The sequence below is a fragment of the Anaerocolumna sp. AGMB13020 genome (assembly GCF_033100115.1).
Classification (GTDB): domain Bacteria; phylum Bacillota; class Clostridia; order Lachnospirales; family Lachnospiraceae; genus Anaerocolumna.
The window spans coordinates 3,000,001-3,057,671 of sequence record NZ_CP136910.1; the positions used below are offsets into that span (position 1 = coordinate 3,000,001).

A 57,671-nucleotide genomic window follows, 5' to 3' on the forward strand; every position below is an offset into this window, starting at 1 on the left:
GCGCCGCGCAAACGACCTACACCCTTAGCAGGGGCGCCTCTTCAGCCTCTTGAGTATTTCTCCGGATACTGAACTAATAATATGATATTCAGTTAATGTTACCAATTTCACACCCTTATTTTACCTCTCAGGTGCATTAGTTAGTATAGCAAAAGGCTTATCTTTTGTCAATCATTTTTTAAACAATTTTCAAACAATTTTGCATCTTTTCTACAAATCCTTTATTTTAAGGTGTTGCAGTCTATATTCTACATAATTTTTGCCAACAATATTCACGTTTTTTTAATAAATTAAAAATCTTAACCCCTCTTACTATTCTAAAATACAAAATCTTGTGCTACCTTTTATTTTTATACTCTGCTATTGCTGTGTCATACAGATTATTTCCTTCGGTATCTATAACTACAATTACTGGAAAGTTTTCAACATACAATTCCCGTATTGCTTCAGTACCTAAATCTTCATAGGCTATTATTTTTGAACTTTTAATTTTTTTTGACAGAAGAGCTCCTGCTCCTCCTACTGCTGCAAAGTATACTCCATTCTCTTTTTTAATTGCTTCTATTACCTCGCTGCTTCTTTTCCCTTTTCCTATCATACCTTTCATACCTTTCTGTAAAAGCATAGGTGTATATTTATCCATGCGGCTGCTGGTTGTCGGTCCAGCGGAACCAATCACCTGACTTTCTTTTTCCGGAGTCGGACCTAAATAATAGACAATACTATCTTTTATGGGAAACGGTATTTCTTTTCCATCTATTACAGATTCATAGATTCTTTTATGGGCTGCATCTCTGGCACTATAAATTAAACCTGTTATGTAAACATAATCTCCTGCTCTCAGACTTTTTGCTGTAACTTCTGTTAGAGGAGTATTAATATATTTTTCCATGACATCTCCCTCATTTTTGTAAATTTTTAAACTGTAACTATATTTGTTAAAATAAAACTCTTTATTAAATTAATTATTTATAATGTACCCATAACAGCAGACACGTTATTTGGTGAAGACCTATCTTTCAGACATCCTTTCAAAATAGATGCTTCGTTATGGACACTCACTCTTATTGTTTCCGTAAATTTTATAGAATACCATAAAATTATAATGTCTGTTTTCTTACGATTGAGTTTCAGAATTTTCATCTTTCGAAAGCTCTTTACACCAAAACCCTGTTTTTTATAATGTTTATCCACAAAACCAGTCTCTTTTACGGATTTTTGTGGATGAAAATTAATTTTTTTTATATAATTCTTGATATATGTCTATTAACGTGGCAGCATATATTAATTGCTACAGGCAGGCCAGCTATATGTGTGGGATAGGTTTCTATATTTACTCCAAGTGCAGTAACCTTACCCCCAAATCCTCCAGGCCCTATTCCTGTTTCGTTGATTTCTGCTAATAGTTCTTCTTCTAATTTCTTGATATGCTCAAGTGGTGATGATTTATCCAGGCTTCTTGTCAATGCTTTTTTAGACAGTATGGCCGCTTTCTCAAAACTTCCACCGATTCCCACACCCACAACAATAGGCGGACAGGCATTTGGGCCTGCTAACTGAACAGTTTCCAGAACTGCTTTCTTAACTCCTTCTACTCCATCCGATGGTTTTAGCATGTAAATCCTGCTCATATTCTCACTACCAAATCCCTTTGGAGCTACTGTTAACTCTATCTTATCCCCCGGTGTGATTTCATAGTGTATGATTCCCGGTGTATTATCATTTGTGTTATCTCTGATAAGTGGATCTCCTACAACTGATTTTCTTAAATATCCTTCCTGATATCCTAATCTGATACCATTATTGATGGCAGCCTCTACAGGTTCTCCCTCCAGCACGACATTTTGCCCGATCTTAGCAAATACAATAGCCATACCAGTATCCTGACAGATTGGAATACTATCAGCGGCAGCTATTTCCATATTCTCTTTTAACTGTAAAAGAATTTGCTTTCCCAAATCGCTGTCTTCCTTCTCCGCTCCCTGGTGAATTGCCTTACTCACATCGGAAGATAAGCTATAGTTAGCTTCAATGCACATTTCCTTAACGTTTTGTGTAATTATATCTGTATTTACAAATCGCATAATTTTCTCCACTTCTGTAAATGATGAGTGATGTATTTGTATAAAAGCCTGAAAAAAGAACAGCCTTATTCCTACTGTCCCTTTTTCAGGCTTAATTGTTAATTATTCTTCTTCATCAAGATCAGCATCTTGAATCTCATTATCATCTGTATCTAAATCAGCACTTTCAACCTGGGCTTCATAAATATCATCCATGTTGTTTAAATCGTCCTCAAAATCCTCATCCTTACCGAAACTCTCACTGTTTTCTTCTTCCAGTTCTTTCTCCAGTTCTTTGATGACTTCCTCTTCGGAACTTTTGTCTTTCACTTTTGCTATGCTGGCAACGGTTATATCATTTTCAAGACCCATATTGATTAATCGAACACCTGAAGTTATTCTTCCAAGATTTGAAATACCATTAACCATAAGCCTTATGACAATACCCTCCGTTGTTATAATCATAATCTCATTTTCTTCATTTACAGCTTTTACACCAACAACATAACCGGTTTTATCAGTAATCTTATAGCATTTTACACCTTTACCGCCTCTTCTTTGAACAGTAAACTCATCCATTTCGGTGCGTTTTCCCATACCTTTTTCAGATACGAAGAGCAGACAATCCCCTTGGGTATTTAACTGCATGCCAATAATTTCGTCATTGTCCTCCAGGTTCATACCGATAACACCCATAGAGGTACGACCGGTCTTACGTACATCTTTTTCGTTAAATCGAATACACTGACCCTGTTTGGTTACAAGTATAATATCCTTCTGGTTGTTGGTTGCCTTTACTTCGATAAGCTCATCATCTTCTCTTAAGTTGATAGCCTGAAGTCCGGTTTTTCTGATATTTTCGTATTCCACAATAGGTGTCTTCTTCACAATACCCTTTTTAGTTGCCATAAATAAAAACTTGCTCTTATGGTAATCCTTTAAGGGAATTATAGCCGTGATTCTTTCTTCCGGTAACAGCTGCAGAAGATTAATAATAGCCGTTCCTCTTGCAGTTCTTCCGGATTCCGGGATTTCATAAGCTTTCAGCCGGTAGACCCTTCCCTTGTTGGTAAAGAACATGATGTAGTGATGGGTAGTAGTCATAATAAGTTCTTCAATAAAGTCTTCTTCTATGGTCTGCATACCCTTTATTCCTTTACCGCCTCGGTGCTGACTCTTAAAATTATCCACTGTCATACGTTTGATATATCCAAAACGTGTCATGGCAAGGACAATATTTTCGGTAGGAATCAGATCTTCTGTTGAGAAATCCTCTTCATCGAAACCGATAGTCGTCCTTCTTTCATCTCCATACTTATCTCTGATTATTGTAATTTCCTCCTTGATGACTGTAAGAAGTTTCTTCTTGTCTGCAAGGATTGCTTTATACTCTGCAATTTTCTCCATTAACTCTTTAAACTCGTTCTCCAGACGCTCTCTTTCCAAACCGGTTAAAGCACGAAGTCTCATGTCTACGATAGCTTGAGCCTGAACTTCCGTTAACTGGAAGCTCTGCATTAAGCCCTCTTTTGCAATTGCTGTATTCTGAGAGGATCTGATGATTCGTATAACTTCATCAATATTATCCAGTGCAATTAATAAACCCTGTAAGATATGGGCTCTTTCTTCTGCTTTGTTTAAATCGTATTTGGTTCTTCTGGTTACAACTTCTTCCTGATGCAGCAAATAATATTTGAGCATATCATGAAGATTAAGTACCCGGGGCTCATTATCCACCAAAGCTATCATGATAGCACCAAAGGTATCCTGCATTTGTGTATGTTTATATAACTGGTTTAACAAAACATTCGCATTAACATCTCTTCTCAGCTCGATACAGATACGCATACCGGTTCTGTCGGATTCATCCCGAAGTTCTGTAATTCCATCAATTTTTTTATCTTTTACAAGCTCGGCTATTTTTTCAATAAGCCTTGCCTTATTAACCATGTAAGGAAGTTCCGTTACAACAATTCGGTTTTTGCCATTTGCCATTGGTTCAATGTCTGTAACCGCACGTACTCTGATTTTTCCTCTTCCGGTTCGGTAAGCTTCATCGATACCTCTGGTACCTAAAATAGTCGCACCAGTAGGAAAATCCGGTCCTTTTACGATTTGTAACAGTTCCTCAATGGAAGTATCCCTGTCCTCTTCAATGTCATTATCAATCATTTTAACAACAGCATTAATAATCTCACGTATATTGTGAGGCGGAATATTGGTAGCCATACCAACAGCGATACCAGAGGTTCCGTTTACCAAAAGATTAGGGAATCTGGCAGGCAATACAGCAGGTTCTTTCTCTGTCTCATCAAAGTTCGGTGTAAAATTTACTGTGTCTTTGTTAATATCTGATAACACTTCCATAGATATCTTACTTAATCTTGCCTCGGTATAACGCATAGCCGCTGCTTCATCTCCGTCCACGGATCCAAAGTTACCGTGACCGTCAATTAAGGGATATCTGGTTGAAAAGTCCTGTGCCAACTTTACCAGGGCTTCGTAAATAGAACTGTCTCCATGGGGATGATATTTACCCATAGTATCACCGACGATACGGGCACACTTACGGTGAGGTTTGTCCGGACCATTGTTCAGCTCTATCATAGCATACAGTATTCTTCTTTGTACCGGCTTTAAGCCATCCCTAACATCCGGTAATGCACGGGCTGCTATAACGGACATGGCATAATCGATATATGATGTCTCCATGGTCTTTTTTAGATCGACTTCATGGACTTTGTCAAAGATATTCTCATCCATTTATATTCCTCCATCTATGCTTTGTCTTACAAAATACGGAACTAAATATCCAGATTTCTTACGTATTTTGCATTTTTCTCAATAAATTCTCTTCTGGGCTCCACCTTATCTCCCATCAGTGTTGTAAAGGTCATATCAATTTCTGAGGATTCTTCTTCATCAATGGTCACTTTTAAAAGAACTCTTTTTTCAGGATCCATGGTAGTATCCCACAGCTGTTCTGCATCCATCTCACCTAAACCTTTATAGCGCTGTATCTTATTGTTACCGTCACGGCCGATTTCCCTCAGTATCTGTTCCAGCTCTGCATCATCATAAGCATACCTTACAACTTTATTTTTCTCAATTTTATACAGAGGAGGCTGAGCCAGGTAAACGTGTCCCTGTCTGATCAGCTCCGGCATAAATCGATAGAAAAAGGTGAGCAGCAGCGTACTGATGTGGGAACCATCCACGTCCGCATCTGTCATAATTATTATCTTATGATATCTTAATCTTGCTATATCAAAATCATCGGAGATACCTGTTCCGAAAGCTGTAATCATTGCTTTTATTTCGTTGTTTACAAGAATCTTGTCAAGTCTTGATTTCTCAACATTTAATATTTTTCCACGTAAAGGAAGAATCGCCTGGGTGGCTCTTGATCTTGCTGTTTTAGCTGAACCACCGGCAGAATTACCCTCAACGATGTATATTTCACAGTTCTTTGGGTCCTTATCAGAACAGTCTGCAAGCTTTCCAGGCAGACTCATCCCTTCAAGTGCTGTCTTTCTTCTGGTAAGATCCCTGGCTTTTCTTGCTGCATCTCTGGCTCTTTGTGCAAGAATAGCTTTCTCCAGAATAATCTTAGCTACAGAAGGATTCTGCTCTAAGAAGTAGGTCAGCTGTTCACTGACGATACCATCCACTGCTCCTCTGGCTTCACTGTTACCAAGCTTCTGTTTCGTCTGTCCCTCAAACTGTGGTTCAGGAATCTTTATACTTACAATTGCTGTCAGACCTTCTCTGATATCTTCTCCGGTCAGGTTAGTTTCGTTGTCTTTTAAATATTTATTGTTTCTTGCATAATCATTAAAGGTTTTTGTAAGCGCATTTTTAAAACCGGCAAGATGAGTTCCACCCTCCGGAGTTGTAATATTATTAACAAAACTGTAGCAGCCCTCTGTGTAAGTATTGTTGTGCTGCATAGCAACTTCAACATATACTTCCTCTTTGGTACCTTCACAGTAAACAATTTCAGAATAAAGAGGATCTTTGTTTTTATTTAAGTATTCCACATATTCCTTTATACCGCCGGCATAGTGAAATTCCTTTTCAACTTTTGTCTCTTCTCTGTCGTCTATCAGGACAATCTTAAGATTCTTGGTAAGAAAGGCCATTTCTCTTAAACGTTGTTTCAGTACTTCAAAATCATACACTGTCTCTTCAAAAATTTCTTTGTCCGGTAAAAAAGTAACTGTAGAGCCTGTTCTGTCAGTCTCTCCAATTACCTTTAGGGGATAGACCGACTTGCCTCTTTCAAATCTTTGTTTGTGAATCTTACCATCAGTGTAGACTGTTACTTCCAGCCACTCTGAAAGCGCATTAACTACAGAGGCACCTACTCCGTGAAGTCCTCCTGATACTTTATATCCTCCACCGCCGAATTTTCCTCCGGCATGAAGAATAGTAAATACTACCTCAACAGCAGGTATTCCTTTTTTGTGGTTAATTCCAACAGGAATACCTCTTCCGTTATCTACAACGGTTATTGAATTATCTTTGTTGATCATTACTTCAATCCTGTCACAGACACCGGCTAATGCTTCGTCCACTGCATTGTCTACAATCTCATAAACCAGATGATGCAGTCCCTTTGATGAGGTACTGCCAATATACATACCCGGCCTTTTCCTTACTGCTTCCAATCCTTCCAGTATCTGTATTTGATCTGCACCATATTCCGTACTCATACATTGCCTCCTGTCTTTTTCTGGATGAAATCTTTATTATCAAAATTTTCTCCGGCTACGGTTCCTTCCGTTACCCGGAATATCCTGTCACACTGAATTCTGTTCTGTACCATTTCTTCCAAGCCGGTACAGGTAATAATTGTCTGTATATCATGAATACTGTTAAGCAGATAGTTCTGTCTTTTCCTGTCAAGTTCAGACAGCACATCGTCTAACAATAAAATGGGGTTGTCTTTGGCAATCTGTCTTACTACTTCAATTTCTGCAAGCTTAAGAGAAAGTGCCGTGGTACGCTGCTGGCCCTGTGAGCCAAACTTGCGTATATCCATGGTACCATTAAAGAAGCTGATGTCATCCCTGTGAGGACCCGTACCGGTAGCCTTAAGAATTACATCTCTCTCCAAGGAATTTTTAAGCTTTTCCATAAAGCTGTCTCTCTCCGTGTTAGGCTCATACTTTATGATGAGGCTCTCCCTGCCGCCGGATATTTTACTATGTATGTCTGACACAATGGGGTTCAGTGTTTCTATAAATCCCTTTCTGCCTTCCATTACCTTTAAGCCGTGGAATACCAGTTGTTCATCCCATACACTAATTGTATCCATTAATTTCCTGTTAAAACTTATCTGTTTTAATAAATTATTCCTCTGATTTATAATTTTCTGATAATTTGACAGGTGATAAAAATACACCTTATCAAGCTGGCATAATTCCATGTCCAGAAAATGTCTTCTCTCAGAGGGTCCATTTTTAATAATACTTAGATCCTCCGGAGAAAAGAATATATAATTTACAATTCCAAGAAGTTCACTGGATTTTTTAACAGGAATACCGTCTATGGCTGCACCTTTTGCCTTATTTTTCTTAAGGTGTATGTCAATTTTATGAGGAACTCCTTTATTTTCAAGAACCACCCGGATATGGGATTCCTCCATACCAAATCTGATAACTTCCCTGTCTTTACTGTTTCTGTGGGATTTGGTGGTTCCGCACATATATAAAGATTCCAGTATATTGGTTTTTCCCTGGGCATTGTCACCGTATAAGATATTTACTCCCTGTGAAAAATCCATGGAAAGACTTTCATAATTTCTGTAATCCTTCAGTTCTAACGTCTTAATAAACATGCGTACACCACGATTCCATTATTTCTCAATTCGGATGATCTGATTCTGATATTCTACTTCATCCCCTGCATAGAGCTTCTTTCCTCTCTGGGTTTCTGTACTGCCGTTGACCTTTACCAGCCCATCCTGAATTACAAATTTAGCATCCACTCCTGAATCTACAAGGTTCGCAGCTTTGAGTGCCTGTCCAAGTTTAATAAATTCTTCTCTCAATTTTATGACTTCCATGACGCCTCTTTCCAGATATCCATTTATAATTATTTTATTGTACCGCTGAATTAAAGTTAACAGGAAGCACCAGATAGATATAGTTTTCTTCCTTATCCCTGATAAAACAGGGAGCCTTTGAATTGATTAAATATATATCCACTTCCTCATCATCGATTACTCTTAACGCATCAATGAGAAATTTGGGATTAAAGCCAATCAGTATATCTTTTCCCTCTTTGGTAATGTCGATTTCTTCATCCATGGAACCGATCGATGAGTTCATCTTCAGCTCCATATTACCATCTGTAATATTAATGATGATAGGTTTCTTATCGGATTCCTTTACTAAAAGAGTTGCTCTGTCAATACAGCTTAAAAGTTCTTTCTTGTTTACTGTTACCTTAGTCTCATAGTCACTGGATAACATCTGATCGATCTTAAAGAAGGTTCCTTCAATAAGCCTTGATAATACGATAGTGTCATCGAATTCAAAGATAATATGTTTGTCCGTGAAATAAATATTAGCTTCATCCGAAAATTCACCTGACAATATTTTACTGACCTCATTTAAAGTCTTACCGGGAACAATTACTTTTATATCACTGTAGTTCTGATTTAACTTTACTTTTCGTATGGATACACGATGTCCATCCAAAGATACTACTTTTAGCTCATCTTCTTTAATTTCAAATAGTTCACCAGTCATTATCTTATTGCTTTCATTATCAGCAATGGAGAATACCGTCTGTCTGATAATTTCCTTTAAGGTAAACTGTGATAATGTAATGCCTTCTGTTCTTTCAATCTCAGGAAGGTAAGGAAACTCTTCACTGGAAGAACCTGAAATGGTAAATTTCGCTTTTTCACAGGTTATTAAAGTAGAGTAGCTGTCATTTGTCTGAATCGTAACATCATTATCAGGCAGCTTTCGAATGATCTCAGAAAAAATCTTAGAGTTAAGAGCTACCGAACCTGGCTCAATAACCTCACCCTTTGCAATAGTTTCAATACCTAATTCCATATCATTGGCTATAAGCTTAATGGTGTCTTGTTTTACATCTATTACGATACTTTCTAAGATAGGCATGGTTGATTTGGCAGGGACTGCTTTCAGAACAATGTTTACACGGTTGAGCAGTTCTCCCTTGGGACAGATGATTTTCATAAATGTGTATAACTCCCTTCCGGATATTTTATATAAATATATATATTAGAATTTGGTAGCAGTAGTAATAGGGGGTGTTAGTTTGTGCATAAGCCTGAAATAACCATAAAACAGCTGCATTTCAGAAAAGGATAACCTTGTGAATGAAGTTGAAACGGATTTAGGATAAAAATTTAACCTAAGAAAAGATTTTAAACTTATCCCAAGGCTGCTAACAGGACAAGCACAGTCTGTTAACAGCCAATTGTGGAAAAAAATAAAACCTTCTTAAGGGTTAATCTTTTTTGTAAGGACATCAATAGTATTCTGCATACTGGGATCCTTCTTTATATTCTTCTCGATCTTATCAATACCATGTAATATGGTGGTATGATCTCGGTTACCCATTATCTTGCCAATATCAGATAAAGAAAAATCAGTAAGTTTTCTGCATAGGTACATGGCAATCTGCCTTGGAAAAGCAATGTTTCTGCTCTTATTAACGGAATAGAGTTCATTAGAAGTTAAATTGAAATGTTCTGCAATTACATCAACGATTAATTCAGGAGTAATCTGTTTCTTATTATCAGGAGAGATAAGATCCTTTAATGCTTCTTCTGCCAGGGTTACATTAACCTCCTGTTTCTTTAAGCGGGATAGAGCAACGATCTTTGTGAGAGCTCCTTCAAGTTCACGAATATTTGATTTAACGTTGGTTGCAATGTATTTCATAACTTCATTATCAATCTGAAGGCCGTCAAGTTCTTCCTTTTTCTTTAAGATAGCCATTCGGGTCTCGTAATCGGGGGACTGTATATCTACGGTTAAGCCCCACTCGAACCTGGAACGAAGACGCTCCTCCAAGGTGAGGATATCTTTAGGGGGCTTATCGCTGGAGATTATAATCTGTTTTTTAGATTCGTGCAGGGTGTTAAAGGTGTGGAAAAACTCTTCCTGTGTACTTTCCTTACCTATAATAAACTGAATATCGTCAATAAGCAGAACATCGATATTTCTATATTTCTCACGAAATTCTGTTGGTGTTGTATTCACATTACGAATGGATTCAATCAGCTCATTGGTGAACTTTTCACTGGTAACGTACATTACCTTGCTATTCGGATTCTGTTCTAATATATAGTGTGCAATGGAATGCATTAAGTGAGTCTTGCCTAGTCCAACGCCTCCATATATAAAGAGAGGATTGTATATCTCAGCTGGTGATTCCGCTACAGCTAAGGAAGCAGCATGTGCTAGATTATTGTTGGCACCAACTACAAAGGTATCAAAGGTATAACGGGGATTTAAAAAAGTAATTCCGCTTTTCTGGCCTTTATTCTTATTAGAAGCATCACCTGAATCGTCCGCTGCTTTTGTTTCAACAATCTGGCTTTCCAAGATGAATTCTATATCATAATTACGGTTCATGATTTCCATAATTGAGACTTTTAAAGGTATTCCATACTTTCTGCTGATGAAATTTTTGCTGTCAGGGCCGATCATTTTATCATTGATGGAAATGGTTATTAAATTACCTTTTACGGAATATACTTTTAAAGGAAGCAGCCATGTTTTGAATGAAACATCGGTCACGCAATGCTCTATTTTAAGATATTCCAGTATTTCTTCCCATTTTTCTTGTACTTCGTTCATTACTCTAATCTCCCTAAAATAAAATTTCATACATTCTTCTTAATATAATATAACAAAATTGTGGATATTTCAATGCTAATATGTAATTAAAATGGTCATGTGGCGGGGATATCCCCATAGGATTTAGGTCTGATAACATTCCTGTGAATAAAAATTCCAAGATATTAACAGTGGACAACCCCCGATAAAAAAAGGATTTTGTTGATAAAGCACACGGAATATTCACACCATTTCACAAAGTTATCCACATTTCATCAACAATTTGTGGATAACTCTGTGTGAAAAAATTGTTTTTAAATTATTTTCAAAAATATTGCAATAAATATACTATATATGGAAAATACTAATACTAAATAATTACATTTTATGGTCTGAATATCCTTTTACTAATTAGGTACTTATTGGTATATGACATTTGAATAGAAGAAATACTTGACGTACAAGCTTTTGAAAGCTATAATAAACATAATATTTTAAATTATTAAAATAGAATAAATACGCTTACCATTATGATTGGTATATATAAAGGAGGTGCCCCTTATGAAGATGACATTCCAGCCTAAGAAAAGAAGCAGATCCAAAGTTCATGGATTCAGAGCGAGAATGAGTACTGCTAACGGCAGAAAAGTATTATCCTCAAGAAGAGCAAAAGGCAGACACAAATTATCAGCATAGGTCGCATTACTGTGGCCTTTTCTTCTCTTCATTCATTGTAAAGAAAGGGCCGTGATATCTTGAAATTATCAGAATCCATGAAAAAGAATGCCAACTTTAGAACCGTATACAAAAGCGGGAAGTCCTATGCAAATACCTATCTCATTATGTATGTGATGGATAATCATACGGAAAGAAACAAACTCGGTGTTTCAGTCAGTAAAAAAGTCGGCAATAGTGTAATCAGACACAGGATTACCCGATTAATTAGAGAAAGTTACAGATTAAACGAGGATATGTTTAATAGTGGTTTAGACATAATCGTTATTGCAAGAGCAGGTGCTAAGGGTAGAAACTACTTGGAAATAAAAAGTGCATTGTTGCATTTGGCAAAGATGCATAAAATTCTGAAAGAGACAACAAAATCGTGATGAAGCGAGTTTTAATAGGAATTGTAAAATTTTACAGGAAATTTATTTCTCCCTTAAAAGGAAGGTCAAGTTGTATCTACACGCCTACCTGCTCTTCTTATGCTATCCAGGCACTGGAAAAATATGGAGCATTAAAAGGCGGATATCTTGCAATAAGACGTATTTTAAGATGCCATCCTTTTCATTTAGGAGGTTATGATCCGGTTCCGTGATAGTGATATTTTATTGGAACATAGAGAATTTTGTAATCTGATAATGGCAGCGGAGAATGCTGCCTATAAATTATTATAGGAAAAAGAGCAGTTCCTATTGTCGGATGAACAGCAGCAGAAGAAGCTGCTTATAATCAGGAATAAAGTTAAAATTCTGGTTAATAGTATTACTGCAAGTTCGGAGTATCCAAGGAGGAAAAAAATTGTTAGAGGCGGTATTAACGAAGAGTAGCGGGATATTGGGTCCCATAGCAACTTTATTAGGATATATTTTGAATGGAATCTATGAATTCCTAAGTCTGTTTGGAGTACACAATGTAGCATTAGTAATTGTATTATTTACATTTATCGTAAGAGGCCTGATGACACCTCTGACCATTAAACAGCAGAAATTTAGTAAGCTGTCTGCTAAGATGAATCCGGAACTTACAGCAATCAATGCGAAGTACAAAGGAAAAAAAGACGATGCATCTGTGAGGAAAATGCAGGCTGAAACCCAAGCCGTTTACCTAAAATATGGTGCAAATCCCACATCAGGATGTCTTCCTCTGTTGATACAGCTTCCCATTATGTTTGCATTATATCAGGTAATTTATCGTATACCTGCTTATGTACAGGACATTAATGTGTGGTATAAGAACATTGGTGAAGCAATTATAAACAACGGCAACTATTTTGATATTATGAAGGGTTTTGCTGAAGGCTCTCAGGTTAATTTCAAGAGTTTTACCGAAGCAGCAAGTAATACCTTAAGTATTAACCATATGATAGATATACTTGCAAAATTTAATTCTGATCACTGGAGCGAGCTTATTAACAAGTTCCCTACTCTTGCAGATATAATCAGAACAAATTCTGAAAGTATTATGAGTGTTAACAGCCTGTTTGGTACAATGAATATTCTTGATAGTCCGGGATTTAAATTCCCTGGTATCATTATTCCTTTTCTGGCTGCCGGTTTACAGTTCATACAGACAAAGCAGATGATGGCTGCTAATCCTACACAAGTAGATAAAGAGAACCCTATGGCTGCCTCCATGGGTATGATGAATAATGTAATGCCTATTATGTCCGGTGTTTTCTGTTTTATGTTCCCGGTTGGTATTGGTATCTACTGGATCGCAGGTAGTGCATTTGCAATTATACAGCAGTTTATCATTAATCGTATTATGCAAAAAGTAGATATTGATGAACTTATACAGAGAAATGTTGAGAAAGCCAACAAGAAAAAGGCTAAATTAGGTCTTGATCCAAATGCTACACTGGAAGACCTGGCAAAAAGACAGACAAGATCAATCGCACCAAAGACACAGGTGCCGGAACAGACAAGTTCCACCTCCGGCTATGCTAATTCAGTAAAGAAAAATTATAGTGAATCGGGTTCAGGGAAGAATGATGTTTCCTATAAACCGGGAAGCATATCGGCCAATGCCAATCTTCTAAAGTCGAGGAACAAGGATAATAAGGGGGAAAAGTAAATGGATTGGTTAGAAATATCGGCTAAGACAGTTGATGAAGCTATCACAGAAGCTCTTCTGAAACTGCAGACTACAAGTGACCGAATAGAGTATGAGGTTATTGAAAAGGAAAGCAGTGGATTTCTGGGATTATTTAATAAACCAGCAAAGATTAGAGCAAGAATGAAACAAGGTGCAGACCATACTGCAAGAGATTTTCTTGGAAAAGTCTTTAAAGCAATGAATATAACTGCATCAGTTGATGTTAAATATGATGAAGAAGACTCTTCTATGGACATTAATGTTCTTGGAGAGGATATGGGAGTGTTAATAGGTAAGAGGGGTCAAACCTTGGATTCACTTCAGTATCTGGTAAGTCTTGTTCTTAATAAAGACAGTGAGAAATACATTAAAGTTAAGCTGGATACAGAGAATTACAGACAAAGAAGAAAAGAGACTCTGGAGAATCTGGGAAAGAACATTGCATTTAAGGTTAAGAGAACTAGAAAACCAGTTGCTTTAGAGCCTATGAATCCATATGAGAGACGTATTATCCATTCTGTATTACAAAATGATAAGTTCGTTGAAACTCATAGCGAAGGTGAAGAGCCTTTCCGTAAAGTAGTGGTAACCCTTAAGAAGAGTGCACAGACCAGGGATTACAAGTATAATAACAACCATAGTAATCATGGTAAACCGCAGTACGGAAACAAACCCAAAAAAGAATACGGCGGATACTCTCATAAGCATAAAACCGATGTAGTTAAGACAAGTGAATTAGAATAGTGACAAAGGGCGTATTAAAGGAAATTGCTTTGATACGCCTTTTTTAAGGATATAAATATAAATAATTACTTTTCAATCAATGTATAGGACGTAATAGAGTTTCATTTTTATAAGCTTCTTATTTAAAGTTTCTTAAGATAGAAGATAATACAGTGAAAACCGTTTATATAGTATTAAGTCAATAAATACTAAAATCTTTTAATAAAATAAGAAGCAAGATATATCAAATATGAATTTAGCGAAGTTATTAACTAATATTAATATCAGAATATAAATCATAAAGCAATAAGATCTTAAGTAGTGCGTGTAATTCTATAACAATCAAAATTGCTATTAAAGTTTAATTTGTTATTATAATTAAATTAGTATTTAAGAAAACTGTTATTATTTTGTAAATTATTATTTTAAAGGTAGAAAGTTATTAAATGAGTATTGTATTAATATGTAAATTGTTATTAAATGTAGAATGTTTAAAAAAAAGAATATGTTTTAAAATTAGAAGGAAAGGATGCCTGAGGAAGGCAGAATGAAAGTATACGTGAAGTAATCAAAGAAGGTACAGGATTACTCACAAAATAAGTAATTTGGATATAGATATGAATTCAAGTACAGATACAATTGCTGCAATAGCTACAGCAGTTAATAATAGTGGTATCAGTATAATAAGAATAAGTGGAATGGAAGCACTCGAGATTGGAGATAGGATATTTCAGTCAAAAAAACCCGATAAGAAATTATCTGAAGTACAAAGCCATACCGTCCATTATGGATATATAAAAGATGAAGACACTGTAATAGATGAAGTGCTGGCAATTGTTATGAAAGGTCCGAACAGTTATACCAGGGAGGATGTTATAGAAATTGATTGCCACGGAGGAATACTGGTAACAAGAAAAATTCTAGAAATTATCGTTAAAAAAGGTGCACGATTAGCAGAGCCGGGAGAGTTCACGAAAAGAGCTTTCTTAAATGGTCGAATAGATTTATCCCAGGCAGAAGCTGTTTCTGATATAATAAATGCGAAAAGTAACTATGCTCTAAAGAATTCTGTTAAGCAGCTAAAGGGCAATGTTTATAATAAAATTAAAGATGTACGGGAAGGGTTACTCCATGACTTAGCTTATCTTGAAGCGGGACTTGATGATCCTGAGCATATTGATATCAGTGAGTTTAAAGATGAATTATTGGTTAATATAAAGGGCTATAAAAAAGAAATTAAAAAGCTGTTGGATACTGCAGGAAATGGTAAATTAATCAAAGAAGGAATTAAGACTGTTATAATGGGAAAACCCAATGCAGGTAAATCATCTCTTCTAAATGCTTTGATGGGCAGTGAGAGAGCCATTGTAACAGATGTACCAGGGACTACAAGAGATACTCTTGAAGAAACACTTATGATAGGTGAGCTTTGCTTAAATGTGGTAGATACCGCAGGTATAAGAAATACCTCTGATCTCGTAGAGAGTATAGGGGTTAAAAGAGCAAAGACCATGGGTGAAGATAGTGATCTGATTTTATATGTAGTTGATGTATCCGTACCCTTAGATGAAAATGACGAAGAAATAATTGCCTTTATAAGAGATAAAAAAGCAATCGTATTGTTAAATAAGTCTGATCTTAATATGGTTATTTCTATCGAAGAAATTCATAAGAAGACACAAAAAGAGGTAGTATTGATTTCTGCTAAACAAAGCAGTGGTCTGGAGGAGTTAGAAAAACTTATCACGGATATGTACTTTAATGGTGTCCTGGAATACAATGATGAAGTTTATATAACAAATCTAAGACAGGAAGAAGCACTGAGAAAGAGCCTGGAGAGTCTGTGTATGGTAGAAAAGACAATACTGGATGATATGCCGGAAGATCTTTACGCAGTTGATATGATGACTGGTTATGAGGCCTTAGGAACGATAACAGGTGAGCAGGTAGATGAAGATCTTATCAATACAATTTTCCGAGAATTCTGTATGGGTAAGTAGTAGTCGGGAATATAGATCAGTGGTATAATACAGCTGAATGGTGTTTGCTTATAACATCAAGTGAAAGTGGATTTTTAGAAAAGAGGTTAGTATGTCATACACATATGAAAGTTATGATGTCGTAGTAGTCGGAGCAGGTCATGCAGGTTGTGAAGCAGCCTTGGCATGTGCCAGACTTGGGATAAATACTTTAATAGTAACTATTAACATGGATAGTATTGCGTTGATGCCTTGTAATCCAAATATCGGAGGTACCTCCAAAGGTCATCTGGTCAAAGAAATAGATGCTCTAGGCGGTGAAATGGGCAAGAATATTGATAAGACCTACATTCAGTCTAAAATGCTGAATGTTTCCAGAGGACCTGCTGTTCATTCTTTAAGAGCACAGGCGGACAAGCAGGATTACAGCAGAGAGATGAGATTAGTTCTTGAAAATACCGAAAATCTTACTTTGAAGCAGGCTGAGGTGACTGAAATACTGACAGAAGACAACAAAGTTGTGGGGATAAAAACCTATTCTGGTGGAATTTATCCCTGTAAAGCTATTATTTTGTGTACAGGAACATACCTCAACGCAAGATGTATCTATGGTGATGTAAGCAATCACACTGGACCAAATGGTTTGAAATCAGCAAATTATTTAACAGATTCGCTGACCAAAGCCGGTATAGAGATGTATCGCTTTAAAACAGGTACACCGGCCAGAATTGATAAAAGATCGATTGATTTTAGTAAAATGGAAGAGCAGTTTGGTGATGAGGAAGTTGTTCCTTTCTCTTTTACCAATAGCGGTGTGGATATCAAAAAAGAACAGATATCCTGCTGGCTGACCTATACAAATGAAGAAACCCATAAGATTATAAAGGATAATATTCATCGTTCACCTTTGTATAGCGGTGATATTAAAGGAACCGGTCCCAGATACTGTCCCTCCATCGAAGATAAAGTGGTTAAGTTCGAGGACAAAGACAGACATCAGGTGTTTATTGAGCCGGAAGGTAATTATACCAATGAAATGTACGTTGGAGGTATGTCTAGTTCTTTGCCGGAGGACGTACAGTATAGAATGTATAGAAGTGTTGCTGGACTTGAAAATGCTAAGATTGTAAGAAATGCCTACGCGATTGAATATGATTGCATTAATCCGAATCAATTAAAGGCTTCATTGGAATTTCTAAAGGTAGATGGTTTATTCAGCGGCGGACAGTTTAACGGAAGTTCCGGCTATGAGGAAGCAGCGGCACAAGGGCTTATAGCAGGAATTAATGCAGCAATGAAGCTGCTTAACAAAGAACCTCTTATATTGGACAGGTCACAGGCATATATCGGAGTCTTAATTGATGACTTGGTAACGAAAGAAACCCATGAGCCTTATCGTATGATGACTTCAAGAGCAGAATACAGACTTTTACTCAGGCAGGATAATGCGGATCTCAGGCTGACTAAATTAGGATACAAAGTAGGACTGATTAGTGAAGAGAGATACCAGGAATTATTGCAAAAGGAAGAAAATATAAAGAATGAGACAAGAAGAGTAAATGAAGCCTTAATAGGCGCAAACGCTATCGTCCAGGAATTTCTTGTTAAAAATAATAGTCAAAGCCTAAAAACCGGTACTACTATAGGTGAGCTTATACGCAGGCCGGAGTTAACATATGATATGCTGGAGGAAATAGATACCGGAAGAAAAGCACTTCCTAAAGATGTAAGAGAACAGGTTAATATTAATATCAAGTATGAAGGATATATCGAGAGACAATTAAGACAGGTTGAACAGTTCAAAAAGCTCGAAAATAAAAATATTCCTGATAGTATTGATTATGAACAGGTTAAGAGTCTACGCATTGAAGCAAGGCAGAAGCTGATGAAGATAAGGCCTTCTTCTGTAGGACAGGCCTCCAGAATATCAGGCGTTTCACCGGCAGATATATCTGTTTTACTGGTATATCTGGAGCAGTTTCGCAGAAAAGAAGATCGTATAGATTAAAGACTATACTATATATACAAATAGCAAACATTAATATACGCTTACTCCGTAAGAAGAAGATTATGTTTTGATATAGTGTAATATAGGGCAGTTGCATTTTATTAAATTGCTGGAAGAAGCCTGTAGGTTTTCTTTTACAAAGGATTTAAGGATAGCTGCACTGCTTTTTCCAGCCTTTATAGCTTTTGAAGAAGTCTTCTTATTCAAACGAAAGTAACATTTAATGATAGAAAGCAGGATTTTAATGAATCAAATAGAAAAATTGATGAATGCGGCAAAGAAAGAAAATATAGTAATAACGGAAGAACAGGCAAAACAATTGGTAAAGTATTATGAAATGATTGTTGAGACGAATAAGGTAATGAACCTGACAGCTATTACTGAGTTTGATGAGGTTTTAACAAAACATTTTATGGATAGTCTTTCCATTGTACGGGTATATGATTTTAATAAATCTCTTACATTAATTGATGTAGGAACAGGTGCAGGCTTTCCGGGTATACCCTTAAAAATAATTTATCCCAAAATTAAAGTAACATTAATGGATTCTTTAAATAAAAGAATTAACTTTTTAAAAGAAGTAATCACTGAATTAGAGCTGGAGGACATAGACGCTATACATGCAAGAGCTGAAGATTTAGGTAGGGACAGTAATTACAGAGAAAAGTACGATGTATGTGTTTCAAGAGCTGTAGCAAACTTATCTACTTTAAGTGAGTATTGTATGCCCCTTGTGAAAGTGAAAGGTTTCTTTCTATCTTATAAAGGTTCAAATGTGCAAGAAGAGGTTAAGAATGCAAAAAAAGCAGTAAAACTTCTTGGTGGCAGAATAAATGGATGTGAAGAATTCAGTTTGGAGGGAGATATCGGACGATCTTTTGTAATTATTGAAAAGATTGAAAAGATATCAGATAAATACCCAAGATCCTCGGGTAAACCATCGAAAGAACCACTTTGATTCAGGAGGAAATTGATTATGATACAGGGGAAGGTAGTTGCTGCAGATAAATATGAAGATTTAATAACTGTTTGGAATTCTGTATTTCAGGATTTTGATATAACCTATCAATTCAAAGATGAAAATATTTATATAGTTCTTTATGAGGGAGTGAGAGAAGATAAACCGATTGGTGCTGCGGAATTAAAAATGATAGATGGAGAGTGTTTTATCGATCGATTGGCGGTTCTTTCAGAGAAGAGAAATAATAGAAATGGTGAGTTTCTTTTACGATTTGCATTAGATAAAGGTTTCAGTAAAGGTTATGAAAAAATATACACAAGTATACAAAAGGAACAAAAAGGTATATTCTCTCAAGTGGGATTCAATCCGACAAAAATAGACAAAATAAATTCAAATACGATAAAATGTGAAATATCACCAGATAAATTCTATAAACATTGTCGAAATTAAAATTATTCACAAAATATGATAAAAATGTGTCAAATTTGAAAAAAAACGCTTTCCTTAATGCAAATTATGGTATAATATAGTATATTATAAAGAATAACAAATTATTACTGGCTTAAATTTATATGAATGAATAAAAACACAAATGAACCTGATATTTTTAAATATTAGTATAATAGGAGAGTAATAAGAATGATTTATCAGGAAGATAATATGGGGTTTATGGAACAATTACGGGATGCTCTATGCTATATTGACGAAAATGAAAAAAGTGTTCAGCAGGAAATTGAACGAATTAATGGAAGATTAAAAAATCTTGAAGATAAAAAAAAGAAAATTCAGAAAAAAATATCTGCCATTACTTTAGACAATATTTCTGAAGATGTTTATTTAATAAATTTAAGCTTGGAAGATAAAAAATTATCAAAGTTAAAAGCTGATAAAGTTAAAATTGAAGAAGATATAAAAAAGGAAGAAGAAAAGTTCTTTGAATGTATCAGAAATAAAAACAATCTGGATAATATAAAAAGCTGTTTTCATACCTTAAAAGGTAATCTCTATGAAGATATGAATGATTTCTGTAAAAGTTATTCTGAGAAAATGGAGAAAAATGAAAGTATCAGTTATGAATTTGGATTAAATATAATCGAGACCCAAGAGACTGAAAGAAAACGAATTGCAAGAGATTTACATGATTCAACAGTACAAAATCTAACAACGATGATGCATAAAACAGAATTATGTACCAGACTGATTGATATAGATCCTATACGTGCTAAATTAGAGCTACAAACAATGGTAGGAACAATAAAAACTACGATAAATGACATGCGTAATATTATTTATGGACTTAGACCAATGGCTCTTGATGATTTAGGACTTGTACCAGCTATTGAAAAGTATATAAGAGATATTACTCAAAATTATAATATAAAAGTAACTTTGAAATTACATAATAATGAACGAACGTTGTTACCTGCCATTAATCTTACTTTATTTCGCATAATACAAGAATCTGTTAATAATGCTATTAAACACGGAAGAGCTAAAAAGATTCAAATTGACATAAATTATTTAGAAAAAGCAGTAAAAGTGCAAATCAAAGATGACGGAATCGGAATAAAAAAAGAAAAGCTGTCAGATCCAGGGGAGAACATCTTTTCAGGTTTTGGTTTATCAATGATGAGAGAAAGAGTGTCTATATTATCAGGTGATTTCAATATAGAAACAGATGAAAACGAAGGAACGAAAATAATTGTTAAGATTCCTTTGAAAAGTATTAGGAGGGTATAAGATGAGCACTATTAGGGTAGTTATTGCAGATGATCATCGTATGATAAGAGAGGGTTTAAAACAGCTTTTAGAACTTGAGGGTGATATATCTATTGTTGGTGAAGCAGGGGATGGAATTGAATGTATTGAAGAAATAGGAATTAAGAAACCGGATGTTCTGTTACTGGATATTAATATGCCCCGGATGGATGGTTTAAAGGTACTACAAAAGCTAAAAGAAATGAAGTCAAATATAAAAGTATTAATCCTTACAATACATAATGAAATTGAATATTTATTAAAAGCTGTTGATATTGGTGTAAATGGCTATGTATTAAAGGATTCTGAAAGCGATTTACTTAGAAAAGCCATATTTGCTATATATAATGGAGAAATTTTTATTCAACCTAATATGGTACCTCTTCTTAATGATAAGCTGGAGAACAGAGAAGAAGAAACTACTACTGAAAGTCTTTTAACAAAGAGAGAAATGGAAGTACTCAAACTGATAACAGAGGGTTTGTTTAATAAAGAAATAGCATATAACTTGTCTATCAGTGAGAAAACAGTTAAAAACCATGTTTCAAATATATTTAGAAAAATAAGTGTGTCAGATCGAACACAGGCTGCAGTTTATGCTATTAGAAATAATATAGTAGAAGTTTTTTAAATTAGTTGTTTGGATAGTCTTAAGGAAATATTTTAAGTTGACTATAGAATGAAAATAGTATCTGTAAAAAGACAAGGTTTTGAAGCCTTGTTTTTTTTATGTGATAATCTAGAAGTAAAGCAAGAAAATTTTAAAATTTAATTATTAGGATGTTTCACGTGAAACATATAACTACAAAATTAATAAGATTTATTTTTTATTAATGCTGCCTATTATTTCTGAATTTGGTTATTATCGTAGAAAGGTGAATTAACTTAAGATATGCTTATGCCTTTTCTCGAATAATCTGCAAAGTAAAATTTTAAATGGTACTACCTTAAATTATTTCTTTTATTTAAAGAATTAATAATTTAAAACCATACTGGTAGTATTAAAAATAAATGAAGTTATTTGTTTAATTGATTTCTTCATAAAATGGAATTATTAGATATAATATTATCTTAATGATTTTCTTTTCAGCTTTAAAATGTATAATTTATCTTAAAAGAGTAATTTTAAAATGGATAGATTGTATATTGTATGCGTAAATAGTTGTGCAGAAGGATACCATTCGTAATTAATATATCTAAACTACATTTTTAATGCTTGGAAAATCATTTTGAACTATCGAGAATGTAATATTAAATAGCAAATATCCTTTGCTTTGTAACCATTATGTTTTCTTTGTGAGTGTTGTACTTTTTGCTTTGATGGTTGATGATGGAAGCTAGATTAGGTTCATTCGTCCGGAGCTGCAGGGGTATAGGTAATATCCGTACACCAGTAATTTCTAATTTCAGTTGTACTAAAATCACAGTTTTAGTTTATAGATTCAATTGTATTTTTCGGAGGAATAGCAGCTTTTCTTGAAGTTATGCCAGATTATCTTTCTATTATGAACCGTTGCCCATATCATGCATATATGTGTACTCTTTTTAACATTGATAACTTTACCCTACACTGTCTAATCAGTATCACATGAATTTATGTGTAAAATATCTGACTCGCTTTAAGATAAAAGTTTATTTAATTTATTTATAATTTATAGACTATTAGTGGCGATATAAAATATAAAGACGGGAGTCTTTATATAGATAATACAGAGATGTCTAATGCTTTACTTATAACTTTAACGGCATAGTATAATATGTATTTCTTATGAAGGCAACGATTTTCTCTATTATTTACTAGTATATAGGTAGTAACTTTATTGAAAATTCATCTTCAATAAAAAGTTCGCAGTAGGTTTTTCTAGTTTTTACAATCCATAGACATGAGTTCTTCTTTTTTGATACTTTACCTTGAGGTTTTTTAGTATGATTGTAAATTGAATATTTGTATCACGATATTTATAGCTCAAGAAGTAAATAATATCTGAATAATATAAGCAATAACCTTTTATTAAATTACTCCAAATAACGGATAAACAATTGGTATTTGTTTAAAAACACTACTTTAGTTAACATTCTAAAAATATAAACATTTTATATCTATATTTATATAGTAAGATAGAACCAAGTTTTGCTATTATAATAAAATAAATCAAATTATAATTAAGGTGTGGTTTAATAATGTTTCACGTGAAACATTATTAATTATCGTTCTAATTATCAAATACAGCAAAATTATACTGAATTTATATAGATAAATAAAAACAATAATGTTATAATAAATGGTAGTCCAAATGACTTCAAAATAATATACAATAAGATAAATTTTATATTATTTATTGTTGATATAAGGTATGTACATAAGGGCATGTAATTAAAAATTAATTACATGAATGAAGGAGGAAAAGATGGGACGAATAATAGCAGTTGCTAATCAAAAGGGAGGAGTAGGAAAAACTACTACCACCATAAACCTCTCTGCTTGCCTTGCTGAGAAAGGAAAAAATGTTCTTACCATTGATATAGATCCTCAGGGAAATACATCAAGCGGACTCGGAGTAAAGAAGAATGAGTTGAGCTTTACGGTTTATGATTTGATTATAGGTAATTGTAGTATTGAAGAATGCCTGGTAGAAAATGTATATGAAAATTTATCATTACTTCCCTCCAATGTTAATCTGGCAGGTGCCGAAATCGAATTAATCGGGGTTGAAGAACGAGAATTTATTTTGAAAAAAGAAATTGAGAAAGTAAGAGATAAATATGATTTTATCATTATTGATTGCCCACCCTCACTAAACACACTTACAGTAAATGCTATGACAACAGCTGATACAGTTTTGGTACCTATACAATGTGAATACTATGCATTGGAGGGATTATCACAGTTAATACATACGATTAATCTGGTAAGACAAAGATTAAATCCTCAGTTAGAAATTGAAGGTGTTGTATTTACCATGTATGATGCGAGGACAAACTTGTCTCTGCAAGTAGTTGAGAATGTTAAGCAGAATCTTGAGCAAAATATATATAAAACTATAATACCAAGAAATGTTCGTCTTGCAGAGGCTCCAAGTCACGGCTTACCAATTAATATATATGATCCAAAATCTGCTGGGGCTGAGGGTTATAGAGATTTAGCTGACGAGGTAATAGAAAAAAAGTAATAGTTAAGTAGTATAGTAGAAAAGGAGATTTATATGGCTGTTTCTAAGAAGGGGTTAGGTAAAGGACTTGACTCTATGATTCCAGATAAAAGTAATACAAAAAAGAATACAGTTAACGACGGTAATGGAAAAATAGATGTTTCACGTGAAACATTAATACCTATAAATGAGGTTGAGCCTAATAGAAAGCAACCAAGAAAATATTTTGATGAAGACTCACTACATGAGCTATCGGATTCAATCAAACAATTTGGTGTTATTCAGCCTCTGATAGTGCAAAAAAAGGATAAATATTATGAAATTATTGCGGGTGAAAGAAGATGGAGAGCTGCTAAGCAAGCCGGGTTAAAAGAAATACCAGTAATAGTAAAAAATTATACACCGCAAGAAGTAATGGAAATTGCTATTATAGAAAACATACAAAGAGAAGACTTGAATCCGATTGAAGAGGCAATAGCTTATCAAAATCTTATTAAAGAGTTTAATTTGAAACAGGATGAAGTGGCAGAAAGAGTATCAAAAAGTAGAACTGCAGTTACTAATACAATGAGACTTTTAAAACTCAGTGAAAAAGTTCAACAGATGTTAATAGATGATATGATATCAGGTGGACATGCCAGAGCCTTATTAGCTATTGAAGAAGAAGAGATACAATACCAGACAGCTATGAAAGTGTTTGATGATAAGTTAAGTGTTCGAGATACTGAAAAGTTAGTTAAAAAAATAGTAGCTCAGCTAAATGAGGTAAAAGAGGAAGTTGCTCCTGTAAAAGAAGATAGCTTTCTATATCGTGATATAGAAGAAAAAATCAAAAAAATTATGGGTACAAAAGTATCTATTAAGAAGAAAAACAATAATAACGGAAAAATAGAAATAGAATATTATTCTGTAGAGGAATTAGAGAGAATTATTGATCTATTTGAAACGATAAACTAAAGGAGACCTTCTCATGCTGTTAAGTGATTACATAAGTGAATATATTGATTTTATTGTAATAGGCTTTGCTGCCATTATAATAATTATGTTAGTTTGTCTTATAGTACTGTTTGTGAAATCCAGTAAATTGAAAAAACATTATAAGAAATTTATGGATGGTGCAGACGGTAAAAGTCTTGAAGTGCAGTTTGAAGATAAGTTCAGTCAGTTGAAAGCGTTAAAAGACCAAAGTAATATTCATACGGAGCAAATAAAAAAGATATTTGAAAATTTAGCAGTAGCTTATCAAAAAATTGGTATAGTTAAGTATGATGCTTTTCAGGAAATGGGAGGAAAATTAAGTTTCACACTAGCTATCTTGAATGATGATAATGATGGTTTTGTCCTTAATTCAATGCATTCTACCAGAGAAGGTTGTTATACTTATGTAAAAGAAATAATAAAGGGAGAATCTTTTGTAGTATTGTCATCTGAAGAAAAACTAGCATTAGAAGAAGCTAAGAAAACAAGAAATTATATGGAATAAAATATATCAATTATAAAATATATTAAGTATTAATATATCAAGAAAAAGATATATCAAGAAAAAGATATATCAAGAAAAATATAAATCAAGAAAAAGATATATTAAGAAAAAGATATATTAAGAAAAAAATATATTAAGAAAAAAATGCATCAAGAATATATAAAAAGGCCGTCTGCATTCGCAGACGGCCTTTTCAGGCAGGTTGTTTTTGTAATGTAGATTCATATCAATTAAATATTATTTCTTAGCAGGTACGTTATCTTTTCCATAGTAAGCTGTTAAATATAAATCCTTTAATTCAGATACTAATGGAAGTCTGGGATTTGCTGTTGTACACTGATCACCAAATGCTAAGTCTGCAAGTGGATTAACTTTTGTTAAGAAATCCTTCTCATCAAGACCATACTCTTTTAAAGTTGCAGGAATTTCAAGGAAAGCATTTAACTTCTCAATTTCTGTTGCTAGTATTTCAACAGCATCATCATTATTCTTAGGAGCAAAACCTAATTTCTTCATTAAGTTAAAAATCTTATCCCCTACAATATAGTTCTCATATTTAGGCCATGATGTAAATTTGGTAGGGCAGGAGGTACCATTGTAACGAACTACATGAGGGAGTAAGATGGCATTTGCACATCCATGAGGTACATGATATTCACCACCGAGTTTATGAGCTAAGGAGTGATTGATACCAAGGAATGCATTTGTAAATGCCATACCAGCAATAGTTGAAGCATTGTGCATTTTTTCTCTAGCCACTGGATCTTTCTCTCCAAATTCGAAAGACCTTTTCAGGTATGTGAATACCATCTCAATAGCGTGTACTGCTAATGCATCTGTATAGTCAGAAGCAAGAATGGAGATATATGCTTCAATTGCGTGTGTTAAAACATCCATACCGGTCCATGCTGTTGATTTCTTAGGTACTGACATAACGAAATCTGGATCAATGATTGCAACATCAGGAGTTAATTCATAATCAGCAAGAGGATATTTCTTGTTCTCAGTTTTGTCAGAAATTACTGCAAAAGAGGTAACTTCTGATCCGGTACCGGAGGTGGTAGGAATAGCAACCAATTTAGCTTTCTTTCCTAACTGAGGGAATTTATAGGTACGTTTTCTTATATCCAAGAACTTAAGGGACATGTTCTTAAAATCTGCATCCGGATTCTCATAGAATAACCACATTCCTTTTGCAGCATCAATAGCAGAACCACCGCCTAATGCGATAATGACATCAGGTCTGAATTTATTCATGGAGTCTACACCCTTCATGATTGTCTCGAGAGAAGGATCGGGTTCTACCTGATCAAAGATCTCGCAGTGAACATATTCTTCTCTTTTTCTTAACTGATAAAGAACCTTGTTTACATATCCAAGCTGTGTCATAGCAGGGTCAGTAACAATAAATGCTTTTGTTATATCAGGCATTTTGGAAAGATAAGCTGTTGAACCTGATTCAAAGTAAATCTTGTTAGGAATCTTAAACCATTGCATATTGTTTCTCCTCTTAGCCACACGTTTGATATTTACCAGGTCAACTGCTGAGACATTGTGGGTGGTTGAGTTTCCGCCGTAAGATCCACATCCAAGTGTTAAGGAAGGCATATTTGTATTGTATAAGTCACCAATTGCACCATGAGTAGAAGGAGAGTTAACGATGATACGTCCGGTCTTCATACGATTTGAAAACTCTGTAATAACAGTTTGATTGGTTGAATGAAGTACGGAGGAGTGGCCCATACCGCCATTTGCTAACATCTTCTCGCAAAGACTCATACCATCTTCCACATCTTTTGCTTTAACAACTGCTAAAACAGGTGATAACTTTTCAATAGAAAGTGGATATTCTTTGCCTACACCATCAATCTCTGTGCATAAAATCTTTGTTTCCTTAGGAATTGTAAATCCGGCAAGAGCTGCGATTGCTGCAGGTGACTGTCCAACTATGGCAGGATTTACGGATAATTTTTCTATATTAATTACAACAGGCTCTAATTTTTTGATTTCTTCTTTGGTTGCAAAATAGCAGCCTGCTTTTTTCATAAGTTCAATAACTTCTTTATATACAGGGGCTTCAATAATAGCAGCCTGCTCAGAAGCACAAATCATACCATTATCAAAGGATTTGGAAAGAACAAGGTCATTTACTGCACGTTTTAAAACAGCAGTTTTCTCAATAAAGCAAGGTACGTTACCAGGACCAACTCCTAAGGCAGGTTTTCCGGAGGAATATGCGGCTTTAACCATTCCAGGACCACCGGTTGCAAGAATGCATGCTACACCAGGATGGTTCATTAATACTGATGTTGCTTCCACGGAAGGATACTCAATCCATTGGATACAATCTTTAGGAGCACCAGCACTGATTGCTGCATCATATAAGGTTTGTGCGGCTGCTTTGGAACACTGTTGTGCACTTGGATGGAAACCGAAAATTATAGGATTTCTTGTTTTAATACAGGAAATTATCTTGAACATTGTTGTTGAAGTGGGATTGGTTACAGGAGTTACACCAGCTACTATACCAATTGGTTCTGCAACGGTCATGTAATCTTCCTCTTCATTGTCTTCTATAATACCAACTGTTTTCTGATACTTAATGGAGTGCCAGATATACTCTGTAGCAAAGATATTCTTTGTTATCTTATCTTCATAAATACCACGTTGTGTTTCCTCAACTGCCATTTTAGCAAGGTACTGCTGTTTAGCAAGTCCGGCCAGTGCCATTTCATGAACGATAGTATCAATTTGTTCCTGATCGTAATTCATAAACTCTTTCAGAGCTACCTGTGCATTCTTAACTAGTTGATCTACATGTTCCTGGGGGGTAGGTTGTTTTTTCTCACTCATGGGAGTCCTCCTTATATATGTTAAATTCTTAACAATTAACTGCGCTGCTTATTACACATTTAATATATCAAATTGTTATTAATTTGTCAAACTAATATTTTGTATATCGTGCATAAAATAGCACCTAAGTTTTTGTGCAAAAAGTGCATATACCGTACAGAATGCACAAGTGGAAAATTTGTGAAATTGCTGATTTAACAAATTGTATAAAAAAAATGTCATTTTATAAATTTATTGTTAAGTAATTAACAATGCACTGGAACTATTTTTCTGTACCTATATTGACATTGCCGTTTTTATCCGATATTGTATTAAGAAGAAACTAATATTATTTTCGTTGATAGTATACAAATGATAAGGATCATTACCCTTTGTATATACATGAGGTATCTATATGAGAAAGGTGTTACTTGATACAATCAAGGGACATGAATTACTAGCCAGGGATATCATAACAGACAGCGGTATTGTGATTATGTCAGCAGGAGCCCCTGTTAAGATAGAATATGCCAAGAAACTGAAAGAATTAGGATATAGTTATATATGTATAGAAGATGAATTATCCCAAGGCGTTAACGAAGAAGAGAATATTGAAGAAAAAATTAAATATGAATGCCAGGACATAGTGCGGGATGTTATAGAACGTTATACTTATCAAGGGTATGGTGAATTAGAAGAAATTAAAAATGTTGCAGAAAATATAATCTGTGATATAGTTAACTCACCTCACGTTTTATATAGTATATCAGGTATACGAAAAAAGAATGAAGGTACTTATGCCCATTCTTTAAATGTATGCGCCATGTCTGTTTTGATTGCATTACGAATGAAATTAAGTAAAGATAAAGTAAGGCAGATTGCTCTGGGCAGCTTACTCCACGATATGGGATACAATCTGGTAAAGATTGATTATCATAATTACAATTATCTAAAGAGCAGTAAGGAAGAGCAAAAAGAACTAATGAAGCATGTTGTGTATGGATATTCTTCCGTTATCAAAGAGAACTGGCTTCCAGTAGCTTCGAAAGATATTATCTTATGCCACCATGAAAGAATTGACGGTTCAGGATTTCCTTTTCATAAAAAGGGTGACAAGATTAAAATAGGAAGTAAGATTGTAGCTGTATGTGATGCTTTTGACAGCCTTGTATATGGTTTCCTGATACCGAAGCTGAAGGTGCACCATGCTTTGGACTATATCGTCAGTCAGGCCGGTATTAAGTTTGATTTTGAAGTTGTACATTGCTTTATAGAGCTTATAGCAGCATATCCAAATGGTACAGTTGTAGTTACTGATGAAGGTGAGACTGGAATTGTGTTAAGACAGAACACCAAATGCCCTACAAGACCGGTATTGCGTATGCTGACTGACAGCAATGGACGTAATTATGCTAATTGGATAGAAAAGGACCTTAAAACTGACCTGTCAACCATGATTGTTGATACTATGGATACAGATGACTATATAGGGTAAATACTATTATAAGGGACAATTTGTCATTTATACGCTTGTTATGTTCTGATAGGATATTTCTTTATGATAATTCGGGTTACAGATTAAAAAGTAAAAGCTTGTATCTGCAATTTCTGGAAAGAAAATATGATTTAGTAATATAAATAATACAAAAATATGAGAAATAAAAACAATAATGCTGCAAAGTAATATATGTAAGTATTGCAAGGTTATAAATGGTTTGCATACAAAGTAATAAGTTATGTAAAGCAATGAGGTATATAAAGTATAGTAATATAAATATACAAAGTAATAAAGGGATATAAAGTAGTAAAGGAAGTTAAAGGAATATAAGTATGTAAAGTAGTGAACGAATACAAAGTAATATAAATCAAACACAGTAATTTAACTTGTCATCAGATACAAAATATGATATAAGTAATAGATATTCATTGATTTTCATTTTATGGGTATGTTAAATAAGCTAATCTCCATATAATAAGGTAATTCAATGATTGTATGAAGCCGGCATTGTTGTGATATAAACACATATCAAACCTCTATTTTAGAAGTATTGAAAAGAGGTCTGTGGTCTGTGGATGTTAATGTGGTAATATGAAGTTAATTTCCACTATTGATTGGAGTGCGCTAAGGTGCGAATGATAGTAGTGTGAATTATTGAAATATAATTCATACCCTGATTTGTGGCAGTGCTATATCTGCAAGCAGATGAGGCATGTAATGGAAGCAAGGTGAGATAAGGAGTAATTATGTTCACCTGCTGACCTAAGACCTTGTGTAAGCTGGTTAGAACATTAAACTGCTGGAAATAAGGAAATAATTGGTGGGTTAGATTATGCAGCAGTATCGCAAGCCTGCTTGCGATGTGCATAGGGATTAGGTTGAAATTGTTTTCAACTTCTGATTTATGCGATATACAATCAGCTAACCAGTATATGCAGGAAAGAGGTTATTATGCATAGTTTTTTAAGAGCGATTGGTTTTACGAACATGAAAGATAGATTAGATCTGGAACGTCTGGTTAATCTGATTACAGAGCAGCCTACGGATAAGAGGATATATACTCAGCAGGATGGCAGGATTTTTGCGGAGATAACAAAATTATTCAGTAAGCAGATTGGCGTTACAGTAAGAGGAGAGTATGACAGCCAGGGTAAGTTTTACATGGAACATTATTTTCCTTATATTAAAGGAAGTTACATCAGTACAAAAGAAGAGGTATCTATTATAAAGAGAGTAGATACAGATGCTTATACAGGAATGAGCGATGATGTCAGGTTAGGTGTATCCCTGATTTTTTATTTGCAGAATGTAGTTGATTATCTGAATGAGTCCAAAGACAAGAAACAGTTTGACAGACCTTTTTCCATATATCTATCTGCTTTATCTGTATCAGGTAAGATACTTCTCCCTCTGGAGAGGGATGAGAAGCTGGCCAAGAGCAATACTGCAGAGGTTCAATATAGAAGGCAGTTGATTTCAGAAGCAAAGAAAGGTAACCAGGAGGCTATTGACAGTCTGACAATTGATGATATCGATATGTATGCCATGATTTCAAGACGTGCTAAGGTTGAAGACATCTATACAATCGTTGAGACCTCTTTTACGCCTTATGGTTCTGAATCTGACAATTATACTATATTAGGTACTATAATTGATCTGGATGTCCTAAAAAACGAAATTACAGAGGAAGAGATGTATAATCTGAGTATCTCTTGTAATGATGTCATTTTTCAGGTTACTATAAACAAAACTGATTTATATGGAGAGCCTTTGGTAGGCAGAAGGTTTAAGGGAAATATCTGGCTTCAGGGATATGTCGATTTTTTAAGCAGTAATGTATAACAATAGTCATACCAGTCAAAAATATTGCCGTTTGGGGTTGACTATTTGGTCTTAAAATAGTAGAATATTTTTGCTGTTGTTTTAAATAAGATAGCAGGGTTTACAATAAAGCACGTTCTCGTAGCTCAGCAGGATAGAGCGATCGCCTCCTAAGCGATAGGTCGCACGTTCAAATCGTGTCGGGAACGCTTAAAAGGCTGTTGTAGTAATCTACAACAGCCTTTTTTAAGTTCTTTTTATGGTTAAGGCGCGTAAAACATATCCGCACCTTATGATATATTCTTTATTATGAAGTTAGCTTTTATAACTAATATGACTAATTAGTCTTTCTACATTCATTATATTAATCAAGAAACAATTCTTGCAATTGCTGAATTTTCAAATTGATTTTCTTTCGTAATCATAGTATCCACCTGCCAATAAAGCTTTAGCTTCTAGCTTTACAGGTCAAGATAATCATTTTTTGAGTAATAACGTTTACCCTTTTTCTTTTTTGCGTTATAAGCATTCTTTCTCCTACGATAAGGTAATTCCACAAAGAAAAGATATAGGGTTACGGATACAAGAATCACGATAATTATTATGGCAATAATGATTATACGCAGTCTTCCATTGTCATCCTGTGTTTCCTGAGGCATTGAAACCCCTTTGGTTACTATTGTTTTTGGAGTTTCCGGAATGAAGTTGTTATTTAACACATAATCGGAAGCTGTTGTGGAGTATACGATATCTGCAGAACCTACATAAGTATTATCGTAGGTAAAACGCATTGTTCCGATATTGTTGTCACCTTCTTTCAGTTTGTTCAGGGGAGAATATGAAATTGTACTCTCAGCTTCATCAAATTTAACCCCTTTTGGTAAAATAACACTGCCAGTACTGCTTAATTTTAAAGGAGATGTTGTTCTGCTGAACAAGGGGGTATATTGGGTAAATAATTCTGTATTGCCGGTTTTATCAGGGGAAACTTCGTTTACAACATTGTGTTTTGTATAATTTTCAAAACCATAATTAAGCAATGCTTCCGTATCTCCATATTCATTGGGTATGGAATCACAATACATAATAACACTGATTAAAGTCATTCCGTCACGTTCTGCAAAAGTAACAAGGGTATATTTGGCCTTTGAGGTATAACCGGTCTTACCGCCAAGCGTTCCTTCAAATGAATAGGTTCCTTTTATCATACCGTGATGGTTGGCCAGATACCTGGATTCCTTTTGGATATTAGTTGGTGGAATGGTATAGGTCTTTGTACCAGTAATCTTACGGAATGCTTCATTATTAATAGCAGCTCTTGAAATAAGAGCCATATCGTAGGCACTTGTATAATGATTTTCGTCGGGCAGTCCATGGGGGTTGATAAAGTTAGAATCAACACAGCCAAGACTGGCAGCTTTTTTATTCATCATGTCAGAGAAAGCAGAGACACTGCCAGCAACATGTTCTGCTACGGCGTAGGATACTTCATTAGCGGATTCCAGCATTACCGCATAGAGACTTTGCTCCATGGTTAATTTTTCACCTACGTCGATACCAATTCGGCTGCTGTCCAGATCTACATCGTAAATGGCATTTTTAGAAAAGGTTACGATTTCACCGGGAGTTGAATTTTCCAAAGCCACTAAGGTAGTCAGAACTTTGGTAATACTGGCAGGGTAGTGCTTTTCATGTATGTTTTTGGCATATAGGATTGTTCCGGTGGAAGCTTCCATTACAATAGCTGCCTCGGAAGCAACATTTGGCATGTCACCTACGTTTAAGGCTTCATTTTCAGCTACTTTTTTTGTATTTGTGGATTTATCGTCATTTGTATTGTTTTCGCTGTTATTATCCAGTGATTCGTCAGTTGCTGCTGTGCTGGGGGTTATATCGGATGCAGCCAGAGCATGTACATTATAAACGGTTGTATTTAATATTAATGCGCACAAAGCACATATAAGAAAGAGTGATTTTCTCATGACAACTCCTTATTGGACAATATTTATAGTATGGGAATTTTTTCAGTATTTATTTAGGCATTACTTCAGTAAGCTATAAAATAAGTGATAATACTTTTAAATAGCTTACGTTTATTATATGGTTTTCATCTATTTTATCGTTCGTTATATGTTATCTGATCGAATTGTATCGAAACTATGTATTTATATAAAATTTTTTATTATATTTATATATTATAGATGATTTCACAGGTTGTAGCAAGCATTAAAGGGAGGTTAAGAAAAAATTAATGAAATAATGATTTACTTTCCAGCAGATAAAGAGAAAAAAATACCAATATGAATACTTTTAGTGAAAAACCCCCTTACCATTTTGCCTGATAGAAAGAAAGGAAATAGTAAGGGGGTTTTCAGCTATAATTAAAGGATATGATTATTTTTGACCATAATATGCATTTGCGCCGTGTTTTCTGAGATAGTGTTTATCTAAGAGCTCCTGTTGAATGGAGGGAAGTTTTCCTTCTGACAAAGAGAGATTATGCCAAGCCATAAAAGCAACCTCTTCCAGTACTACAGCATTGTGAACGGCATTTTTTGCGGAAGTTCCCCAGGTAAAGGGACCATGGCTGTATACTACAACTCCCGGTACAGCTAACGGGTCAATTCCTCTTTCCCTGAAGCACTCGATAATAACTGTTCCAGTTTCCTTTTCATAGGCAGCAGCTATTTCTTCCGGAGTCATCTTTCTGGTACAGGGAATCTCTCCATAAAAATAATCGGCATGGGTGGTGCCAAAAGCCGGAACACCTCTCCCTGATTGTGCGAAGATAGTTGCCCATCTGGAATGAGTATGCACGATTCCTCCAAGGCTGGGAAAAGCCTTGTAAAGCTCTATATGAGTGGCAGTGTCGGAGGAAGGATTTAATTTACCTTCGACAGTTTTACCGTCCAGATCGACTACTACCATATCCTCAGGGGTCATTACATCGTACTCGACACCGGAGGGTTTGATAACCATAAGACCGCTTTCTTTATCAAAGGCAGATACATTACCCCAGGTAAAGGTTACAAGATTATGTTTAGGGAGAAGCATATTTGCTTCATATACCTCTTTCTTCAATACTTCTAACATAGGCTTATTCTTCTTCCTTATTATTTTAATTTCCAGGCAATATCCTGTAAGAATAACTGTTGTTTTAAGTTTTCTACGGTTGTACTTTCGGAAATATGAACATATTCGATATCCATCATTTCAGCCCAGTCCTGCATCTGCTCAGCTGTAATGCTATAGGAGAATACAGTATGGTGCGCGCCACCGGCAAGTATCCAGCACTCGGCACCTGTTTTCAGATCCGGCATAGCTTTCCACATAACACGTGCTACTGGAAGGTTTGGCATATCATAAATAGGTTTAACAGCAACCACATCCTGGACGATGAGACGTAGACGTCCGCCCATATCAACTAAAGATACAACAATTGCTTTTCCTTCATGGCCTTCAAATACTAGTCTAGCTGGATCAGCTTTACCGCCGATTCCAAGGGGATGAACTTCAATCTTAGGTTTTCCGGCTGCAAGAGTAGGGCAAACCTCAAGCATATGAGCCCCTAAAGATAATTCATTACCTTTTGTGAGATCATAAGTATAATCCTCCATGAAAGCAGTTCCGCCGGGAAGACCTTCTGCCATACGCTTTAATATATGAGTAAGAGCTGAGACTTTCCAATCTCCTTCACCGCCGTAGCCGTAACCAGCTTCCATTACTCTCTGGCTTGCAAGTCCGGGAAGCTGCTCCATTCCGTGAAGATCTTCAAAGGTGTTGGTAAAGGCACCGTATCCGCCTTCTGTAATCATCTTCATAAGAGCAACTTCTACCTTTGCCTGGTAACGAACGGAGGCAATATTGTCCGTATTGAATTCATATTTCTCTTCATATTCTTTCATCACTGCATCAATCTGGGCTTCAGTAACGTTATTGATTTCAGCTACTAAATCACCAACAGCTGTTGTATTTACCTGCCAGCCAAGCTTTATCTGAGCTTCAACTTTATCGCCTTCTGTTACAGCTACCTGACGCATGTTATCGCCGAAACGAATAACTTTTAAGCCTTTACTTACAGCTACACCTACTGCTGATCTCATCCAGCTTCCGATACGCTCCTGAACATCTTCATCTTCCCAGTAGCCGGCGATGACTTTTCTTGCCATACGTAATCTGGTGCCAATAAAACCATGCTCTCTATCGCCGTGAGCAGACTGATTTAAGTTCATGAAATCCATATCAATTCCTTCGTTAGGGATTGTACGGTTAAACTGTGTATGAAGGTGCAGATAAGGTTTCTCCAGGCGAGTTAATCCATTGATCCACATTTTGGATGGAGAAAAGGTATGCATCCAGGTGATGATACCAAGGCAATTGTCTGCATAGTTAGCCTCTTTAACCAAGGCAGTAATTTCATCGGGTGTCTTAACGATGGGCTTGAATATAACAGAGCAGGGAATGGCGGATGATTGGTTCAAGGTATCAGCAATAACCTTTGAGTGCTCTGCTACCTGCTTCAGTGTATCAGGTCCGTATAAATGCTGGGAGCCTGTTATAAACCAGAATTCATATTGTTTTAGTGACATAATAAGTCCTCCTTATTAATTTTGCAAGATTGGATAGTATTAGTACATAAAATGTTAGTGTATCTGGATGAAATTATTACATGCAATACATTTGTGTGATTGGATGATCTATTGCATGTAATGTATTTCTGGTGAATGCAATAATGCACTCGTTAAAATAATAGTATGAAACAGCTTAACGGTCTAACCAATGTAATCGGATGTAAGTAGTATTCTTGGATGAACTTCTTAACAGCAGGTGTTACATTGTTAGTTTATACAGCATTCATCTGACTAAAATTAAATATCCTTGGACAGCCGCAGCTGAAATATTTTGTTACAGCTGCAGCCAGAAAATTAATCAAAGTGTTTAACAAAAGATTAAGTATACCGAAGTATAATACTGTTATTGATTTGTGATGGATTACGGATGTAAGTTAATATAATTTGTTATATATAATGCTGTATAATTAAGCCTGTTCCTTTTTCAACTGTTTAAGCCTTTTCATAACATCGTTGGCTCCACGGCCAAAATAATCATGAAGTAGGGTATATTCTGCATAAAGCTTATCGTAAATGGCTGCATTTTCGGAAATAGGAGTATAAATGGTATCCTTTAATTTACCCATAACACTGCCTGCTTTAAATACATCATCATATCCACCTTTTGCAGAACCCGCTGCTACAGTACCAAAAATAGCACTTCCAAGAGCAGGACCCTGGGTGGTACCACCGATCTTAACTGGCAGCTTGATTACGTCTGAATATATCTGCATAGCCATAGGATTCTTTAAGGAGATACCGCCGGAGGCATAGAACTCCTCTACAGGTACACCGTTATTCTGGAAGGTTTCAATAATCTTACGAGTGCCATAAGCCGTTGCCTCAATTAATGCACGGTACATTTCCTCAGGCTTTGTCTGTAAGGTCATACCAAGAATAAGTCCAGTTAAATCCACATCAACTAATACAGAGCGATTACCATTCCACCAGTCAAGAGCTAATAAACCGCTTTCTCCGGGTTTTAAGGCGCTGGCTTTTTTCGTTAGATATTGATGTATGTTCAAACCTTCTGCTTTAGCAGCCTCGTAGTATTCTGCACTTACACAGTTCTCTACAAACCAGGCGAAATGATCTCCGACACAGGACTGTCCGGCCTCATAACCGAAATAGCCGGGGCATACTCCGTCTTCAACAACGCCGCACATTCCGGGAACAGTGGACTCCTTCTCACCTAAGAGAATATGGCAGGTTGAGGTGCCCATAATTGCAAGCATTTTTCCGGGGCCATCTATCTTAACCGCAGGTACGGTAACGTGAGCATCCACATTTGCTACTGCAACTGCCGTTCCGGGTACTAAACCTGTAAAGGCAGCAGAGTGCTCTGTAATCTCACCAGCTTTGGCTCCCAAAGGAACTATCTCACAGTTCAATTTGTCCTCTACGACATTTTCAAGACGAGGGTCCAACTGTTTGAAGAAGGATTTATCAGGATAGCCTTCTTTCTTATGCCACATTGCTTTGTAACCTGCAGTACAGGAGTTTCTTGTCTGTACACCTGTTAACTGCCAGATTACCCAGTCAGCAGCTTCTATAAAAAAATCTGCTTCTTCATAGATTTCAGGTGCCTCTTCGAGGGTCTGCCATATCTTGGGGAACATCCACTCAGAGGATATCTTTCCGCCGTAACGGGCCAGCCAGCTCTGGTTGGTTTCTTCTGCAATCTGATTTAATTTGTTTGCTTTATCCTGAGCTGCATGGTGTTTCCAGAGCTTAATGTAGGCATGTGGATCATCTTGATATTTCTCAAGAAAGCACAAAGGTGTTCCATCCGCTTTTACCGGCAGCATTGTGCAGGCAGTAAAGTCAATACCTACACCGATAATATCCTCTGCAGCTATTCCAGCTTTTTTAATTACTGCGGGAATCGTTGTGCTAAGTACTTCCAGATAATCAGCGGGATGCTCCAAGGCCCAGTCGGGAGCGAGTTTCTTTCCACTTGGCAGACATTCATCCATAACTGCATGAGTATAGTCCTTAACGGCATCGGCTAGTTCCTCACCTGTTTCAACATTTACGAGCAAAGCTCTTCCGGACAGAGTACCAAAATCTACCCCAATTGAATATTTTGGCATTACGTGTTACCTCCTTAAAATCAGTTGTTTATTGTATCTGTAAGTACAAGTAAAATTATTAGATGTACATACAAGTAAAGATATCTTTATTCTATCTGAATTTGTGTGAAAAAGCAAGAACTAAGTGAGGTTTACATCAGCTATTTAGGTTCGTTACGGAACCCCTTATCTTAACGGAAGGATCTAATTTGACCTGCTCTGTGTATAAGGGATTATTCAGGCATTGCAGCAGGAGCTGGGCAGCTTTCTTACCCACTTTTTTGGAGGGATATACCACAGATGTAAGGTTGTATACCATTTCTTTTGCAAGGAAGGAATTATCAAAACTTACGAGGGATTTATCCTCCGGTATTCTGATATCATTTCGTTTGAACAGATTTATGAGAGCAACTGCGACCTGATCGTTGTAGCAGACAATTCCGGAGGTTTTCTCCAGACGCTCTAATATCATCTTGTCCATACCGCCGTTGATCAGATATTTAAAATCTTCTGTAGTATACCATAAATAGGCTTCATCTATTACAGGCTGTTTGTGTTTCTTTATTGAAAGCTGCATGCCTTCAAATCGTCTTAAGCCCTGGATATCATCCGATTTGAAAATTCCACCGATGCCTTTATGACCGTTGTCAATAAGATTATCTGTTATCATTTCACCGGCCTTTCGGTCATCCAATACAATATAAGAGCCGTTATAATTATGATAATAGCCATTGATAAAAACAGTGGGAATATTCTTTTCTTTCAATCTTGTATAGAATGCTTCATTGGCATTATAAAGAGCAGATTTTGTACCTTCTACAATAAGGCCGTCCACACCGCTGGCAATAAGCTTCTGGAGACAGTTTTCTTCATCGGCTTGCTTATTATGTGTAATTCCAAGAGCCATGGTATAACCCTCAGCAGTTAATACCTCCTCGATTCCGTGTATGATGCTTGGAAAAATATAATCATCCAGATAAGTGGTTATTACACCTATGCGCATGGTTTTATCCTGAGCCGGTTTTACAGGTGGAATGGAGACATAGGTTCCGCTTCCCTGTTCCCTGGCAAGAATACCTTCCGCAACCAGATCACCGATGGCCTGCCTTACGGTCTGTCTGCTGAAATGAAAAGTATTAGCCAGTTCATTTTCCGAAGGGATCTTATCACCTACCCGGAAGGTATTATTCGCTATATTTTCTCTTAGCCAGCTGCTTAAGATGGTATGTTTAGACTGTTCCTTCGTTTTCATATATGCCTCATTTCTGCAAGGTTTTTCAGTTCTTATTTCTGTCATTAAAATTATAATTTGAACTTATATGAATTAATTGAATGGAAAATATTTGGATAATTGATTTGATACTGGTACATTGGTTCTTATTCCATTCAATTAATAGCTTTTACTATATCACTAATTGTACTATAAAAAATGCAAGTTGTAAATACAACTTTACAACTTGTATAAATTAGTTATTTAAAATACTAAAGTACTGTTTTTCACTATTGACACAGAGCCAAAAAAACAGCCTTCCCTTTAAGTGCTTAACTTTAAAAGGAAGGCTGTATGTCTTGCTATATAGAAAGCAGAGTCAGGTACGTCTGCTTTTGATTACCTTAAGTCTTGTGAATTCTTCTCTCTCTTTTTCTTCAAGAGCATTCTGTATGTTATGAACTAACTCTACATAATGGGGAATTGTTATATTCTTTAAGGCATTGGCACGTTTCTGTGTCTTATTAATACTGGTTGCCAGACGATAGGCGGAGTTTTCTATGGTGGCAAGACGCAGAGTAAGCTCTTTCACCTTACGAAAACTGCTGGTGGCTTCATCCAGTGACAACCTGGTATTAAAGAAAGAGTAAGTGGGTTTTTCATCCTCCAGCTTAAAATCTACCAGTGGGATTTCTGTTCCCATAATACTTCTTTGTTTAATTTCAATGGAATTCTCTTCCGGAATGGTAAAGCTTAAGTCTTCTACATTCCGGATTCCCATTTCTATATTAGCTTTTTGCAAAGCCGCATATGCACTGGTAAAGGTTCCATCGATTTCTGTCTGGATATCCTTTGCCTTATCAATCAGTTCCATCAGTTCACGAATAAGGATGTTTCTTTTCTTATCCATCAACTCATAGCCCTGTTTTGCTAAGGTAAGGGAGTTCTTTGCCAATATTAGGTTTCCCTTGGTGGGAAAGGTATTCGGATTCATATATAACACCCATGCCTTTCTGCTACAGCCGTATATTTACGGTTAGCTTGTTTGAGGCACTTATTTGGAAGCCTCTGATGAAATATAGTATTTATCCAGTATCTTAGTATCAATTCTATCCAGCTCTTCTCTGGGAAGCATACGAAGCAGTTTCCAGCCTAAATCCAGAGTCTGTATGATGGTACGATTCTCATCCATTCCCTGTGTAATGAATTCCTGTTCCATTGCAGCACCGAATTTCAGATATTTCTTATCGATAGGAGATAGTTCGTCTTCACCAATAACGCTTGCAAGAGCTCTAGCATCACCCACGCGGGCATAAGATGAAAATAACTGACTGGAAAGATCCTGATGATCTTCTCTTGTATAACCTTTACCGATACCGTCCTTCATAAGACGGGAAAGGGAAGGAAGGATATTGATGGGTGGATACACGTTTTTCTGATAAATGGTACGGTCAAGAACAATCTGACCTTCCGTAATATATCCCGTTAAGTCTGGAATAGGATGTGTGATATCATCGTTTGGCATCGTAAGAATAGGAATCTGTGTTACAGATCCGTTGGTGCCGTTAACGATACCAGCTCTTTCATAAATGGTTGCAAGTTCACTGTACAGATAGCCGGGATAACCCTTTCTGCTGGGGATCTCGCCCTTGGAGGAGGAAACCTCACGCATTGCTTCTGCAAAGGAGGTCATATCGGTTAATACAACGAGAATGTGCATGCCTTTTTCAAATGCAAGATACTCTGCTGCTGTTAATGCTACCTTTGGTGTAATTAATCTCTCTACTACCGGGTCATTTGCCAGGTTTAGGAACATAACTACGTGAGATGTAGCGCCGCTTTCCTCGAAGGTACGGCGGAAGAAATCAGCAACATCGTGTTTTACACCCATTGCAGCAAATACGATAGCGAATTCTTCATCGCTGTTTTCGCCAAGAGATGCCTGTTTAACGATCTGTGCTGCCAGCTGGTCATGAGGAAGACCATTTCCAGAGAAGATAGGAAGTTTCTGACCGCGAATCAGGGTTGTAAGGCAGTCGATGGCTGAAATTCCTGTACGGATATAGTTTCTTGGATACTCTCTGGTACAGGGATTTAAGGGAAGACCATTTACGTCTTTGTTTACTTCAGGAACAATAGGTCCAAGGCCGTCAATAGGCTGACCTACACCGTTAAATACGCGGCCCAGGATATCGGAGGAAAGAGCAACTTCCATTGGATGTCCTGTAAGCTTTGTATGAGTATTGTTAAGGGACATTTCTTCTGTTCCCTGGAATACCTGAATTACTGCTTTATCTTCATAAATTTCTACGATTCTACCGAGTTTTTTCTTACCTTCAACGGTCAGTTCAACGATTTCATCATAGGAGGCATCACGAATACCCTCTATAGCAATTAAGGGGCCGTTTATTTCACTTAATCCTAAATATTCAATTGCCATGTTATATATCCTCCTTAACCGTTCTTTGCCATGATGCGATTATAGAAGTCATCAATCATAGCGGTATAGTGATCAAATTTGAAAAGTTCATCATTTGCAACATCATACTTAATGGAGATTACCTTATCAAAGATATCCTCCTGCTTTAATAAAGACATAGGCATGTTCATTGCAATAAGTTGTTTGGACTTGGAAAACAGATAAAGTATGGTATTCATCATCTTAAGCTGTTTATCAAGCGGAACGTAAGTATCGGAAGGATGGTAAGCATTCTGCTGTACGAAGCCCAAACGGATTACTCTGGCAATCTCAAGTACCAGTTTCTGATCATCAGGGAGTACATCACTACCGATAAGCTTAACGATTTCATTTAACTGATTTTCCTGTGTTAATAAGCTAAGGATTTGATTTCTGCTGTCTATGAAATCTCTTCCGACATTCTCTGTGTACCAGGGAGCTAAGTCATTTAAATACTCGCTGTAGCTGGTTAACCAGTGAATGGCAGGGAAATGTCTTGCGTAAGCCAGTGATTTATCAAGTGCCCAGAAGCAGCGAACAAAACGTTTGGTATTCTGGGTAACGGGTTCTGAGAAGTCACCACCCTGAGGGGATACGGCACCGATAATGGATACGCTGCCTTCTGTTCCGTTTAAGTTCTGCATAAAGCCGGCTCTTTCGTAAAAGCTTGATAATCTGGAGGCAAGGTATGCAGGGAAACCTTCCTCGGCAGGCATTTCTTCCAGACGGCCGGATAACTCACGAAGAGCCTCTGCCCAACGAGAAGTGGAGTCAGCCATGATAGCTACGTGATAACCCATATCACGGTAGTACTCAGCAAGTGTTATACCTGTATAAATACTCGCTTCACGGGCAGCAACTGGCATGTTGGAGGTATTTGCAATAAGTGTTGTTCTGTCAAGTAAAGGATTTCCGGATTTGGGATCCACTAACTTAGAGAAGTCCTCCAAAACCTCTGTCATTTCATTTCCGCGTTCACCGCAGCCAATGTAAACGATAATATCCGCATCGGACCATTTGGCAAGCTGATGCTGTGTCATAGTCTTACCGGTTCCGAAACCACCGGGAATAGCTGCTGTACCGCCTTTTGCAATCGGGAAGAGCGTATCAAGGATACGCTGTCCGGTAATCAGAGGACGGTCAGAAGGATATCTCTTGGAGGTAGGTCTGGGAACACGAATAGGCCATTTCTGTGTTAGAGTCAGCTCTTTTGTTACTCCGTCAGGAGTCTGGATGGTTACAATGGTGTCATTTATGGTATACTGTCCGTCTTTTGCAGCTTTGACAACCACACCCTCCACATCGGGAGGGACCATGGATTTGTGTACGACAGCACGGGTTTCCGGAACTTCAGCAATGATAGTGCCGCCATAGATCTTATCCCCTTCTTTTACTGTTATGTGTACATCCCAGAGTTTCTGTGTATCAAGTGCATCAACGCTGACACCTCTGGCAATATAAGCACCAGATTGTTTTGCGATTTCCTTTAAAGGACGTTCAATTCCGTCAAAGATATTACTGATAATTCCTGGTGCTAAAGTAACGGAAATAGCTGCACCGGTTGAATATACCAACTCGCCGGGTTTGATACCGGTAGTCTCTTCATATACCTGGACGGTGGTCTCATCTTTTGTCAGACCGATTACTTCTCCGACCAATTTCTCGTTGCCTACAAGAACCATTTCGCCCATTTTAAAGCCCTGATTACCTGCCACATATACAATTGGTCCGTTAATTCCGTATATTTTTCCTGTTATATTCATAATGGAGATAACTCCCCTTTCTTCTTTTCACATGGCATTTTAGTTAAAAGCCTTTCAGTCAAGATTATTTTTAACTTACAAGTTAAGAAAATACCTAGCTTATAAGTTAGAAAAAGATTTAACTTACAGCGAATTTATTTTTGGATTCTTCCATTCTGGTCAGAAATGAATTATCGATTAATATACTTTTTCCCTGTATAACTGCTCTGATACCGCCGATAAAATCGCGGTCACTGACAGTTAATGCAGCACCGGTGGAAGCTTCTAAAGTAGGCTTTAAGCTCGAATCGGTAGAATTGATATAGATAATAACCTCATCTTTTCCCGCAAAATCCTTTACAGCTTTTATCTGTTTAACCAGTAAATCAAAATAATCAGAGGTTTTCATGTACTCCTGTAATTTAGCGGATACATCCTGAAACAACTGATTCCTTAATTCAAATGCCCGGTCGCTTAATTTACGCTTTAAATTAATTACTTCACTTGCAACTTCTTTATTTTTCTCACGCATGAGTTTTTCTGATTCCGCACGGTAAGTTGCCTCGGATTTCCGGATAAGTTCTTCCTTGTGCTCGTCAAAGATCTGCTGCAGTGATTTCTGATATTCTTCAATTATTTCAATATTCTGGCTGGTTGCGCTTTCCATTGCAGAATTATAAAATTGTTCTAATTTCTCATCTAAAGTCATAGACATCTCCCTCTACAATTTTATTCCAATTGCTTCATTAACATAGGAAGTAATAAAATCGGGCTTTCTTCCCGTTCCGTGGCGGTCTGGAATTTCAACAATCAACGGAAGCTTTCGGTTCAATTTAACATCATTTATCACATCTGGAAATTCGCGGCTGAATTTTTCTGTAATCAGCAGGACACCGATGGTTTTATCTGCAAGCGCTTTATCCAGCTGTTCTTTTAAATGCTTCCTGGAATGTATGACAACCCCGTCTACGCCTGTAAGGCGCATTCCCGTGTAAGTATCAACATTATCACTGATAAGAAACATACGCATACAGTTACCTCCTTATTTCATAAGAGAAAAGCCTTATGCCAAGAAGTGTGAAAGAAAGTACTTTCACACCTCTTTTTTTATATTGTTATAGGCACCAAAAGTTCTTCTTTTGGCGGCGGTATCTATACCGCTGTATAAGATAATAGGAACGAAAGTTCCTCTAAAAACATTAACCTAAAATAGAGAAAGAAACGATAAGTCCGTAAAGAGCAATACCTTCTGCAAGAGCAACGAAGATAAGAGCTTTACCCATGATGCTGGAGTCTTCGCTCATGGCACCTAAAGCTGCAGAAGCAGCGGAAGCAACGGCGATACCACCACCGATACAGGATAAACCGGTTGAAAGAGCAGCAGCTAAATATCTCCAGCCGTCAACAGAAGCAGCAGCGCTACCATCAGCAGCAGATGCTGTACCGGTAAATAATAAAACGTGTGCGATTAATAATGTACCAAAGAAGAAAAATGAATTAGCGATAACACTTGCCTTAAAGTTACCTTTTTTCTTTTCACTGAGTAAATATGCTCCAAAGGGAATTGCGATACTTAATACTAATGCTACTACTAAAATAAATTTTGCTGTCATTGTCATAATATGTTCCTCCTAAAATTTAACTATTATTTGCTTTTGTATGGCTTAAATCCTTTTCCTGTACCCTTATAGAAGCGGCTGAACATTTCATAATATTCCAGACGCAGTACCTGAATACCTACAATCAGGCCTTCCATACCTGCTACAAAAATATTACCGAGTATTACAACCAATATATTAGGATCCCCTGTGTGAGCTCCTGCGAATAACATAACAACGCCCATCATAGCTGCGTGACTGATTGCGAAAGCACCAACACGCAAGAAGGAAATAGAATTTGTAAGATAACTTAAAACGATTTCAAATAATTCAAAAAATGATTCCACAAAAAACATAGCCTTTTGTTCCGGAAAAATCTCAGATTTCTTCTCCACCAAATGGGTAAGAGGCTCTCTTAAAAAAATCATGATAAGAGGAAGACCAAGGAAAATTGCAAGAACAATACCTGCAGGCAAAGTATTTCCTGTTGCTACCAATATAACACATATAAGGACTACAAGATAAAATACAAGTCCTGCTATACCATTGGTATCAAAGAAAATCTTTTCTACGTCTTTTGCTTTTATACCGTTAATAATATTTATAATCATTGCGATTATAATAAGCATGGAGCCGAAAGCAACGGCTGTTAACAGTACGGTCATTACATTTTCCATTGGATTCAGCCATATATGGGGCAGGACATCTTCAAAGCCGAATATACTGCCGTACATAAAGCCCATTATGGTGGAAAAGACTCCGGCAGTGGCTATTATAGCTGCCAGTGGCATTTTCTTAAAGTGGTAGAGTAATCCTCCGCCTATTGCAAGGCACAAACCTTGCCCAACATCACCGAACATGATACCAAAGATGATAGAATAGGTTATGGCAACGAAAAAGGTTGGATCTATTTCGTTGTAAGCAGGAAGTCCATACATCTTAATAAACATCTCAAAAGGCTGAAATATTTTTAAATTCTTTAACTTTGTCGGAGGCTTGGAGGTCACACTGGTGACATCCTTCTCCATCATGCAAAAGACATCTTTATCTTTGTCTATGTCCTGAAGCAGATCTTTTACACTGTCTTCCGGAATCCAGCCGCATAATATGAAGTAAAAGGCATTGCGTTTTGATACCGTTGTGCAAGCTGCCATCTTTCTTACATCAAAGTTATTGGAGTATACACAGATGATCTCATAAGCACTAAGTATCTTGTCAGATCGACTGCTCAGACGGTTTTTCATTTCCTCATTAATGGCATTGATCATTTCCTGGTTTTCTTCCAGTTTCTTTACAATGGCATTATAGGCTTGATCCGGGGTCCCCTCATATTCTGTGGTAAGTGATATTGCTTCAAAGTGAAGGGAAGAAAAAATAGCGTCAGTTTTCTCTGCATCAGCTAAAGGAACAAAATACACCCCCCAGACATAATCCGGATCATTACCGCATTCAATAAATAAAGTTGTCAAGCTCTCGTATACAAATTTTGAGAATTTCGTATAATACTCATGGGAAATTCGGCCAAATCGGTACTTTATGAACTTGAAAGCTAATATTTTATCAATTTCATAGTCCAGATGACGAAAAGGTTCAATCTTTTTCTGAAGCTCATTCAGATGTTCTCTTTCCAGACCAAGCTTCTTCTTCTGACTTGTCAGGTCTTCCAATTCTCTGGAAGCTGAAAGTATAATGGTAGAAGCTTCGGAAAGTGTCATGTTCTGAGCTTGTGAAGGCTCCTTTTCATCAAACCGTTCTGCTAACTCAATAGCCTTTGAATAGATTTCTTTGTAAGGATTCGGCTCTACAAAGGGCTTAAGATCTTGAACGGAACTAAGTTCAGACAAGGCATTTTCCAGATGTATCTCATATTTGTTCAGATACGCACTGACAACTCTGTCAAACTCAGCCTTTGGACCGGTAATGCTGATAAATCTCATTTTTTCAATCAATTATTGCACCTCCGATTCAATTAAAAGTAATATATTTTAATGTATCCTGAGGGTCCAGTTTATAACGTATACACTCCAGAGCGGAGGTAAGTCTGTCTATTTCTGTTCTCTTAAGATACAAATAATAACTGATGGGTGCCATGGAATTCGGGTACTTATCTCTATGAAGCTTATAATTTTTTAATACAGTACTTTGGTATACCTTTTCTATTGTTCCATTAGCAAGGGAAGGAACCATAAAATCATAGGGAGTGGTATTTAATACCCCGCTGAATTCTTCAATGGTGGAGGTTTCCATCAGTTTAATTAACTTATCCTTTTTCAGCTTATAAGTTATTGGAATAATATAGGCGTACGCATCTTTTACCTGTAAATTATAAAATTTCTTGGAGCGGTACAGCCACATGATATTAAGCAGGTCAATTTCAAGACCTAAGGTATCTGTAACATACTTTAAATTATCTCCTGACAATACCCTGTCTTTCAATTTCCAGGCCTTCATAAAATATTGGATATCTAACTTCATTTCATAATCAAAGGAGGTTATATCCGTTTTCTGAATGCTGGTCAGTACAGAATAGTAATCACTGCCTTTCAAATGCTCAACATACTCAGTCATTGACTTAGAGGTAGCAAGTGCAGCAATATCGATCTTGGAGTGTTTGTTAAAAAACTCTGTAATACTACCTAAATCATAAGTTCTGTGCTGGTTGAAAACCATATGCATACAGGCTTTAAGTATATTCACTTCGTAGCGGAGAAAGATAATATCAAGAATCTTTCTTTGATCCGGGTTGGAAAAGCGGTAAAGCTTTGAAAAATCCTGATACAGGCAGTTAATGATCATTCCCTCTACCTGTCCGCGATGGATCAGGTTCTCATCAATTCCTGCAAAAACACCCCCGTAGCCGGGATGGGATTTCAAATAAGCGATAAAATCTGATGTGGATTCGAAGTTTGCTATTGTCTGATATTCTGTGCTTTTTACCGATTTCGCCTCCAGGGCCTTGGTCTTGGTAACAATCCCGCTATAAACTAATAAATTGCTCATAACAACCCTCCCTGTAACTAATTATTTACTCACTAATGATTTCCTGAATTACTTTGTCAACGAATACATTATGGTTTTGGGTATAATTAGCTTCCAAGTCGGCAAGTTGTTTTGCCCAGTCCTTCGTAATAGCTTCTTTTTCGGCGGCTAATTCCTTGTTTACCTGATTTTTTAATACAAGAAGTTTTGCATTCGTACTATCAGCCACGTCCTTATCCAACTTTTCGAGATCATTTTTTAAGGCTTCGTGTAATTTCACTTTTTCATCGTTGGCACGTGCAATGATAAGATTCGCTTTTTCTTCAATGTCGTGTAACAGACCAATTACATTTTCCATGTTTACCTCCTTGTGTTTATTTTTCGTTTTGCTTACCAATAATATACGCAGTATATTTATTAAATGTAAGCGAAAAGAATTAACCTTGAAAAATGAAAAGCGTATGTTCTTACTCAAAAAAGAACCCCTAAAAAAGAATCCTTTTTTTTAGCCGGAACACAGCTATATCATACTACGAAAATTTAAAATTACCATCGTGAAAATGTACAAATTTCGATAAATTATATAATTTTAATTTAATACTTTTTATAAATAGGAAGATATACATTAGAAAAAATAAAGACATGTTATCTTTAAACACATAGATAATGCTTGTTATTCTCTACCTGTATGTTATAATTAATTAGCAATTTTTTCAATAAGAAAAAAGTCGGAATACAAATAAAAATGTTGTTTTGTGGGAGAAAGATATATGAGATTAAGAAATATACCGGGTTCATTGGAAGAAATAGCTAAAAATAAATATGTAGTACATGAACCAGAGAAAACAAAAGGACTCTGGAAGAATTATTTTGGAAATGATAACCCGATCCATATTGAGATTGGAATGGGAAAAGGAAAGTTTCTGTGTCAGCTGGCGCAGTTAAATCCAGAGATAAACTACCTGGGGATAGAGAAGTACTCCAGCGTGCTTATCCGCGGACTTGAGAAGAGAAAAGAGCTGGAATTGAATAACCTCTTTTTTATAAGATTAGATGCTGAGTTTATCAATGATGTTTTTGACAAAGGGGAAGTGGATCGAATATATCTGAACTTCTCAGATCCCTGGCCAAAAGACCGGCATGCCAGAAGAAGACTGACCTCAAAGGAATTTCTTGAAAGGTATGACCAGTTCTTAAAACCAGATGGAGAGATTATATTCAAGACGGATAACAGACCTCTCTTTGATTTTTCTCTGGAAGAAGTGGGAAATGCCGGATGGATTCTCAGAAATTATACTTATGATCTTCATCACAGCGAATATGCGGCTGGGAATGTAATGACTGAATATGAAGAGAAGTTTTCAGGGCTGGGAAATCCCATTCATCGAATGGTTATCTATAGAGAGCAAAAATAAGACAACCAATTATAGAAAGATTCCTTTATAACCCTGTACAATTTATTGATTTATGCATATAATAAGATAAGAACTTCAATTAGGTGACTGTTATGAAAAATTCCGTTAAGAATCAACTTGCCAGGACTTTTGGCGGGAATATGGAGTTGAACAAAAAGGCTCTTCAGATGAAGAATTCCTGGGATGAAGTAAGTGGTCTTTTAGGAAAAAGTCTAAAGAAGAAGGGCGGCAGCAAATAAAGAGCAGATTTAAGTTACACTAGATGAGGTTAAAATTACCATTTACTATCAATTAACAAATATCCGGAATAATATGGATAGTCTGGAGATTGGTTATAATCGTAGTATAAATGTTCAAAGGAGGAAACAGAATGGCTCATAAGTTTACAGACGATAATTTCGAACAGGAAGTATTAAAATCACAGGTTCCCGTATTGGTTGATTTTTATGCTGATTGGTGCGGTCCCTGCAAAATGATGGCTCCTGTTATTGAAGAACTGGCAACTGATTATGAAGGCAGTGTGAAAGTGGGTAAGCTGAATGTTGATGAAGCTCCCGGAATCAGCAGCAAATATAGAGTAATGTCCATTCCTACACTTTTATTAATCAAAGACGGAGAAGTAGTGGATACAATTGTTGGTGCAGTGCCAAAAGCTCAGCTTACGGATAAATTAGAGAAAATTAAATAATATTTAAATACTGCTGCAATTTAACTGTAAGTTGCAGCAGTATTTTATTGTAATAATGAGATTGACAGAAAGCCTTTATTGATGTACCCGCTAAAATTATCTTTATACTGTATCACAAATAAAGTAACATGTAAGCTGCAATAGCAGTTTGGATTAGTTAAACGGACTAGCAAAGCTTATTGTTTAAAAAGGCATTAAAATAAACAAAAAATGTCAAATTGAAAAACATTTGTAAAGAATTAAAATAAAAATTAAAAAAATATGAAAAAATGCTTGCAATTTGAAAATTTATATTATATAATCATTTTTGCGTTCGGGAAATACGAACAAGCAAAAATACGAAATAAGCGCTTCTAGCTCAGTTGGTAGAGCACCTGACTCTTAATCAGGGTGTCCAGGGTTCGAGCCCCTGGAGGCGCACTATGAAGGTCCTAGTTTGGCAGACGTGAGAGCTGCTGGGTTAGGGCTTTTTTGATGCTTAAAAAAATGAGTTTTATTTTTCTAAAGAAAAAAAATCAGGTTTTCTATTTTGCTGAAGCAAGGAACACATTGTCTACTTTATTGTGTGTATTGTTCACATTGTCTGAGTTATTTCATATATGTTATAGTAGTCCTCTTTACAATATGAAAGAAACAATTAATTCTTTTATCTGCCAAATAGTAATCTTTTCATATAGTAAAATTACTTCTTTTGTTATAGAATTATAGTAATTATGCAGATAAAAGTTTAGTGGTGCAGAATACTTCATATGGGGATAATAGGAGAAGAAAAAGGCATAACAAAAAGGCAATAATGCAGAGTAGGGGTGGAATTTTGAGCAGAATGAAAATTGTAAGGCTGGCTATGCTGATTATAAGCAGTTTTTTATTAACTGCCTGTAGTTTTAAAGACAGTGCTGATAACAATGGTGAACAAATGAAAGCAGTTCGTGAAGATGCATTTTCCGATAAGTGGTATGCCAGTACCGGTAGGTTTGAAATTGCACCAGGTGAATTGACCAACATAGATCTGGCAAGACCGGATAACAATAATGGATGGACTAAGACACTGGAAATAAAGTATCCGCAAATTTATAATATGGAAGATTCGGAGAAAGAAACTCGCATTAACGATACCCTTTATAAAGAAGCGGTTAATTATCATGATGTATTAACTAACAGAAGCTATCATGATTACCGTGTGGATTATCAACTTATGGAGGTAAATCAGGATATAGTAAGCATACTGTTTCTTGGCGAAGTAAGTGACCTAAAGACAGCGAACAGCTTTGCTCATGCAGTCACGATTGATATGAACACCGAACTGCAACTGGAATTAAAAGATTTCCTTGATATAGAACAATCCTTTGTGGAAGATCATTTATATACCGATTTTGATGTTGTAGAGAATAACTTTGATGAAAAAAGTGATAATACACCATTTATTGAAACCTTTGTAAATGATTATGAACTACAATCCCATATGAATGATTTCTATATTAATGGTGACAAGATTGGTATCATTATACCAACCTATAATAGTATGGGATATATTCTTCTTCAAGGAAATTTTGAATAGGTTAAGAGGGGATTAATTTTCAGGAGTACTTGTTATTGCTTGTACTTTATAAGGCGTTTGAATGATTAATCCCCTTTTTGGTTGATAGGTTTCGGTTATTGCAGCTTAATATGTTACAAGCTTGAATATTCAGCCCGGCAAAAACAACGCAAAAGCACAGCCGTTTAAACAAGTCTTAGGTTATAACTTTAATTTTTGTATCATCCGGTCCAAGCGTCCCGCAATTTTACTAAGGGTATCTACCTGGCCGGTAATTCCCTGAACACTGTTGTTTTGTTCCGAGATACTGACCATCATTTCTTCTATTACTTCATCACTTTGCTTAAAATGAATTCCCATCTGCTGGATCTCATTCATAACACTTTCACTGAAGGCGGAAATCTCTTCTGTAGTTCCATAGACTTCCTGGACCATTTCAGAAACAGAAGATACAGAATCGGTAATCGCGGTAAAACGGTCATCAACCTTGTCCACCATGTTACTTTCGTTGTTTATGGTAGTCAGAACGGACTCCATGGAAGACTGAGTTTTACCAATGCTTTGTTGTATGCTCTGGATTAACATTTCTATAGAAGCCGCTTGTTGGGAGGATTCCTCTGCTAATTTTCTTACTTCGTCTGCCACTACGGAGAAACCTTTTCCGTGCTCACCTGCCCGGGCGGCTTCAATAGAGGCGTTAAGGGCCAGAAGGTTGGTTTGTTTTGCAATACTTCTGATACTATCAATAATCTGATTAATCTGAGCAGATTCTTCCTTCAGCTGAGCAACCTGTTGACCGGTTTCAGATACTTTCTGAACGGATTCATGAACGTACAGCTTCATGTCTTTCATTATATCTTTTCCTGCGACGGCTTCTTCGGTGGTCTTGGCAGCGGCAGCCGCAACTTTCTCTGATCGAAGGGTAACTTGAGCCACTGCTTCATTAATCTGAGAAACTTTTCTGTTTACTTCTCCTTCTGCGTTGGACCTGCGTTCTATGGCTCCTTTACTTTTCGATACGGAAGACTGGAGCGTTGAGGTGGTTTCCTTAGTTGCTGCCATCAGTTCTTGAAAAGTATCGGTACTTTTATTCAGGTATTCAGAGGATTCACGAATGGTTAACATCATGTCATGGACAGTGCACAGCAGATTGTTTACATGATTCGCTAAAAGTCCTATTTCATTGTTGCTCTTGATATCAATACGTTTCGTCAAATCTCCTTCCAGATTGGATATTTCCTCTACTTTTTCCACCAATACCTCAACTGACCGCATTTGGGATCTTACTACAATATTAACGATAATGTTCACTATGATTAATACAATCAGCAATAGACCAATAAAGCCAGCCAATACAAGGGTCAGGACAAGCGCGATTAAGTCTGTTTTCACAGTGGTGTGAATTACCATGCTCTGTTTATCGGATAACTGTACCGGCAGATAGAAATCCAAAGGCTCCCGTTCCCAGATAAAAGAGATATTGAAATCTGAAATCTGTGCCTCTCCGGTTTCATAAGCTTTTACCAGTAAATTATCTGTGTGAACAAGCTTTTCATTGCTGTTATGCTCTTTATTGCCTTCTATTCCATAAACATAGACATATTCCCCGTCCTTTTGGGTAATCAAGGAGATACTGTCGGACAGCAAATTAATATTTTTCTTATATTTTTTGACTTCACTTTTTAGATTATCAAAGCTGGACTGGTCAAGAGTTCCGTTATGAAAAGATTTTGAAATTCCCAACTGTTCCAGGCTGCCGCTTAATCCGGTAATGACGGACTGAAAAGATGACTCAGCAAACTGAGACAGTTTATCAAAGGCAATTGAGGTTGTTACGGCTCCTAAGATTAGAAAGGCGGCTATGATAGCCAGCATTATTCTAATGACAATCTGCCTGCCCATGCTTACAGTTTTATCTCTTCCTGCTTTTTTTATCATTCGTACCCTCCCACGGATTATGTAATAATGTACTTTATTGTTTTCTTGTATAGAATATAACAATAGGAAGGAAAGAAGTAAATAAAGAAAAGATAAACATTTATTAATATTACATATCAAACATTAAAATAATTGTTCGCATATAGAAAATTAAGGTGCTGCGTGGTAATTTATGTATAAGCAAGATAATATATGGGAGTCTGAAGGATAGCCTATGATCTAGGAGGAAAAGATTAGTGGAACTCTGCATCATTGCGTGTCATTGGAGGACAATAAGTTTTATAGTATGAAATAAGGAGCGTATAAGATTGAAGTAATTAATTTCTTGATTGCATTTTTATTCATAATTTGTTATTATAAGTAATAAGAACATTCAAAATCAATAAAATAATAAGTAAAAAAGGCATTTTGTTCGAATTGTCAATTGATCAAAAGTGAATAAATATGCAAATTAAAATTCACACAATCATGCTGATGGAGGTAGTAATTATGAAAACCAAAGTTTTTGTAGATGGAAGCGAAGGAACAACCGGACTAAGAATCCATGAACGATTCAAAGGCCGTGAGGATATCGAATTATTGACGATTGCACCGGAGTTAAGAAAAGATGAAGCAGAGAGAAAAAAGCTCATTAATTCCTCGGATGTCACCTTTCTCTGTCTTCCCGATGCTGCAGCCAAAGAAGCAGTTGCAATGGTAGAAAACCATAAGGTTAAAATAATTGATACCTCCACAGCTCATAGAACGAATAAAGAATGGGCATATGGGTTGCCGGAACTGTCAGAGGAGCATAAGGCTAAGATACAAAAGGGCAGTCGGATTGCAGTTCCCGGTTGCCATGCGACTGGCTTCATCTCATTAGTATATCCTCTTATAAAAGAAGGGGTTTTACCGGAGGATTATCCGATTAACAGCTTTTCTCTTACAGGTTACAGCGGAGGAGGAAAGAAAATGATAGCCGAATACCAGGAGGAGGAGAGACTGACAGCATATACAGCCCCCAGAGAATACGGACTGGGGCAGCAGCACAAGCATCTGAAAGAAATGAAATTAGTTACAGGTCTTATAAGAGAACCGCTGTTTTCGCCTATTGTGGCTGATTATTATAGCGGTATGCTGGTATCCATTCCCTTGTATACAGATTTACTTAAGAAAAAGCAGACACCTGAGCAACTCCAGAAATTATTTTCAGATTACTACAAGGACCAGCTCTTTATAAAGGTGATGTCCTATGGGGCCGAAGCTGAGAAGAATGGTTTTTTAAGCGGTATTGATTGTAGCGGCTGGGATGGGCTTAATATTTATATTACCGGCAATTCAGACAGAGTGGTACTGTCAGCACAATTTGATAATTTGGGTAAAGGAGCCTCCGGTGCAGCGATTCAGTGCCTTAACCTGATACTTGGCTGCGCAGAAGCTACCGGTTTGAATCTGTAAATACTATCATTTTCCTGGTAAATATGTTATGATGGCAGGTAGTATGTCCTGATTAGTTGCTGTACCTTATCTGCAGGCGGTTAAGGTGAGCGTAAGGACAGGTATAAAGCTAGATAGGATAGAAATATGCTGTATCAGGAAGGAAAGTCGGATGAAGAAAACTACCGCTCGTATAAAGAACATAACGCATACCCATACTGGTGATACTGAGATCGTACATAGTCACAGTCATGAGGCCGGTACAGGTCATAAACATAGCCATCAGAATACCAAGGCTGTTTTGAACCGTTTATCCCGGGCAGCAGGACATCTGGATTCGGTTAAGAGAATGATAGAAGACGGCAAGGACTGCAGTGAAGTGCTTATTCAGCTTTCGGCGGTAATAGCAGCACTAAACAGTACTGGTAAGATTATACTGGAAGACCATATTCAGAATTGCATTGTAGATGCTATTGAATCCGGTGATAAGACCTCACTGGAGAATCTTAATAAAGCCATTGACCGTTTTATAAAATAAATTATAAGAGCAGGAAAGTACTGTCCCGGAAGAGAAAGCTGGAAAGCTATCCCCATCCGGGGCATTTTTTATTTAAAACCAGGGGATAAAAAAAGGCGGAGGCAGAAAAAATGTGGATAAATAAAGTCATTTCAGGTACTTGTTTTTTTAACAAAAATATCCCCCCTATGGGCTTGTTTTTTACCTGAGTAGGTCTATAATGCAGATAGATTAAGCAAATGAAGGAGAGTCTTATTTATGCATATGGCAGATGCCCTAATTGCACCGGCTGTGGCGGCAACTATGTTTGCGGCTTCCGGTATAACCACCGCCTATTCTATGAAAGAGGTTAAGCAGGAAAATGACCCAAGGAAGATACCCACCATGGGGGTAATGTCTGCGTTTGTTTTTGCCACCCAAATGATTAATTTCACCATTCCAGGTACCGGTTCCAGCGGACATTTATGCGGCGGACTGCTCTTATCTATTATGCTTGGGCCTTACGCAGGATTTTTATCCATGGTATCCGTACTTTTGATTCAGTGCCTCCTGTTTGCTGACGGCGGGCTATTGGCTTTAGGGGCAAATATCTGGAATATGGCCTTCTATGGCTGTTTTGTTGGGTACTTGTTAATTTATCGTCCTATTACAAAGAAGAAATTAAATAATACAAGGATTATGGCTGCTTCCATCCTTGGCAGTGTTATCAGCCTTCAGCTGGGAGCCTTTAGTGTAACCATACAGACACTGCTGTCCGGAATTACAGCGTTATCCTTCGGACAATTCCTGGCGCTCATGCAGCCCATCCATCTTGCCATAGGTGCAGTGGAAGGCCTTATAACTGGTGCTGTGATAATTTTTGTATATAACACAAGGCCGGAAATACTAAAGACAGAAACCTTAAAAGCAAGAATGAGTTTTAAGCAGGTAATTGCAATACTGGGTGTGTCGGTTGTTATAATAGGAGGAGGTTTATCCCTTGTAGCATCGGGTAATCCGGATGGTTTGGAATGGTCTATTGAAAAAGTCACAGGAAGTACGGAAATAGAAGCACAGAAGGAATATTCTTCTGCAGTTGATACAGCTGCTGCTATTCAGGAAAAAACGGCTTTGCTTCCGGATTATGCTTTTCGAGACAGTGAGTCACCGGCAGGAACTTCCTTTTCCGGAGTTGCAGGAGCCTTCATTGTTGCAGGGCTAACAATAGGCTTAAGTCTGTTATTTAAGCTATTTCGCAAAAAGGGTAAAACGACATAGATAACGAGGTACCCTACATAAAGGATACTGTTAAAGAGAGAGAAGGGCTGTTCATTGTGAGAAACAGCCCTTTTCTTTTAGACTATTACATAAGATGTAAGCCAGGCAGGAACACGAGTTTTATTTTTAGTAAGATAGTAGTATAATTAGTGTCATGAAACAGTTCATACACAGAAGAGGTAAATATGGCTAATATAAAAGATGCGTTATTTGAAGTCCATGAGCTGGAGGAGCTGGCATTAAGGGATTTGGAGATTAATCGTGTACATCCGCTGGCGAAACTCCTGATTACGATAAGTTATATGGTACTTGTG

General features: G+C 36.5%; 48 protein-coding genes and 3 tRNA genes (2 of these 51 only partly in view). 26 read left to right on the plus strand and 25 right to left on the minus strand.

The genetic code is table 11. The features are described 5' to 3' along the window. From R2R35_RS12185 to dnaA, 9 genes are all read right to left on the minus strand, one after another. Positions 1 to 63, minus strand: a tRNA-Ser gene (locus R2R35_RS12185); it reaches 25 nt to the left of the window's first position. Between the two features lie 274 nt (positions 64 to 337). After that, positions 338 to 892 carry a Fe-S-containing hydro-lyase gene (locus tag R2R35_RS12190; RefSeq protein ID WP_317730091.1) on the minus strand — a complete coding sequence of 185 codons (555 nt, stop codon included), beginning with the start codon at positions 890 to 892 and terminating at the stop codon, positions 338 to 340. 349 nt (positions 893 to 1,241) lie between these two features. Beyond that, positions 1,242 to 2,084 (minus strand): fumarate hydratase, encoded by an 843-nt coding sequence (locus R2R35_RS12195; RefSeq protein WP_317730092.1) that lies wholly within the window; start codon positions 2,082 to 2,084, stop codon positions 1,242 to 1,244. 102 nt (positions 2,085 to 2,186) lie between these two features. Next, a complete protein-coding gene (gene gyrA / locus R2R35_RS12200; protein WP_317730093.1) occupies positions 2,187 to 4,826 on the minus strand; it encodes a DNA gyrase subunit A in 2,640 nt (879 codons plus the stop codon). Positions 4,827 to 4,867: 41 nt separating this feature from the next. Further along, complete coding sequence (gyrB, locus tag R2R35_RS12205) at positions 4,868 to 6,778, minus strand: DNA topoisomerase (ATP-hydrolyzing) subunit B (protein WP_317730094.1); 1,911 nt, start codon at positions 6,776 to 6,778, stop codon at positions 4,868 to 4,870. After that, complete coding sequence (recF, locus tag R2R35_RS12210; RefSeq protein WP_317730096.1) at positions 6,775 to 7,905, minus strand: DNA replication/repair protein RecF; 1,131 nt, start codon at positions 7,903 to 7,905, stop codon at positions 6,775 to 6,777. The genes gyrB and recF overlap by 4 nt, the downstream gene beginning before the upstream one ends. A gap of 18 nt (positions 7,906 to 7,923) precedes the next feature. After that, positions 7,924 to 8,133, minus strand: coding sequence for an RNA-binding S4 domain-containing protein (locus tag R2R35_RS12215; protein WP_033164200.1), 210 nt, complete (start codon positions 8,131 to 8,133; stop codon positions 7,924 to 7,926). A gap of 34 nt (positions 8,134 to 8,167) precedes the next feature. Continuing rightward, positions 8,168 to 9,280, minus strand: a complete 1,113-nt coding sequence (dnaN, locus tag R2R35_RS12220) for a DNA polymerase III subunit beta (protein WP_317730097.1) — start codon at positions 9,278 to 9,280, stop codon at positions 8,168 to 8,170. A gap of 267 nt (positions 9,281 to 9,547) precedes the next feature. Next, positions 9,548 to 10,912, minus strand: a complete 1,365-nt coding sequence (dnaA, locus tag R2R35_RS12225) for a chromosomal replication initiator protein DnaA (RefSeq protein ID WP_317730098.1) — start codon at positions 10,910 to 10,912, stop codon at positions 9,548 to 9,550. A gap of 540 nt (positions 10,913 to 11,452) precedes the next feature. On the opposite strand from dnaA, the gene rpmH reads away from it, so the two are divergent. From rpmH to R2R35_RS12295, 14 genes are all read left to right on the plus strand, one after another. Then, a complete protein-coding gene (gene rpmH / locus R2R35_RS12230) occupies positions 11,453 to 11,587 on the plus strand; it encodes a 50S ribosomal protein L34 (protein ID WP_033164197.1) in 135 nt (44 codons plus the stop codon). Positions 11,588 to 11,646: 59 nt separating this feature from the next. Continuing rightward, the gene (gene rnpA / locus R2R35_RS12235) at positions 11,647 to 11,997 is read left to right on the plus strand and encodes a ribonuclease P protein component (protein ID WP_033164196.1); all 351 of its coding nucleotides are present in this window, start codon (positions 11,647 to 11,649) and stop codon (positions 11,995 to 11,997) included. Further along, positions 11,997 to 12,209, plus strand: coding sequence for a membrane protein insertion efficiency factor YidD (gene yidD / locus R2R35_RS12240; RefSeq protein ID WP_317730099.1), 213 nt, complete (start codon positions 11,997 to 11,999; stop codon positions 12,207 to 12,209). The genes rnpA and yidD overlap by 1 nt, the downstream gene beginning before the upstream one ends. Before the next feature lie 203 nt (positions 12,210 to 12,412). After that, complete coding sequence (locus tag R2R35_RS12245; RefSeq protein ID WP_317730100.1) at positions 12,413 to 13,687, plus strand: YidC/Oxa1 family membrane protein insertase; 1,275 nt, start codon at positions 12,413 to 12,415, stop codon at positions 13,685 to 13,687. Further along, positions 13,688 to 14,452, plus strand: a complete 765-nt coding sequence (gene jag / locus R2R35_RS12250; RefSeq protein ID WP_317730101.1) for an RNA-binding cell elongation regulator Jag/EloR — start codon at positions 13,688 to 13,690, stop codon at positions 14,450 to 14,452. 596 nt (positions 14,453 to 15,048) lie between these two features. Then, complete coding sequence (mnmE, locus tag R2R35_RS12255; RefSeq protein ID WP_317730102.1) at positions 15,049 to 16,431, plus strand: tRNA uridine-5-carboxymethylaminomethyl(34) synthesis GTPase MnmE; 1,383 nt, start codon at positions 15,049 to 15,051, stop codon at positions 16,429 to 16,431. A gap of 91 nt (positions 16,432 to 16,522) precedes the next feature. Then, positions 16,523 to 18,418: a tRNA uridine-5-carboxymethylaminomethyl(34) synthesis enzyme MnmG gene (gene mnmG, locus R2R35_RS12260; protein ID WP_317730103.1), complete on the plus strand. Its 1,896-nt coding sequence runs from the start codon at positions 16,523 to 16,525 to the stop codon at positions 18,416 to 18,418. Between the two features lie 244 nt (positions 18,419 to 18,662). Beyond that, positions 18,663 to 19,376, plus strand: a complete 714-nt coding sequence (rsmG, locus tag R2R35_RS12265) for a 16S rRNA (guanine(527)-N(7))-methyltransferase RsmG (RefSeq protein ID WP_317730104.1) — start codon at positions 18,663 to 18,665, stop codon at positions 19,374 to 19,376. Positions 19,377 to 19,394: 18 nt separating this feature from the next. Then, positions 19,395 to 19,829, plus strand: a complete 435-nt coding sequence (locus tag R2R35_RS12270) for a GNAT family N-acetyltransferase (RefSeq protein WP_317730105.1) — start codon at positions 19,395 to 19,397, stop codon at positions 19,827 to 19,829. Between the two features lie 189 nt (positions 19,830 to 20,018). Then, a complete protein-coding gene (locus R2R35_RS12275) occupies positions 20,019 to 21,119 on the plus strand; it encodes a sensor histidine kinase (protein WP_317730106.1) in 1,101 nt (366 codons plus the stop codon). A 1-nt stretch (position 21,120) separates the two neighbouring features. Further along, positions 21,121 to 21,768 carry a response regulator transcription factor gene (locus tag R2R35_RS12280; protein ID WP_317730107.1) on the plus strand — a complete coding sequence of 216 codons (648 nt, stop codon included), beginning with the start codon at positions 21,121 to 21,123 and terminating at the stop codon, positions 21,766 to 21,768. A gap of 1,777 nt (positions 21,769 to 23,545) precedes the next feature. Then, positions 23,546 to 24,307 (plus strand): ParA family protein, encoded by a 762-nt coding sequence (locus R2R35_RS12285; protein WP_317730109.1) that lies wholly within the window; start codon positions 23,546 to 23,548, stop codon positions 24,305 to 24,307. A gap of 33 nt (positions 24,308 to 24,340) precedes the next feature. Then, positions 24,341 to 25,243 carry a ParB/RepB/Spo0J family partition protein gene (locus tag R2R35_RS12290; RefSeq protein ID WP_317730110.1) on the plus strand — a complete coding sequence of 301 codons (903 nt, stop codon included), beginning with the start codon at positions 24,341 to 24,343 and terminating at the stop codon, positions 25,241 to 25,243. Positions 25,244 to 25,256: 13 nt separating this feature from the next. Continuing rightward, positions 25,257 to 25,769 (plus strand): DUF4446 family protein, encoded by a 513-nt coding sequence (locus R2R35_RS12295; protein WP_317730111.1) that lies wholly within the window; start codon positions 25,257 to 25,259, stop codon positions 25,767 to 25,769. Between the two features lie 237 nt (positions 25,770 to 26,006). Here R2R35_RS12295 and adhE read toward each other — a convergent pair whose 3' ends face one another. Beyond that, positions 26,007 to 28,622 (minus strand): bifunctional acetaldehyde-CoA/alcohol dehydrogenase, encoded by a 2,616-nt coding sequence (gene adhE, locus R2R35_RS12300; protein WP_317730112.1) that lies wholly within the window; start codon positions 28,620 to 28,622, stop codon positions 26,007 to 26,009. 394 nt (positions 28,623 to 29,016) lie between these two features. Here adhE and R2R35_RS12305 point away from each other — a divergent pair, with 394 nt between their 5' ends. From R2R35_RS12305 to R2R35_RS12315, 3 genes are all read left to right on the plus strand, one after another. Further along, positions 29,017 to 30,096, plus strand: a complete 1,080-nt coding sequence (locus R2R35_RS12305; RefSeq protein ID WP_317730113.1) for an HD-GYP domain-containing protein — start codon at positions 29,017 to 29,019, stop codon at positions 30,094 to 30,096. A gap of 954 nt (positions 30,097 to 31,050) precedes the next feature. Next, complete coding sequence (locus tag R2R35_RS12310; protein WP_317730114.1) at positions 31,051 to 31,941, plus strand: DUF3881 family protein; 891 nt, start codon at positions 31,051 to 31,053, stop codon at positions 31,939 to 31,941. Positions 31,942 to 32,055: 114 nt separating this feature from the next. Then, positions 32,056 to 32,129, plus strand: a tRNA-Arg gene (locus R2R35_RS12315). A gap of 252 nt (positions 32,130 to 32,381) precedes the next feature. On the opposite strand, the gene R2R35_RS12320 is transcribed toward R2R35_RS12315, so the two are convergent. The 14 genes from R2R35_RS12320 to R2R35_RS12385 all read right to left on the minus strand — a co-directional run bounded on the left by R2R35_RS12320 (position 32,382) and on the right by R2R35_RS12385 (position 48,947). Next, positions 32,382 to 33,902 carry a D-alanyl-D-alanine carboxypeptidase family protein gene (locus R2R35_RS12320; RefSeq protein ID WP_317730115.1) on the minus strand — a complete coding sequence of 507 codons (1,521 nt, stop codon included), beginning with the start codon at positions 33,900 to 33,902 and terminating at the stop codon, positions 32,382 to 32,384. 412 nt (positions 33,903 to 34,314) lie between these two features. Further along, positions 34,315 to 35,013, minus strand: coding sequence for an L-ribulose-5-phosphate 4-epimerase (locus tag R2R35_RS12325; protein WP_317730116.1), 699 nt, complete (start codon positions 35,011 to 35,013; stop codon positions 34,315 to 34,317). 20 nt (positions 35,014 to 35,033) lie between these two features. After that, positions 35,034 to 36,509 carry an L-arabinose isomerase gene (araA, locus tag R2R35_RS12330; RefSeq protein ID WP_317730117.1) on the minus strand — a complete coding sequence of 492 codons (1,476 nt, stop codon included), beginning with the start codon at positions 36,507 to 36,509 and terminating at the stop codon, positions 35,034 to 35,036. A gap of 449 nt (positions 36,510 to 36,958) precedes the next feature. Further along, positions 36,959 to 38,623, minus strand: coding sequence for a ribulokinase (gene araB, locus R2R35_RS12335; RefSeq protein ID WP_317730118.1), 1,665 nt, complete (start codon positions 38,621 to 38,623; stop codon positions 36,959 to 36,961). Between the two features lie 136 nt (positions 38,624 to 38,759). Beyond that, positions 38,760 to 39,854, minus strand: a complete 1,095-nt coding sequence (locus R2R35_RS12340; RefSeq protein ID WP_317730119.1) for a GntR family transcriptional regulator — start codon at positions 39,852 to 39,854, stop codon at positions 38,760 to 38,762. Positions 39,855 to 40,191: 337 nt separating this feature from the next. After that, the gene (locus R2R35_RS12345) at positions 40,192 to 40,806 is read right to left on the minus strand and encodes a V-type ATP synthase subunit D (RefSeq protein WP_033166984.1); all 615 of its coding nucleotides are present in this window, start codon (positions 40,804 to 40,806) and stop codon (positions 40,192 to 40,194) included. A gap of 60 nt (positions 40,807 to 40,866) precedes the next feature. Further along, a complete protein-coding gene (locus R2R35_RS12350; protein ID WP_317730120.1) occupies positions 40,867 to 42,252 on the minus strand; it encodes a V-type ATP synthase subunit B in 1,386 nt (461 codons plus the stop codon). Positions 42,253 to 42,266: 14 nt separating this feature from the next. Further along, positions 42,267 to 44,033: a V-type ATP synthase subunit A gene (locus tag R2R35_RS12355; RefSeq protein WP_317730121.1), complete on the minus strand. Its 1,767-nt coding sequence runs from the start codon at positions 44,031 to 44,033 to the stop codon at positions 42,267 to 42,269. Positions 44,034 to 44,151: 118 nt separating this feature from the next. After that, on the minus strand, positions 44,152 to 44,721 hold the full coding sequence (locus tag R2R35_RS12360; RefSeq protein ID WP_317730122.1) for a V-type ATP synthase subunit E: 570 nt from the start codon (positions 44,719 to 44,721) through the stop codon (positions 44,152 to 44,154). A 12-nt stretch (positions 44,722 to 44,733) separates the two neighbouring features. Then, on the minus strand, positions 44,734 to 45,042 hold the full coding sequence (locus R2R35_RS12365; protein WP_033164177.1) for a V-type ATP synthase subunit F: 309 nt from the start codon (positions 45,040 to 45,042) through the stop codon (positions 44,734 to 44,736). A gap of 169 nt (positions 45,043 to 45,211) precedes the next feature. Next, a complete protein-coding gene (locus R2R35_RS12370; protein ID WP_317730123.1) occupies positions 45,212 to 45,631 on the minus strand; it encodes an ATP synthase subunit C in 420 nt (139 codons plus the stop codon). A gap of 26 nt (positions 45,632 to 45,657) precedes the next feature. Then, positions 45,658 to 47,559, minus strand: a complete 1,902-nt coding sequence (locus R2R35_RS12375; protein WP_317730124.1) for a V-type ATP synthase subunit I — start codon at positions 47,557 to 47,559, stop codon at positions 45,658 to 45,660. Positions 47,560 to 47,575: 16 nt separating this feature from the next. After that, the gene (locus R2R35_RS12380; RefSeq protein ID WP_317730125.1) at positions 47,576 to 48,610 is read right to left on the minus strand and encodes a V-type ATPase subunit; all 1,035 of its coding nucleotides are present in this window, start codon (positions 48,608 to 48,610) and stop codon (positions 47,576 to 47,578) included. Between the two features lie 25 nt (positions 48,611 to 48,635). Continuing rightward, complete coding sequence (locus R2R35_RS12385) at positions 48,636 to 48,947, minus strand: hypothetical protein (protein ID WP_317730127.1); 312 nt, start codon at positions 48,945 to 48,947, stop codon at positions 48,636 to 48,638. Between the two features lie 412 nt (positions 48,948 to 49,359). On the opposite strand from R2R35_RS12385, the gene trmB reads away from it, so the two are divergent. The 5 genes from trmB to R2R35_RS12410 all read left to right on the plus strand — a co-directional run bounded on the left by trmB (position 49,360) and on the right by R2R35_RS12410 (position 52,250). Beyond that, a complete protein-coding gene (trmB, locus tag R2R35_RS12390; protein ID WP_317730128.1) occupies positions 49,360 to 50,004 on the plus strand; it encodes a tRNA (guanosine(46)-N7)-methyltransferase TrmB in 645 nt (214 codons plus the stop codon). 92 nt (positions 50,005 to 50,096) lie between these two features. Then, the gene (locus tag R2R35_RS12395; RefSeq protein ID WP_156034570.1) at positions 50,097 to 50,243 is read left to right on the plus strand and encodes a hypothetical protein; all 147 of its coding nucleotides are present in this window, start codon (positions 50,097 to 50,099) and stop codon (positions 50,241 to 50,243) included. Positions 50,244 to 50,374: 131 nt separating this feature from the next. Beyond that, positions 50,375 to 50,692, plus strand: a complete 318-nt coding sequence (trxA, locus tag R2R35_RS12400; protein ID WP_317730130.1) for a thioredoxin — start codon at positions 50,375 to 50,377, stop codon at positions 50,690 to 50,692. A gap of 347 nt (positions 50,693 to 51,039) precedes the next feature. Further along, positions 51,040 to 51,112: transfer RNA gene (locus R2R35_RS12405), tRNA-Lys, on the plus strand. Between the two features lie 394 nt (positions 51,113 to 51,506). Continuing rightward, a complete protein-coding gene (locus R2R35_RS12410) occupies positions 51,507 to 52,250 on the plus strand; it encodes a hypothetical protein (RefSeq protein ID WP_317730131.1) in 744 nt (247 codons plus the stop codon). Between the two features lie 180 nt (positions 52,251 to 52,430). Here the strand turns inward: R2R35_RS12410 and R2R35_RS12415 are convergent, their stop codons facing one another. Further along, positions 52,431 to 54,167 carry a methyl-accepting chemotaxis protein gene (locus R2R35_RS12415; RefSeq protein ID WP_317730132.1) on the minus strand — a complete coding sequence of 579 codons (1,737 nt, stop codon included), beginning with the start codon at positions 54,165 to 54,167 and terminating at the stop codon, positions 52,431 to 52,433. Positions 54,168 to 54,656: 489 nt separating this feature from the next. On the opposite strand from R2R35_RS12415, the gene argC reads away from it, so the two are divergent. The 4 genes from argC to cbiQ form a co-directional block, all read left to right on the plus strand. After that, a complete protein-coding gene (gene argC / locus R2R35_RS12420) occupies positions 54,657 to 55,604 on the plus strand; it encodes an N-acetyl-gamma-glutamyl-phosphate reductase (protein WP_317730133.1) in 948 nt (315 codons plus the stop codon). Positions 55,605 to 55,755: 151 nt separating this feature from the next. Next, positions 55,756 to 56,121, plus strand: a complete 366-nt coding sequence (locus tag R2R35_RS12425; protein ID WP_317730134.1) for a metal-sensing transcriptional repressor — start codon at positions 55,756 to 55,758, stop codon at positions 56,119 to 56,121. 237 nt (positions 56,122 to 56,358) lie between these two features. Beyond that, complete coding sequence (locus R2R35_RS12430) at positions 56,359 to 57,357, plus strand: energy-coupling factor ABC transporter permease (protein WP_317730135.1); 999 nt, start codon at positions 56,359 to 56,361, stop codon at positions 57,355 to 57,357. Between the two features lie 185 nt (positions 57,358 to 57,542). Continuing rightward, positions 57,543 to 57,671, plus strand: partial view of a cobalt ECF transporter T component CbiQ gene (gene cbiQ / locus R2R35_RS12435; protein ID WP_317730136.1) — the beginning only. It continues 657 nt past the right edge of the window; 129 of the gene's 786 nt are visible here — the first part of the coding sequence; its start codon is at positions 57,543 to 57,545; its stop codon lies beyond the right edge, outside the window.

What these genes read in the sequence shown, in the direction of transcription:
- R2R35_RS12190 (WP_317730091.1), bottom strand. Translation starts at nt 892, where the DNA reads ATGGAAAAATATATTAATACTCCTCTAACAGAAGTTACAGCAAAAAGT.
- R2R35_RS12195 (WP_317730092.1), bottom strand. Translation starts at nt 2,084, where the DNA reads ATGCGATTTGTAAATACAGATATAATTACACAAAACGTTAAGGAAATG.
- gyrA (WP_317730093.1), bottom strand. Translation starts at nt 4,826, where the DNA reads ATGGATGAGAATATCTTTGACAAAGTCCATGAAGTCGATCTAAAAAAG.
- gyrB (WP_317730094.1), bottom strand. Translation starts at nt 6,778, where the DNA reads ATGAGTACGGAATATGGTGCAGATCAAATACAGATACTGGAAGGATTG.
- recF (WP_317730096.1), bottom strand. Translation starts at nt 7,905, where the DNA reads ATGTTTATTAAGACGTTAGAACTGAAGGATTACAGAAATTATGAAAGT.
- R2R35_RS12215 (WP_033164200.1), bottom strand. Translation starts at nt 8,133, where the DNA reads ATGGAAGTCATAAAATTGAGAGAAGAATTTATTAAACTTGGACAGGCA.
- dnaN (WP_317730097.1), bottom strand. Translation starts at nt 9,280, where the DNA reads ATGAAAATCATCTGTCCCAAGGGAGAACTGCTCAACCGTGTAAACATT.
- dnaA (WP_317730098.1), bottom strand. Translation starts at nt 10,912, where the DNA reads ATGAACGAAGTACAAGAAAAATGGGAAGAAATACTGGAATATCTTAAA.
- rpmH (WP_033164197.1), top strand. Translation starts at nt 11,453, where the DNA reads ATGAAGATGACATTCCAGCCTAAGAAAAGAAGCAGATCCAAAGTTCAT.
- yidD (WP_317730099.1), top strand. Translation starts at nt 11,997, where the DNA reads ATGAAGCGAGTTTTAATAGGAATTGTAAAATTTTACAGGAAATTTATT.
- jag (WP_317730101.1), top strand. Translation starts at nt 13,688, where the DNA reads ATGGATTGGTTAGAAATATCGGCTAAGACAGTTGATGAAGCTATCACA.
- mnmE (WP_317730102.1), top strand. Translation starts at nt 15,049, where the DNA reads ATGAATTCAAGTACAGATACAATTGCTGCAATAGCTACAGCAGTTAAT.
- mnmG (WP_317730103.1), top strand. Translation starts at nt 16,523, where the DNA reads ATGTCATACACATATGAAAGTTATGATGTCGTAGTAGTCGGAGCAGGT.
- rsmG (WP_317730104.1), top strand. Translation starts at nt 18,663, where the DNA reads ATGAATCAAATAGAAAAATTGATGAATGCGGCAAAGAAAGAAAATATA.
- R2R35_RS12270 (WP_317730105.1), top strand. Translation starts at nt 19,395, where the DNA reads ATGATACAGGGGAAGGTAGTTGCTGCAGATAAATATGAAGATTTAATA.
- R2R35_RS12275 (WP_317730106.1), top strand. Translation starts at nt 20,019, where the DNA reads ATGATTTATCAGGAAGATAATATGGGGTTTATGGAACAATTACGGGAT.
- R2R35_RS12280 (WP_317730107.1), top strand. Translation starts at nt 21,121, where the DNA reads ATGAGCACTATTAGGGTAGTTATTGCAGATGATCATCGTATGATAAGA.
- R2R35_RS12285 (WP_317730109.1), top strand. Translation starts at nt 23,546, where the DNA reads ATGGGACGAATAATAGCAGTTGCTAATCAAAAGGGAGGAGTAGGAAAA.
- R2R35_RS12290 (WP_317730110.1), top strand. Translation starts at nt 24,341, where the DNA reads ATGGCTGTTTCTAAGAAGGGGTTAGGTAAAGGACTTGACTCTATGATT.
- R2R35_RS12295 (WP_317730111.1), top strand. Translation starts at nt 25,257, where the DNA reads ATGCTGTTAAGTGATTACATAAGTGAATATATTGATTTTATTGTAATA.
- adhE (WP_317730112.1), bottom strand. Translation starts at nt 28,622, where the DNA reads ATGAGTGAGAAAAAACAACCTACCCCCCAGGAACATGTAGATCAACTA.
- R2R35_RS12305 (WP_317730113.1), top strand. Translation starts at nt 29,017, where the DNA reads ATGAGAAAGGTGTTACTTGATACAATCAAGGGACATGAATTACTAGCC.
- R2R35_RS12310 (WP_317730114.1), top strand. Translation starts at nt 31,051, where the DNA reads ATGCATAGTTTTTTAAGAGCGATTGGTTTTACGAACATGAAAGATAGA.
- R2R35_RS12320 (WP_317730115.1), bottom strand. Translation starts at nt 33,902, where the DNA reads ATGAGAAAATCACTCTTTCTTATATGTGCTTTGTGCGCATTAATATTA.
- R2R35_RS12325 (WP_317730116.1), bottom strand. Translation starts at nt 35,013, where the DNA reads ATGTTAGAAGTATTGAAGAAAGAGGTATATGAAGCAAATATGCTTCTC.
- araA (WP_317730117.1), bottom strand. Translation starts at nt 36,509, where the DNA reads ATGTCACTAAAACAATATGAATTCTGGTTTATAACAGGCTCCCAGCAT.
- araB (WP_317730118.1), bottom strand. Translation starts at nt 38,623, where the DNA reads ATGCCAAAATATTCAATTGGGGTAGATTTTGGTACTCTGTCCGGAAGA.
- R2R35_RS12340 (WP_317730119.1), bottom strand. Translation starts at nt 39,854, where the DNA reads ATGAAAACGAAGGAACAGTCTAAACATACCATCTTAAGCAGCTGGCTA.
- R2R35_RS12345 (WP_033166984.1), bottom strand. Translation starts at nt 40,806, where the DNA reads ATGAATCCGAATACCTTTCCCACCAAGGGAAACCTAATATTGGCAAAG.
- R2R35_RS12350 (WP_317730120.1), bottom strand. Translation starts at nt 42,252, where the DNA reads ATGGCAATTGAATATTTAGGATTAAGTGAAATAAACGGCCCCTTAATT.
- R2R35_RS12355 (WP_317730121.1), bottom strand. Translation starts at nt 44,033, where the DNA reads ATGAATATAACAGGAAAAATATACGGAATTAACGGACCAATTGTATAT.
- R2R35_RS12360 (WP_317730122.1), bottom strand. Translation starts at nt 44,721, where the DNA reads ATGACTTTAGATGAGAAATTAGAACAATTTTATAATTCTGCAATGGAA.
- R2R35_RS12365 (WP_033164177.1), bottom strand. Translation starts at nt 45,042, where the DNA reads ATGCGTATGTTTCTTATCAGTGATAATGTTGATACTTACACGGGAATG.
- R2R35_RS12370 (WP_317730123.1), bottom strand. Translation starts at nt 45,631, where the DNA reads ATGACAATGACAGCAAAATTTATTTTAGTAGTAGCATTAGTATTAAGT.
- R2R35_RS12380 (WP_317730125.1), bottom strand. Translation starts at nt 48,610, where the DNA reads ATGAGCAATTTATTAGTTTATAGCGGGATTGTTACCAAGACCAAGGCC.
- R2R35_RS12385 (WP_317730127.1), bottom strand. Translation starts at nt 48,947, where the DNA reads ATGGAAAATGTAATTGGTCTGTTACACGACATTGAAGAAAAAGCGAAT.
- trmB (WP_317730128.1), top strand. Translation starts at nt 49,360, where the DNA reads ATGAGATTAAGAAATATACCGGGTTCATTGGAAGAAATAGCTAAAAAT.
- R2R35_RS12395 (WP_156034570.1), top strand. Translation starts at nt 50,097, where the DNA reads ATGAAAAATTCCGTTAAGAATCAACTTGCCAGGACTTTTGGCGGGAAT.
- trxA (WP_317730130.1), top strand. Translation starts at nt 50,375, where the DNA reads ATGGCTCATAAGTTTACAGACGATAATTTCGAACAGGAAGTATTAAAA.
- R2R35_RS12415 (WP_317730132.1), bottom strand. Translation starts at nt 54,167, where the DNA reads ATGATAAAAAAAGCAGGAAGAGATAAAACTGTAAGCATGGGCAGGCAG.
- argC (WP_317730133.1), top strand. Translation starts at nt 54,657, where the DNA reads ATGAAAACCAAAGTTTTTGTAGATGGAAGCGAAGGAACAACCGGACTA.
- R2R35_RS12425 (WP_317730134.1), top strand. Translation starts at nt 55,756, where the DNA reads ATGAAGAAAACTACCGCTCGTATAAAGAACATAACGCATACCCATACT.
- R2R35_RS12430 (WP_317730135.1), top strand. Translation starts at nt 56,359, where the DNA reads ATGCATATGGCAGATGCCCTAATTGCACCGGCTGTGGCGGCAACTATG.